Below are 49129 nucleotides of genomic sequence, written 5' to 3' on the forward strand. Positions count from 1 at the left end.
ATGAAGGCTTTCTCCCGTAAGTTCTGGATCGAGTACACACGACCATAGAACTTGGCGATCATACGGAGGCAGCTAGGACCACAGTCCATAGAATCCAATTGCTGATAATGTGGAAACGATCTTAGCATAAATTAAAACATTAGGATATAGACATGATTTAGTTCTTATTTCTTATACTTGATCAGCATTATGACGGGATTGGAATCCTCATTCAATTTCGTCGCGATTTCGTTTAGCCTGCCTTTGAGCTTCCCTTCTTTATAAGCCTCAATCAGTTCAGGCGCATCAAAGGGATACCAGTTCGCGATATCTTGATTAATAGATGAAATCCAATAGATCGGTCTTTGATATAAAAAATCAGTATTATATATTTGATATTTGAATATAGAATCTTCCTGTTTGTCGTATACCAACCTACTCACCGGTATTTTTCTCGTTTTAATATCGAGTTTTTTTTCTACGGTTCTCATAAAATAATAACGGCTTGTCACCTCCTCTACAAAAAGAAATATTTCTGTATCCATGGAATATATAGAGGGTGTCCTCACGATAAAAGGCTTAATATGACCGTTTGGCGAATAGGAATATAGGGTATCGGATGAGAGATTCATAAGTATCCAATTATCGGAAGTGGCGGTTGTAGCAAAAAAAGTAGGAATTACTTTTTGATCATTATCTCCGAATATAACCAGTGTTTTCTGTTCTTTAGAAGGAATTGTAATTTTCTGGATAATACTTCCGTCATACTTTGAGATAATCAAATGATAAGGCTGTTGGTCTGCCACCATTCCATAGCCTTTGTTATCATAAGTGATCAGATTATCCTTGTCATAATTAAAAACCTTAAGGTAGTCACTCTCGGGGTCTAGGAAATTAAAGCTTCTTTTAAAGTCCCCGTCTAAATCATATACTGATATTTTCCCTGTATGTGTAACAAATAGCTCATTGTTTTCCTCATCTAGTGTAATTCCTGCAATCCCCGGATATTCCTCGACACCTTGTCCTAAACGGTTTATTTTCCGTATAGCTTTTCCCGTTTTCCGGTCAAAAATGAATATGTTCCCGTCGTTTGTGTTGTTTTTTACTATTATAAATTTTTCGTCGACATCCATGACATTACCATGTGTGATAAATTCGTCAGTCGTTTCCAGCGCAATATATTCCACATCCATAATATCCTGAAGGATTAGCTCCTTTTCTGGGTAATCTTTGCTAACATTGATCGTGACAAGCTCGTCTGTCGATTGCTTATCTTTTCCACATCCCGCTAAGGCAAAGAGGAGGACTACTGAAATTAAATTTACTTTCATGCTAGTATTTATTTTTCTTATGTTTTATCAGCATAATCACCGGATTAGACTCTTCATCCAATGTAGTTGCGATCTCTTTCAGTTTGCCTTTCAATCGTCCTTTCCCGTAAGCCTCGGCAAGTTCGTGGGCTTGCAATGACTGTCCGATTACGAATTCCGGATCTAAAGGTCTCGACATCATATCCACTTCTCTTTTGCTGGTATAATCACCATTGTATATTTTAGGTATGAATAAAGAATTTTCCAGTCTATCGTACATCAAACCGGAAATTGGAAACCCTCTCCCTGTTTCAAAATTAAATTCCGCTTTCAACAGGCTCATGAAATAATAACGGTCGGTAAAAACGGTTGGTATAAGAAATACTTCAGGAGGATCCATGGAGTGTATGGAGGGGGTTCTTACGATAAGGGGGATTGTCGTATTAGCATCCGGCAAATAGTGGTATATGGTATCGGATGATGTCTCCATAAGTACCCAATTAGTATGATCTGGAACTATTTGGTACACAGCGGTTGGAACTGGAACAGCCCAAGCTTCCCCATCTCTTGCGACCGGGCTTTTAACTTCATCAAAAGGAATTGATATTTTCCGGGTGATACTTCCATCCTGCTTGGAAAAGATTAAATAATATGGAGGTATGGCGTTTGACGGGTTTTCCAGACTATTATCCGGTACATAAGAGATCAAATTATCCCGGTCGTAATTAAATGTATTTATATGAGATTCCGTACCTACGGCTTTGAAACTCCTTTTAAAATTTCCGTCTAGATCATATACTGAGATTTTACTTCCGGTATAGGCTATGACAAATATTTCCTTGTTTGCTTCATCCAGAACAACCTCCGTAATACCTACATATTCCTCGCCACCTTGCCCTTTCCTGTTTATCTTCTTCAAGGCTTTGCCGGTTTTTCTGTCAAAAACAAACAAATTCCCGTCGTTGGCCCAGTTGGTTATTAATATAACTTCTGCACCAATGGCCATTACTTTGCCTTGGGTAACAAACTCATCATTTGTTTCCAACGGGATGTATTCCACATCCATGAAATCCTGTAGTGTCAATTCCTTTTCAGGATAATTCTTTGTAACATCAACTGTGATGAGTTCATTTGTTGATTGTTTATCTTTTCCACATCCCGCTAACGCAAAGAGGAGGATCGCTGAAATTGTGATTATCCATTTCATTATTTTTACGATTTAAGGTTAAACACTTAGGGCGATACGTTCGCTCAATCATGCCTAATTACAAAAATAGGTTATTTTTTCTCGATATCTCTTCTTTTTGCTCAAAACTTATAGCGGTGAATGGAATTCTATCCGTTATTTACATAATTTAGGCAAAGGCTTAGCAATGGATGTTGTTTCCTCTCGCTATCTTGCTATCTTGTGGGTCACTTATCAAAAGGTCGAATAGTTCGTTTATTTCTGGGTCGTTGATTCCCGAATCATCCTTTTCGGACTCCAGATGCCAGCTGACCCATGTTTGTCCTTCCAACTTATCCAGTCTTCGCTATCTAAAAAAGCGATATACTCACCTTGGGCAATCTCCAAACCTGGGTTACGGGCAGCGGACGCTCCCTCGTTCTCTTGATGAATCACCTTGATACGATCCTCTTTCTTAGCGTATTCGTCAGCGATCTTTCTGGATAAGTCGGTCGAGCCATCATCCACCAAGACAATCTCCAAGTGCAGATCGCCTTGGTACATCAAGGAATCTATGCATGTGGTCAAATATTTTTTGCTTCTTGGAAGGCCCTTGTATAATCACCGTTACCGGCTATCAGCAAACGACTATTAGGATGAGCTTCTAAGACCATATGGAACGCTTTGATCAAAGAACTCACACCCTTTATTTCGTCAATCCGACCGGCAAAAAAAATAATTGTTTCTCAATTTTTGTATTATAAGAGACAGCCTCCATTGGATTCATAACCATTAGGGATTGGTTTGTTTTTTGTGTTTTATTAACATGATTACCGGATTGGATTCTTCATCTAAACTTGCGGCAATTTCTTTTAATCGTCCCTTCAACTTCCCTTTTTCATAATCCTCAATGAGCTGGGAAGCCTCGATACTTTGCCAAGATGCGATTTTATCGTCTACAGGAAGTGATTTCATATTCACCGCTCTTTTCTCAGAATAATCGTTGTTATATACAATATATTCAAAAATAGCCTTTTCTTGTTTGTCATATAATAAGTCTGTAGTGGGAAATCCCTCATGTGTCTCGAAGTTATATTCTTTTTTAACCGTTTCCATAAAATAATAGCGGTTAGTAAGAATCCCTAGGAAGAGGAATACTTCTGGATTCATGGATTGTACGGATGGGGTCCTTGCTATAATCGGTATCATTTTATGGTCTGATTGGTACTTATATACTGTATCGGATGATTGTTCTACAAGTACCCAACAATCAAAATAGGGAATTATAGGATTATAGTTATCAGGGATCACGTTGTAATATATATCCTTTGCTTTATCAGAATAGTTTACAGCCATTGATATTTTTTCTTTAAATGGAATCTGGATTTGTTTGGTTGTTCCATCCTGTTTAGATATAATAGTAAAAGCAGGCTTGTCTGTTACCCAATAATTATTAGTTATTAAACTTGTTTGGTTGAAATTGTATAAATGAAAGAAATAGAGTTCATCACCTCGTTTAAGGCTTCTTTTAAAATTCCCATCTAAATCATATACTGATATTTTCCTTGAAAAATGATCGAGTACAAATATTTCATTTTGTTTTTCATCAAGCACAATTCTTTGGATGAACGTATATTCTTCTCCACCTTGCCCTTCTCTATTTATTTTTTTTAATCCTTTTCCCGTTTTTCTGTCATAGATAAAGATATCTCCATCTCTGATTCGGTTTCTGGCAAGAATAATATCCTTTCCGATTGCTAGGACAAGACCTTGGCAAATAAAATCGTCCTTTGTTTCCAAAGGAATATATTCGACATCCATAAAATCTTGAAGAATTAGTTCTTTTTTAGGGTAACTTGCCGTAACATCAACAGTGATAAGCTCATTTGTCGATTGCTTATCTTTTCCACATCCCGCTAACGCAAAGAGGAGGATCGCTGGTATTGTGATTATCCATTTCATTATTCTTCCGATTTAAGGTTAAACACTTGGAGCGATACGTTCGCTCAATCATGCCTAGTTACAAAAATAGGTTATTTTTTCTCGTGATCTCTTCTTTTTGCTCAAAACTTATAGCGGTGAATGGAATTCTATCCATTATTTACATAATTTCGGCACAGTCTTAGCAATGGATGTTGTTCACCCTCGCTATCTTGTGGGTCACTTATCAAAAGGTCGAATAGTTCGCTTATTTCCGGGTCGTTGATTCCCGGATCATCCTTTTCGGACTCCAGATGCCAGCTGACCCATGTTTGTCCTTCCAGCTTATCCAGATCATTCTCTAGCTCATAATGCAATGTGGGAAGGTGGAAAACGACTATAGTCGCCTGTTGGAAATATTTCCTGTCGGTGGTTATCACCCAATCAACGGGTACATCCTCTATTTTCAACTGTAGATCTTCCCCATTTATCGTGTTGAATACGAGCATCACTTTTTTACCAGCCTTTATTTGGCAATCTACGCCTGCTACCCAATCAGACACACGCCAATCCGTATATTCTTTCAGCCCGGCTTCTGCCTTGTAGTAATAATTCCTGCATCTTTGTATAGATTCCGGAATCATTTGCCCGCAATCCCTCCAAAATCGATCCAGATAATGTTTGTGTACTATGTATGAGGAATCTTTTATGTTGGGAAGTAGTGTGAATGCCTTAGAATAAAGCCTGAGGATGTTTACATACCACCAGCTTCTCAAGTCAACGCTCGTCTTAGAGGAAACAAATTGATCAGAGAATTTAATCAATCCCTCAGTAACTTGAAATAATGATTTCAGCCTTCGGGCTAGGCTTGTCGTATGCATGACCGATTCTTCGTTCTGGCGGTAATAATAAAACTCAATGTTGGTGATAACCATCCTCTCCGCTTGGCAAAGGACGATGGGACACCATAACTCATCCTCATGCATGATGCCTTCCTCAAAACGAGCCTGTATTTTATGCAGATATTTCCTATTGTATATGTATTTGAAGGGCATGGGCAAATAGAAACAAGTTTTGACTAATTCTATGAAACTTTCTTTACCGGAAAGCAATTCTTTTATAGATCCGTTGGAAATACATTTAAAAGGTTTATCCATACTTCCGTCTTGATGACATAGCCACATATTTCCCATCACGACATCGGCATGATGTTTCACCGCCTCATCATATAAAAGAGATAATGATTCATCTTTAATCCAGTCATCACTATCTAAAAAAGCGATGTACTCTTCCGTGGCAATATCCAAACCAACGTTGCGGGCTGCGGATGCTCCCCCGTTCTCTTGATGAATCACTTTGATACGCTCCTCTTTTTTAGCGTATTCATCAGCAATTTCCCCTGACAAATCAGTCGAGCCATCATTAACCAATATAATCTCCATACGAAGGCCACCTTGGTTCTTCAACGAGTCGATACAAACCGTCAAATATTTCTCCACGTTATATATCGGGATAATGATCGATATGTCGATTTGATTGAGCGTATCCATATAGTATCAGGTTCGTTGATTATTATTTACATTCTTGGAATAAGGATTTATAAAATGCGATCATGTTTTTCCCGAATACTTCCGAGGAATATTTCTCCAAATACCGTTTGCGACCGTTCTTCCCGAGTCGTTTCGCTTCTTTCGGGTTCTGTAATAGGTAGACGATCTTCTGCGCTAACAGGGAGGTGTCGATCTCTACACTATCAGGAGATACTATTAATGGTACTTTCAATCCGCAAGATTCGTCTACGACCTCGTTCAACCCGGATGTGGCGGTTGCGACGATGGGTAATTCATGCATCATCATTTCGACAGGTACATAACCAAAAGGCTCGAATAGGGAAGGTACGACACCGACATCAGCTAAACGGTATAACTCAAAAAGCGAGGTTTGATCAACGAAACCAGTGAAAGTTATTTTGGAGAAGATAGGATTGGCTTCGGAGAAAGAATTTTGATAATCGCCATCACCAACTATCCATAAACGGCAATTGGGGCTTTCTTGTAAAATTAATTGAAAGGCTCGAATCAAGAAATGAGTTCCCTTGATCTCTTCTAACCGTCCGACAAAAATAATCATTTGTTCTTCTGGGTACAAGTGCCATTTTTTTCGTAATCTCTTCTGGTCAACTTCTTCTTTTATCTTGTCGCTCATTCCGTTTGGAATAATTATTATACGATTTATATCTACTCCATAATCGTGATACAATAATTCTTGCATATAGTTTGACAGGCTGATCACTTGATCCATTCTTTCATAACATGTCCTTTCCTCCTCGAATGATTTTTGGATTAAATCTTCCAATTCATTTGTTTCTTTTTTTCGTAAGATAATTCGAAGTTTTTCTAAGTTATCATGAATAACTGAACTCCATTCAGAAAAATGAGTGACAGTAATCACTTTGCAATCAAATGCAATTTTTAGTTCTAATGCAAGTGATTTATCTCTGTATGAATTTAAATGAAAAACTAGATTTTTTTGGTCTTGAATATAATTTCTGAGTAGATAGACAATATTCCGAGAGTAAACTTTTCGTTGTTCTTGATCTAGAAGATTCCATTCTTTTGAGATCGGCTCTGGGAAATACCAGTATGAAACATCTTTCACTTCTTTTTTTTCGATTTGAAGTTGGTCACATAATATGTGAACTACATGGATGTGGATACTATTACTTTTACTTCGCAAGGCGGTAATCAATTCACGAATATAGGTACCTACTCCGTATAAGCCACCTCGACTTTTGTTCGAGAAAATATATAGATTAATCATTTTTATGGTATGTTGATAGAATATACTTACAACTTATATTATAAAAGCTGTTGCCACGAAGTCTCAATTGCTCCAAGGGCAGTCAATCTATACATGCCCTCACCTGCATAACCACCAGATAACCCCATATTCTCCAATGTTAAACTAGGTTTAAGCTTCGGAAATATTCTGTTCGACTCTAATTCTCTAGTGTGTGCACGCAAAAAAAGATATATGTCTTGTTGTTCATTTGCTGATAGATCATTTCTATTATTTTTGATACTCTCTGTGATAAAAGATAAACATTCGTTGCTCATTTGGCTTTTGGCACGATGAAGCCAATACCATCCATATCCAATCAATCCTTCATCACGACTGTAATTAGGGAAAGGGTCGTGAATGACGGCTCGGTACATCCGCTTATCGAAATCCTCAAATAAATCTTCCTCAATCTCAATAAGATTATTGTAGGATAAATAGTTGATCCCTACCCCAATACCAGCTATGCCTTTCTCATAATCTGGACGATAATTTACATGGAGCTGTTCTTGGATTGCCATGATCAAATCCCATGCATATTCTTCGAATAATGTTTTTCCTGTATAACGAGCATAATGGAAGAAGAAAATAGCTATTCCTAACTTGCCATGTAGTAATCCTGGGCATTTTGTTAATGTCCCATTTAAAAGAAGCCAATCTGCAATTTTTGTTAGTTCCATAATAATTACTCTAGGCAGTTACTTCTTTTGTTTATATTTTGCAATCATAAGAACTGGATTGGATTCCTCATCTAAGCTGGCTGCAATCTCTTTTAATTTGCCTTTTAAATTCCCATTTTTATAGGCATCAACTAGATCAGGTGCTTCTAATGTTTTAACAAAGGCTATTTCTTTATTTATAAAGGCTATTCCTCCATAACCCAAACTTACAAATTCTTTATGCACATAATCAGCATTATAAAGAGAGTATTCATAGATAATATTTTCTTTCATATCATACATTAAATCTGTTCTTGGAAGTCCTACCCGACTTGAAAAATCATATACTTTCTTTACTGTCTGCATAAAATAGTAGCGATCAGTAAGAACTGATGGATATAGAAATATCTCGGTTTCCATTGATTGTATGGAAGGAGTTCTTGCTATAAAAGGGACAACTCTTTTATCAGTAAAAACCCGATATATCGTATCTGATGAGTGATCCATTAAAATCCATGAATCATGAAATGGAACAAATTCTTCATTTCGAGGTCTTGCAGATTTAGTCTGTTCCTTATTAATAATTAAACTGGTTTTTTTCTTGTCATATGGAATATGAATTTCTTTGATAAGTCTTCCGTCCTGTTTTGAGATAATATAAAATATGTTTTTGATTTCATCGGTAAATAAATTGTCTCCATCATTACAGATTAAATAGTCACTTCCTAAATTGAAAACCCGATCATAGGATGCCCCTTCTATATTTTTAAAACTTCGTTTAAAATTACCTTGTAGATCATATATATATACTTTTTTAGATCGATTATCAACTACAAATAATTCTTCATGTTCTTCATCTAGGGTAACTCGCAAAAGAAAGCTATATTCTTCGGAACCAGAACCTTGCCTATTTATTTTTCTAATACCTTTCCCTTTTCGGTCAAAAATGAATATATCACCATCTGAAGATAATTTCAGATTTCTGACAATAATCATATCCTTACTGATATCTTGCATATACCCCATAGTCGTAAACGTACGACTGGTGTCTAGCGGGATATAATCTATATCAAATATATCTTGGAGAGCAAATTCTTTTTGAGGGTAATCTTTTGTGACATCTATTGTGAGCAAATCTTTACTTTGTTGCATATTTACACAGCCTCCACTCAAAATAGAAAGGAGGACAGATAATGCTATAATTTTATTTTTCATTACTTTTTATATTTTAGAATTAAAGATTCTCACAATTTGGATTATGAATATTTACATGACAAAGGTTAGTTTGCCCAATCATTATTTCATAATCAGAAGGAGACGGACATAGCCATTGATAAATACATGCATTGCAAGGCTCTTGATTGCGTACTCGCAGCCAAGATTTTCCTTCTTCTATTTCTTTCTGTATTAACTCAAAAATACTATGAGTACATATGTTGCCTAATGCTGGATAATTTATATTCGAATGCACATCTCCATTTGGCATTATGTTGATTTTCCCAAAGTCATTATTATTTATCATTTGTTTGATAAAAAAGTCTTTAATGGACATTGATGTAGATAATATATCGCTCTTTTTTAGAAAAACATTTTCTTTGAAAAAATCGATATTATACCCTGTGTATATTGGATTAAATTGATATTTGTCAATTTGATATTCTTCGATAATTTCCCAAGCTTTTAGATAATCATCTAAAGATGCTATATCAAAAATAAGTTCAAATAGATTATTCTGATCTTTTAACGATTGTGTAGTTATGATTAATTGTTTCCTATCTATAGGAAAATGAATATGTATTTTGTATAAAAAAATATTTTTGCATACTGATGCTGGAATTGCAAAATTAATATAATTGCATATTATTTTTTTTGACGAATTATATTGATTCAAAAAATCAACAAGCTTGTCAAATTTAGCAATGTGTTTTAAATCCCCACTGATGCTATATGTTATATTATCTGGCATTGACTGCAAATAATCAATTAGCTTATCTTGATCTAAGATATGATCAAGATGAATGATTATTTCGTTTAAAAAATGCAATAAGTTGGCATTTTTTATAAAATTATACTTTTCGTTACGTTTATTGCAGAAATTAGTATGTGGTAATATTTGTATAGGTTTCCCTTTAGATAAAGATATATCTATAATATCTCCCATGTATTTTTCTCTTAAATTTGTAATAAAAGAATGTATATCATTTTGTCTATATTGCTCATTTTTCAATATGGTAACACCGCAATTTTCATCTTGAAGTAATTCTTCTAATAGATTAATTACTTTTTCATTATTAGAGATTATGGTTTCTTTGTCTAATGTGTTATACAATAACATATAGCCATTTGCAATGTTTATATGCATATAAGGCTCAATCATAAACCAATAGTCACTTGTTCTTTCCATTACTCTGTTATTAAATGATTAATTATTTGAAAGAATTCACTAGGACATTTTCCCAAATATGAAAAAATGCGATTTAGTTTATCTTCAAATGTTTTTTGATTCTGAAAGTCTGGACAAACAAATTCCTCTACACCTAGTTGATCCAGATTATCCAAACTTAATAAGCAAGTGGAGCAAGCTCTTCCTCCGTAGCAATATTGACAAACTTTTTTGCAGTGTACATAATAAGAATTGTACCTTTGTACAATTTCAGGAATGTTAATAAATACATGATCATTTACTTTGCCTAAAAAGTTTTTGTAGCTAACTTTTTCACAAGGTAACAAGTTATTGTGCGTGTTTAAGAACATTCTTGTTTGAAAGGGCAAACAAGTTCCCGTTGGGAAGGAATCTATCAAATCATACAATAAGTAGAGTGTGTTTGAAAGATACAAATTGAGAGAATAATGTTTCAAAAACTTTTTTGATTCATTAAATGGGATCAATCGATTACTTACTATGGGTAATACGTCAGATCCTTCCTTTTGGAATTCCTTCTCGCTTATTTTTCTGGAATGAAAAATATCATCAAAAATATTTTTTTTATTAAGATTTATATGATCTGAGCTTAATTGTGATATTCTTGGAATTTTACCATATCTATTATAAATAAACTCGTAAATTCCTTTTATGGAATTGCGATTATTTAGTACTGCATTAAAATTTACATATTTATCGAAATAACTAGGATGTTTTAGTTTTATCATATCGGTATTCATTAAAACATCATGAAATGAATTTTTGTTGTTGCTTGCATAGGTACGATAACTATGAGCTTTTTCGTTTCCATCAAAACTGATTAATAACTCTATATTATTTTCAACTATAAAGTCGATATATTTGTGTATTAAGGTGGCATTTGTTGTCATATTGAACATTAAGTCCAATTTTTTGTTTTTGTTTAAAAGTTTCGCTTCTTCTATTATTTGTTGTATAGCAGGAAAATTGACAAGTGGTTCTCCCCCAAAAAAGCTAATTGTTAATTTGGTCTTTTTATGCTTTACATTGAAAATGTATCTTAGGAAATTTAAAGCGTATTTTATATTTATATTTTTGGATTCTTTTTTTGAGAAGTTGTATAAATCACCTAGTGAACAATATTTGCATTTTAAATTACAATAATCTGTTATTTCAAATACAATAACTTTCGTTTGAGTGATATTTTCCGTACATTCATAATCCATGTCTACATATAGACCACCAAACTTATAAAGTATTAAATACCGGATTGCGTCCCAACGTTGTACATTATGTGGAAAAGCATTATAGGCCGGAATAAATTCCGGATAATAGGTTTTCAAAAATGTCTCTATATCATTTTTATTCCAAAACCGATACTCCCAATCGGGATTTAGCTCTTTCCATGATTGGGAAATCTCGACTAAAGAAGGAGGTGGTCCCGCTAAATCCTCATAGATCTGATGAATGATCTGTGGAATTTTAGGATGTATATGATTATTTCGGATTGCGGTGACAAAGTGCTCTTTTAAGTAAAAGTATTCTTTAGGCATATACAGTTCCTCGAAAGATGTATTATATTCTTTGGTTTGTGAATATAAATCGGCTTCTATGTCCGGACAGATGAAAGATGGATGAACAATATGGTCGATTTCCTCGTTTTTGATGTTGGTAAATGGATGATTTTTTATAGCATGGGGCATTTTGTCATAATATGCGATCTTTGTTATTAAATTTTTGTTTGGAATGATCGATAATCGATTATTGATAAGGTTCGTGTATGCGTATTTTACCTCCCAAAAATGTTCATTACTGTGATTCACTATATTAAAGAACCTGTTCCAGCGATATTGAAATGGAGCGTGAGAAGGTAAATTTGATAAGTAATCCAGTTGGTTAAAAAGATCGTACTTGTTTTCGTTAAGGCAGTGCTCTTGCCAAACTCGTCTCCAACCAGCCCATCCGGATACGTGGGTTAGGTTAGAATAATAGTAAGTTCCGTCTCCCCTGTTTTTACCGAATTGATAATTACTTCCGGATATATGTCCGATGCGTTCGTCGTTTCTGAATTTTTTCAGTAATGTCGTACAATAACCAAAGAATGAAAGAGAGGGTACACAGTCATCTTCTAGTATGATTCCTTCGGGCTCTTGCTCGAAGAACCAAGAAATCGAATGAAAACAGTGTTTGTCGTATCCTTGATTTTTTTCCTGATATAGTTTAAATACTTGGCATTCCCAATCAATGTGGGAAACAATGGACGTTGTTTCCTTACATATTTTACACTGTGTGTCATTAGTTGATTCATCTACTGCTATATATAGTCTTCTTGGTTTCACCACTTTGATACGATCAAATACTTGCTTTATATTTGATCGATTAAAGGCTATAAGGAGAATCGCTATTTTGGGGTCGTAGATTATCATAATATGTATTAGTTCTTGATTAATGACAAACTTAGTATTTCTGTAAGGTTACACTTAGAGTTCCTAATAACATAATTCAATGCAAGCATCCAGGAAAAACGTATCATTGGGGGCACTGTACAGTGATTATCACGATAGTGATGGATCAACTATATAATACTGTTTAATCCTGAAGCTTGCATATGATAAAGAATAATACCTAATTATTTTGTATGATGAAATCTCCCGTAAGCTGCCCTAGGCGATGTTCTAACACTAGATAAAAGCATCCTGTGCCAGCCTGATCTAAAGAGATGGATACACATTCACCTGCTTCGCCGGAGACTACTTCGTTATATAGGATAGCTCCTTGCTCATTTACAACTTGGACAGTCAAATCATCCAGAGCATCTATAAAATGTATGCTCAATAAATTTCCGTCGATTGATACCGTTGGAGGATTGGGGATTATCGAACGATATCTTTCTTTACCCCATGTTCCTTCGGTTGGAACGGTATCTCCCAATACTACTTGAGGTAAAAATATACCTAAGCAGATAATTAATAAGGTCAACAAATGCTTATTCATGATATCTTATGGTTTAAATTTTTTGCAATTTAAAAAGTTTAATGAAGGTAAGGTAAGAAATCCAGAACAAAGTTCAGAACATATTTTTGTTCTGGACCTGTTCTGATTTGTATAGAGTTAAAAACCAGCGATAAACGAATTAAAATCCTGAACGCTTCCAGTTTTCTTAAAGATTTTTTTATAGAGACGAGAACGGAGTGGCGAGCTATTGTATCGCAATATCTTTGTCATCTTTGTAGAGCTAAGTTTTATCTTTGTCAAGTAACAAACCTGTATTTCCTTATAGGAGATCTTCGGATAGCTCTTCTTTAATCGTGCCGTAAAGTTATTGAAGGTTTGATCTAATAGTTTTTCTAATGCTCTCCATTCATCATCGGTTAGTTTTACACAGTCTTCCGTATGGATTTTTTTATAAATATCAGAGTCTTCCATTTGAGCAATCCGTAAAGATTGTCTCTTTTCATCAGCATCTATACTTTCATTATGAATTTCCAGTACTCTCTTCTCTTGCAAGAGCTGTTGACCTTCCCATCCTTCTTGTCGCTCTTTTTCCATGGCTATTAGTTGTTCTTGCAATTTCTCAATCTGTTGTCTGTTTTCTTCTTTTATCCGGAGATTGTTTTGACGTTGTTTCTCGATAGTCTGCTCCAATATCTCTTTTTGGTTTTTTATTTCTTTCTCTCTTCTTCGCCAATAAGAATAAATCCCTAAGCTTATAAAAACACATGCACAGATAATCAAAGCATACAGATAGCGTTCCTTATCTTTTTTCATTACTTTTATTTGAGACTGGTATAGTGCTTCTTGAATTTTCTGATAGTTGTAAAAATAATCCATTCTCCGGATTGACTCTGTTTCCACGATTCTATCGATAGAGTCTCTGCACGCTTCATATCTTTTATTTAAAGTGATACTCTCTATCCATGCGGATTGTTTTTCTTTTACATATGACAGATATTTCAATGCTCCCGCATGAGTTTGTAAAGAAGGGCTGCTTAATGCCTTTTGCAGATAATATTCCGAGGAATCGATTTGCGCTGTCTCTAAATAGTATTTGCCTAGCACCAAATGGGTCGGAAAACGTGACTCCTCTGTTCGAAAAAGCCGTAAGGCCTGATCTATATATTTTGCGGCTACCTCATACTCTCCCTTTTCTAAATAAATATTGGCTAATTCATTGGGAATAGTTCCGTTACCCATAGCAGGGGCATAAGGTAATGCCTCACGGTAAACCTCTATTGCATCGATGAGTTGTTGAGTTACGGTATATGCTCTTCCTAGGTCTCTTAACACGTAGGCCTGTCCTATCGTATCACGAATCATTTCGAAACAATTATTGGCTTGTTTCAAATAAGGAATTGCTCTTTCATATACATGTTGATAAGTGTAGAGCATCCCTATCTGATTATTGATTCGTCCTAGCAATGCATAGTCTTTCACTTGCTTTTCATCTCGCAAAGCCTTTAAAAAACATTCTTGTGCTTTCATTGGTTGATCGAGGTCATTATTTATCAGTCCTTTGTAATACCAAGCTTTCGCTTTTCGTTCCAGATCGTCTGTTTCCTCATAATAATCCGTCGCGATCGTGATCAGCGAGTCGGTTTCATGCTTAACAAAAGTCTTGTCTTGTGTTTCTGTTAACAGCAAATAATAATGTGCCTTATCTTTTCGGGATAGGTTTTCTTTGTTCTCTATTTGTTCAAGGAGCATTAAGGCGCTATCCGGATGTTGGGGCATAAGGTTCTCTATTTTTCGGAAGTCTATGGTTTGATGGCCCATTCCGTCGCAAGAGATCCATATAATAGGTATTAGAATTAACAGGAAAACAATGTTTTTCTTCATCTGCGTATTATTTGTTGGCGATAAAGATAATACAAAAAGGCGAGGATATTCCGGCTGGAAAGTCCGACTTTTTTGAACGGTTTTTATTTCTGTTGTAAATGCATTGAATAACAGATTGTTACGCTGGTTGTAAACTGTCTGTTTATGGCTTGTCAAATGAATAACTTACGGCTTGTCAAGTGAATAACTTACGAGTAGGGGTAGCCGTCAGTTAACGGCTTGGGAAGTGATCAGTTATTCACTAGAGAAGCCTTTTTGAGGGAGAAGATATACTTAGATGCCACTTGAAGTATATCTTCTCCGGGCATAGGATATATACTTCATCGGCAAAGTAAGTATATATGGATAAAAGCAGGCTTTTTACCTTACCAGCCACTTCTCAATATTGCGGGTTTCAGAGGAGAAGTTCACGCCGATCTTGAAGACCTCCCGATTGTCTCCGGCGAAAGGTAGGGCGTAGCCTTTCTCCTCGATCTGCCGCAGGGCCTCCTCGGCGGTTCCGTTGAGCTTGAACTCCATGATATATACATAGCGATCGGTTTGCAATACGAGGTCTATACGCCCGTTCGAGGTATGGTACTCCATTTGCGTGTACAGGCCGACCAGCTTGAAGACGATGAAGAGGACGTTCCGGTAATGCAGCTCCGTGTCTCGCTCCGGCTTTTGCCCGGCGATCACCTCGTAGGGTGTGTCGGCGAAGAAGCTTTGGAGGCGGTGGAAGAAGGCGTCGTAATTGCCAGACCGTATCTCCCGAACGAACTGTCCGATCTCGAAGGGGGTCTTAGAGGCTTGTATGCTCGTATAGAAAGGAAGTAGGTATTTGACGAAACCTTCTTCCACCTCCTTGTTCGGGAAACCCAGTCGATAAATGCCAAACTCAGGATCATAGCCCTTGATGGTCAGATACCCGCTTTGGTAGATGACGGGTATGGGATTGTTCGAGGCGGAGTCGATGCTGTTCAGCACATCGGCGTCGGTCTCCGTGTTGGCCATCTCGTAGAGGTCGTAATGGGTGTGCTTGAGCAGCTCCACGAGGTAGGAGGGTGTTCCGGTCTCGAACCAGTAGTCTCCGAATTCCATCTTAGCGAAGGTATTCAATAGGCTGAATGGATTGTATATACCCTCGGACTTGGCGGTGAAATGGTATCCGTCATAGCGTTGCTTGAGTTTTAGGCAGGTTTCCTCGTAGGTCGTCATTTGGGTATCAGCCAGTTCCTTCACTTCGTCATCCAGATAGGCATGTATCTCTTTTTCTGTGATGCCGCATATCTCGACGTACCGATTATCCATCGACAGGTCCATGAGGTTGTTGAGGTCGCTGAATACGCTTACCTTGCCGAACTTGGTCACGCCGGTCAGGAACGCTAGGCGGATATATCCGTCCATGCTCTTCAGAACGCCGTAAAACGCTTTCAGTATAGAGCGGTAGGCCTCCTGTAACTCCGGATTCCCGATCGCCTGTAGCAAAGGCTTGTCATACTCGTCTACCAGTATGACCACTCTCCGTCCTGTTCTCTCATAGGCACGGCGTATCACGCCGGTGAAACGATCGGATGGTGTTATCTCTCTCTCGTCTTTCCCCCACAGGTCTTCCCAAAGGTTCAGATAACGTCGTAATATACTCTCTAATGCCCCAGGGTCAGAATATCTCTCCGCATTTAAATCCAAATGTAAGATGGGGTATCTTATCCAGTCTTTTTCCAATTTCTCCATTGCCAGTCCCTCGAACAGCTCCTTCTTTCCTTGGAAATAGGCCTCCAGCGTGGACAGCAGCAAGCTTTTCCCGAAGCGTCGGGGGCGGCTGAGGAAATAATATCGTCCGGTTGTTACTAATTGGTAGATTAGGGCGGTCTTATCAATATAGAGATAACCATCTTTGCGAAGGCTCTCGAAGTTCTGTATGCCGATGGGATAAATTGTCTGGTTCATATCGTCCTATATTTTATGCGACTTATAAGCAAAGTTACATAAAATATAGGAGAGGAACCGTATCTTTAGAAGTAAATTTTCAACAATAATATCTTACTATGAAGTAGATTTATAACTTGCTGACAGTAAGATGGATAAATATGCTTGTCGAATTTCCGTAAAAACACGTACATGTTTTCACGGATTCACGTACGTGTTTTTGGGAATTCACGTACGTGTTTTCCGAAAAACATGTACGAATAAAAAACAAGTCTGGAAAAACAGACAATAAGTAAGAAGTTTTTATTCCTTATACTTAGCCACCATAATCACGGGGTTGGATTCCTCATTCAATCCCGCTGCGATCTCATTCAAGCGGCCTTTCAGCTTACCTTTCTCGTAGTCTTCCACCAACTCATTGGCTTCTAGTTTCTTTATGAAAGCGATCCCATCGTTATTGATGATCTTTAGTATTCCGTGTTCGTACCACATATCAACGGGTGTCTGATCTACGAAATCGTTATTATATACGACACACTCAAAGATAGCGTCCTCTTGTTTATCATATACCAAGTCGGTTCTGGGGAATCCGGTTTCTTTCTCAAAATCCCATTGTTTCTTTGTTGTTTGCATGAAATAATACCGGTCGGTAAGAATACTTGGATAAAGAAATACTTCCGGGGCCATAGAGCGGATAGGTGGAGCCCTTACGATAAAGGGTTTGATAGAGTGATCTTGGGAATAACTATAAATCGTATCTGTAGATGGCTCTATTAAGACCCAACTTCCATTTTGGGAAATTAATTCGGTATTACGAGGTCCTGCGGACCAAATTCCTTTTGATAAAAACGGTGATATCTTATGCTCATAAGGGAGTTCGATTTCCTTGACAATGCTCCCGTCTTGTTTGGACAGGAGCCAAAATGCGCTTTTTCTCAGATTTTTATAATTGCCAATCTCATCGTAGCAGATTAAGTTGTCTTGATCGAAATTGTATATCTTCCCGCTATTGAAATTAAAATCTTTATCGTACTTTAAAGTTCGCTTAAAGTTTCCGGACAGGTCGTATACGATAAACTGGCTCGAATAGTAGTTGTTGATAAACAGCTCACCTTTCTCCTCATCGAGGGCAATAGACCCGATATTCGTGTATTCTTGGCTACCTTGGCCGCTGCGGTTGATTTTTCTCTGGCCTTTTCCGGTCCGGTCGAAGATAAATATATCTCCGTCTTGTCCGTTCTTGTTTCTAAGGATTATGAGATTTTTGCCGATGGCTTGCATGCTGGCTGAGGTTATGAATTCCTCATTCGTTTCTAATGGGATGTATTCCACATCCAAAAAGTCTTGAAGAATCAGTTCCTTCTTCGGATAATTTGCCGTGATATCCACGGTTAAAAAGTCGTTAGCCGGTTGCTTACCACTTTCGCATCCCGTTATCAGGAACAGGATCATCGCAGAGATTGTGAGTATAAGTTTCATGGTAGTATGTTTTTAAAGGTGTCCCTTTAGCAAACATATGCTTTTCTCACTGTTAGAAAAATATTTTATACATCTATTTTCGTGAATGTGTTGTTTAACATTATCTTTGCAAGTCAATGAACGTGAATATGGAAGATGATTTTGATATAAGGGATGCCCGGATGCCGGAAAACGAACGAGAGTACGAGAACGTGCTTCGGCCGCTTTCGCTCCGTGACTTCAGCGGGCAGGCGAAGGTGGTGGAGAACCTGAAGGTGTTCGTCATGGCTGCCCGCATGCGTAAGGAGGCGCTGGATCATGTGCTTTTGCATGGACCTCCCGGGTTGGGAAAGACGACGTTGTCGAATATTATAGCGAACGAGTTGGGGGTTGGTTTCAAGGTCACGTCGGGGCCGGTGCTGGATAAGCCGGGAGATCTGGCCGGGGTATTGACCTCGCTGGAGAAGAACGACGTGCTTTTTATCGATGAGATTCACCGGTTGAGCCCGATCGTGGAGGAATACCTGTATTCCGCTATGGAGGATTACCGGATCGATATCGTGATCGATAAAGGACCAAGCGCCCGCTCGATACAGATCGATTTGGCTCCGTTTACATTGATTGGCGCTACGACCCGTAGCGGCTTGCTGACTAGTCCGCTGCGTGCCCGTTTCGGTATCAATATGCACTTGGAGTATTATGATATGGAGACGCTGACGAAGATCGTGCTCCGTAGTGCTAATATCTTGAATGTAAAATGTGAGTTGAACGCCGCTAGAGAGATCGCTTCCCGTAGCCGGGGTACGCCTCGTATCGCCAACGCTTTATTGCGCCGTGTGCGTGATTTCGCTCAAGTGAAGGGGAACGGAGATATCGATAAGGCGATCGCTTGCTTCTCTTTGGAGGCGTTGAATATAGACCGGTATGGCTTGGATCAGATCGATAATAAGTTGCTGACGACGATCATTGATAAATTCCAGGGAGGCCCGGTCGGATTAACGACGATCGCCACGGCTTTGGGCGAGGACCCCGGAACGCTAGAAGAAGTGTACGAGCCTTTCTTGATCAAAGAGGGCTTTATCAAACGCACGCCCCGTGGCCGTGAGGTCACCGATTTAGCTTATACCCATCTGGGACGTAGCCGGGTGGGGGAACAAGGTTCTTTATTTGATTAGACAGATACGATATGGCAGGAGGAATGAAGCGGCTCGCTAAAGAGACAGCCGTTTATGGATTGAGTAGTATAGTGGGGCGTTTCCTGAATTGGATGTTGGTGCCGATGTACACACGTGTGTTGGCCGGAACAGGGGATTATGGGATCGTGACGAATTTATATGGTTGGACAGCCCTGTTGCTGGTCTTGCTTACTTATGGCATGGAGACGGGGTTCTTCCGTTTCATCAATAAGAAAGAGGAGCAAGAGCCGATGCGGGTGTACGCTTCCGTGCTGTATTGCCTGCTGGGAAGTTCGGCGCTGTTTAGCGTAGCGGTTTTCGCCTTGTTACCATCTATTAGTGCCGGCTTGGGATATGGTGACCATCCGGAGTATATCGGGATGATGGCGGGTATCGTGGCGGTAGACGCTTTTTGTTGCATTCCGTTCGCTTATCTTCGGTATAAGGGAAAAGCATGGCGTTTCGCCGGGATTAAGTTGCTGAGTATTTTCTTGAATATTATCTTGAATATATTCTTCTTGATCACTTGTCCGTGGTTGCATACGCACTATCCGGAGGCGATAAGCTGGTTCTATCGTCCGGATTATGGGGTAGGCTATGTATTCGTGGCGAACGTGTTTACGACACTGATAACCTTATTGCTTTTGATCCCGGATATCTTGCCGGGCATACGGGCGAAAGTAGACGGAACGGTATTGAAACAAATCTTGCGTTATTCCTTCCCGATCCTCATTCTAGGTATTGCCGGTATCTTTAACCAGACGGCAGATAAGATCCTGTTTCCATTCTTGTTTGATGATAAGGAGTACGCGAACGAGCAATTGGGTATATACGGCGCATGCTTCAAGATCGCCGTGGTGATGGTGATGTTCACGCAGGCTTTCCGGTATGCCTATGAGCCGTTTATTTTCGCTAAAAACAAGAGCGATGATAATAAGAAAGCCTACTCGGAAGCGATGAAATATTTCATCATATTCGCCTTGTTTATCTTCCTCGGGGTAATGTTCTATATCGATATCTTGAAGTACTTTGTCGGGCCGGCTTATTATCCCGGATTACGGGTAGTGCCGATCGTGATGCTGGGCGAGTTGTTCTTCGGTATTTATTTCAACCTCTCCTTATGGTATAAGCTGATCGACCAGACACGATGGGGCGCCTATTTCTCCACGATCGGATGTGTGGCCACGGTCTCTATTATCTTGCTGTTCGGTCCCTCGTACGGTTATATGGCTTGTGCGTGGGCATCGTTCTTTTGTAATTTATTGATGATGCTTTTATCCTATTTTGTAGGACAAAAGAAATTCCCGATCGAGTACGACTTGAAATCCGCATTTCTTTATTTCGGAGTGGCGACGGTGTTATACGTGGCAGGCATGGCACTGCCGATACAGTCTGAATGGCTCCGGTTGGGATACCGCACGATCTTATTAGGCGTATTCATCGCATTTATGGTTAAAAGGGATTTACCTTTACGAGAACTCCCGTACGTAGGACGTTTCTTCCGTTAATCGGTAGGTTCGGAGGGCTTGGACGGCGTGGCGATTGGCATCGTGATAACGAAGCGTGAGCCTTTCGTATAAGACGGATCTGTCTTTATCTTACCGTTTAGCCGGTTAACGATCAAGCGACATAGGTAAAGCCCCAGGCCAGAGCCGGGAATGAAATCATTGGTCTTCGTGAAACGCTCGAATATCCATTCCTGTTTGTCTTGAGGGATGCCGCAACCCGTATCTGTTACCGACAGGGTCACTAAATTGGCTCCGCTATCCAGATGGTATGAAAGCGTGATGCTTCCTTTCTCCGTGAATTTATTCGCGTTTGCCAGCAGATGCGAGATGATCAAACTGAAATAAGCACGGTTGGTCAAGATCATATCATTCTCCTTATCGCCTTCCACCACATAGTTGATCTCCGGCTTCTCTTGATATTTCTTTACCTGTTGCATCTCATGTAAACAAAGCTCATGGATACGTGTGGGAACAAGAGGAAGGGAATCATTGCCGCTATCGAGCTGGGCGATCTCAAGGAGATTGTTCAGCATGGAAGTCAAGTGGTAACAGTTTTCATAGATAATACGGCTGAAAGCCTGTTTCTCGTCCATGGAGATATCGTCGTTGGTGATGAGTTCCGAGAAACCGTTGATTGCGTTTAAGGGAGTCCGTATCTCATGCGACATATTCCGGATGAAGGCGGTCTTCATCTCCTCGCTCTCTTGTGCTTTCTGGTTCGCTATCAAGACCTGCTCATTGGGTTTTTGTAGTGCTTGATAAAGAGATCTCATTTTGCCTAGCCGGAAAAAGATATAGAATACGGTGCATAAAGCTAGAAGCAATAAGGACATATACAGGTAATTCTCTTTCTTGCTTTCCTGTAATTCCAGTTCCAATGATTTCTTTTCGATCACCAACTCGTTCGCCCCTTTCTCGATCTCCAGATTTTCCATTTTCTTCCTGAGTTCTTGCATACGCAAGGTATCTAGCAATACTGCGTACTCCTTGGATGTCTCATAGGCCTCCTTGTACATCCGGAGGCTGTCGTAGGCGGCAGCTTTGGCGGATACATAAGCGATTACATGTTCCTTGTAAAGCGGTATCTGTTTGGAGAAATTGATCAAAGAGTCGCTGAACTCAATGAATTTCTTATAGTCCTTAATACCTAGGTAATAATTCGATGAGGTGTAGTAGAGCTCATACTCCGGGGCGGCGCTAGCTGATTCCGGATAAGTTTTCAACAGATTCATGAACTCACGGTAATAGGAGGTCGCCAAATCTTTTCCGATAGCCTCGGCGCTAATGGCAAGGTTTGAATAAGCGCTTAATAAATGGCGTTTGTTGATCGCGTAAGGACGTTTCCTCATCTCCGGGATATTAGAGTAGCCCAAGATCGTGTTTAGGTAACGGGTAGCATATTGTCCTCGTTCTTGAGGGTCACTCGCATAAGCGCATAGCATGAAATAGGTGTTAGGCAAGAAATTGTACGCATATCGTAGGGGCAGTTTTTCCGCCTCGGCCAGAACATTATCGAAATATTCTTTCCCTTGCTTGAAGTCCTCCTGAAGCATGTTCTCTTCCATGACGCTGTTGCTGACAGCCATACCAAGTACATAATTACAGGCTATTTTCTCATAGGGAGACAATTTGTCGGGTTCCTCCAGCTTGAATAGGCAATTCATGAGGACTTTCCTTCTCGGTTCACCGGATGTGTAGAATATGACGCGCGTATCTTGGATCATTTTCATGAACGATACGAGGCTGGTTCTGGCTTCTCCTTTTAGCTCCTGCTCGGCCTTGGCGATGTAGGCGTTTGCGCTATCGGTCTGGTCCGTGTTGATATAATGCCGGAGAATCTCGGTCAATGCCGCTTCCTTATAGTAATTGTCATTCGCTTTTAAGGCTTCCTGATAGAGTTGTTTAGCGTTTACTAATATGTCATCGTTTCGTGAGATGTCCATTAAATTGGTAAGGATTTCCAATCTTGAGCGTTCGGAGGTTGCTTTTTGCAAGGCGTTTTTGAGTGAGTCTGGTGTGGTCGTTTGAGATGAAACGACAAAGGACATAAACAATAAGCATAAAAGCATTAGATATCGTTTCATACAAATAGGATCTCTTGTTGTTGTATTGTAAATGCAAATATACGTAATCTCACCATAAAAAAGCTATTAAATAGTTAGAAAAACAAACAATTGGAATATCTTTGCATAAATATGGGACAAGATTAATACCGCATGGAAAAAGGATTGCTACATAAACAGATTATGGATTTTTTTGTCCGTAATTTCGACGTCAGGCAGGAAAAGGAAGATGAGCTGGAGACGATAGAATCCATTAAAAAGGGGATAGAGTTTAAGGGGACGAACTTATGGGTACTTATTTTCGCTACGTTTGTCGCTTCTCTCGGGTTAAATACCAACTCTACGGCAGTGATCATTGGCGCGATGTTGATCTCGCCGCTGATGGGACCGATCATGGGATTCGGCTTGGGATTGGGAATCTCCGATTTCGAGTTGATCAAGCGTTCGTTCCGTAATTTCGCTACCGCTACTATTTTTAGCGTGATTACCTCCACCTTATATTTCTTGATCTCACCGATCAGCGAGGCGCAAAGCGAGTTGCTTGCCCGTACGCAACCTACGGTATACGATGTATTGATCGCTTTCTTCGGTGGTCTGGCCGGAATCGTGGCGAGCTCGACAAAGAGTAAGGGTAACGTGATTCCGGGTGTAGCTATCGCTACGGCTTTGATGCCTCCGCTTTGTACGGCTGGATTCGGGTTGGCGAGTGGCAATTTGTATTACTTTTTCGGTGCTTTTTATCTGTATTTTATCAATACGGTTTTTATCAGTTTGGCTACGTTTGTCGTCGTTCGTTTGTTGAAATATCCGAAGAAAGTTTTCTTGGATAAACAACGGGAAAAGATCGTGACTCGTTACGTGGGTATCATTGTTTTTTTCACGATCGTGCCGAGCCTTTTCTTGAGTTATAACTTGATCCGGAGTAGTTATTTCAATGATCGGGTACGTAACTTCGTATCGGAGGAGTTGACTTTCCCGAATACGCAAATCTTGAATAAGGTCGTTACGGATACGAGCGAGAAAAAGGAGGTGAAAGTAGTCTTGATCGGCAAGACGGTACCGGATGAGATGATCGCTAACGCCCGGGCTAAATTGCCTAAGTATGGATTGAAAGATGTGCATTTAGTCGTGCAACAAGGCTTCGGACAAGAGGCCACGGATATCAATGAGTTGAAAAGCCTCTTGATGCAGGATTTATATAAGAATAGCGAGGAGGTACTACGTGCGCAGACCATCCAGATAGATTCGTTAAAACGACAGGTTGACAAATATCAGAGTTATAGGCGTTTGACATCCGAGTTGCTCCCGGAGATGAAGGTTCTTTTCCCCTATGTAGTTGAGGCATCTTGCTCGAATACGTATATCGTGAATACGGAGACGGCGAAGCCGGATACGGTTATGCTGGTTTATCTGAAAAGTAAGACGATCATTAAAGATGCGGAACGTAAGAAGATCAGGGAATGGCTGTCGGCTCGTGTGGAAATGAAAAATATTAAATTACTAATCGAATAATTTAGACTAATCAGAGTAGAATGAAGTTGATGAAAAGAGTGTGGGCGGCTTTGTTGCTTTTAGCCGCTTCCGGCCAGTTATATGCCGATGAGGGCATGTGGGTGCTGAAGGAATTAAATAAGCAGAATTTGGCGAGAATGGCTGAGTTGGGTTTTACCCCATCCTATGATCAGTTGTATAGTGAGACGGATCCTTGCGTGGCGAACGCCGTGGTAATCTTCGGTGGGGGATGTACCGGTATTACGGTCTCTAACGAGGGATTGATCTTCACGAATCACCATTGTGGTTTCGGAGCCATCCAGCAGTTGAGTAGTGTGGAGCACGACTATCTGAAAGATGGTTTTGTCTCTCAAAGTAAACAGGAAGAACTTCCGGTTCCAGGCTTGACGGTACGTTACCTGAAAGAGACCGTAGACGTGAGCGATCGTATCAACAGCCAGATCTCCGGTATCGAGGATGAGTTCCAGCGTTTGTCGGCGGCTGATTCTATCGGTCGTGTGATTTGTGATTCCGTGGGAAATAATGAGTTCCTAGCGGCTGATGTTGTCCCTTTCTATAGCAATAATAAATATTTCTTGGTGGTGTACGATGTTTATCGTGACGTGCGTATGGTTTTCGCTCCGCCTAGCTCTATCGGTAAGTTCGGTGGCGATACGGATAACTGGATGTGGCCTCGGCATACCGGTGATTTTTCCGTATTCCGTGTGTACGCCAACGCAGATAATAAACCGGCGGAATACAACGCGGATAATAAGCCTTATACCCCGAGATATGTAGCGGAGGTGTCTATGCAAGGCTATCAAGATAAAGATTATGCCATGACAATCGGTTTTCCGGGAAGCACGGATCGTTATTTGTGCTCTTGGGGCGTGCAACAGCGTATCGAGAATAGTAATAAGCCTCGTATCGAGGTGCGTGGCATCAAGCAGGGCATCTGGAAAGAGGCGATGTTGGCTAGCGACGCTGTACGTATCAAATATGCTTCTAAGTATGCGGGAAGCTCCAATTATTGGAAGAACTCGATCGGTATGAATAAAGGATTGGCGAATCTAAACGTGATCGAACGTAAACGTGCGGAGGAGACGGCCTTCGCTGATTGGGTAGCGAAAGATCAGGCCCGGGGCGCTAAATATGGCGAGGTCTTGAATTTGCTGGAAAAAGGATATACCTCGACCAATAAATATAGAGAGGCTTTGACCTATTTGAATGAGGCGTTTTCTAGTGGAGCGGAGATTATTCGTTTGGCCCGTATGGTGCAATCGGTGGATATTGAAGGAGCTACCCCGGAAGAGATTACTGTCTTTTTAGAGGATCGTATCCAACCGTTCTTCAAGGATTACGAGCCGTCTTTGGATCAGAAGGTACTGGCCGCGATGATGAAGATCGCGAAAGAACGTGTATCTCCGGAGTTCTTGCCGGATATTTATACGAGCGTTGATAAGAAGTATAAAGGAAATTATGAGAAATATGCGGCGGATGTATTTAAGAAGACTTCCTTATTGTCGTACGACAAGATCGCCGAGATGTTGAGAAATCCGAAGCAATATGAGAAATTGAGAAAAGATCCGGCGGCGGAACTGAGCTTGTCCGTATTGGTGTCTATCTTCCAGTTACAGCAGTTGATGGGCGATGCGGAGTATGATATCGCTAAGGGAGAACGTTTGTATTTCGCGGGCTTGAAGGAGATGTATCCGGAGAAAGCTTTGTCTTCCGACGCTAATTTCACGATGCGTTTAAGCTATGGTTCTATCGGAGGGTATCGTCCTTATGATGCCGCATGGTACAATTATTACTCAACGGATAAAGGTATCCTAGAGAAAGAGGACCCGACGAGCGATGAGTTCTGGGTACAACCGGAGATACTGGATCTGGTTCGTAGCTGTGATTTCGGACCTTATGCGAATGAAAAAGGGGAATTGCAGCTGTGCTTCCTCTCGAACAATGATATCACTGGTGGTAATTCCGGTAGCCCGGTATTCGATAAAAACGCCCGTTTGATCGGACTTGCTTTCGACGGTAACTGGGAGGCGATGAGTGGTGATATCGCTTTTGAACCGGATTTGCAACGTTGCATCGGCGTAGATATCCGCTATGTCCTTTTCATGATCGATAAATGGGGTAAATGCCCAAGGTTGATTGAAGAGTTGAGGCTCGTTCGATGAGAGAAAAAAGAGATGGGCATCCATGATTTTCGCGGATGCCCATTCTAAGGAGCTAATAATGCCCATTGTAAGGTGCTTTGAATGCCTATTCTAACAACCTTACGATGGGCATTGTAATATCCTATACGATAGGGAAGTTCTAAATGCCTAATTTAGACTTGATTGCCTTTGGTATCGCATCCTTATGTACCATGATATAGATCGTCTTGGCACGGACAAAACTATCGGACATGTTCAAGTATCCGCCGAAAGTATTACGCTCGGTTCCCCAAGAGTTCTTCGTGATATAATATTTCGTGCCGTTTTGATCTTTGGCGATGCCGGTAAGGTGCATCAAATGGTCATCGGTCGTGACGAACGCCTCGAAGCCTTCTTGACGGACCTGCGGGGTGACGTTTACTTCCGGGAAAGGTTTCTCGAATTTGTAGACTTCCTCCAGACGTTCCTTCTCGTCCATTTTCTCAAAGCGAGCACGGTCGGTAGTCGAGTAATCTTCCACCTTCTTTACCTCCGGGTTGATCGCCACGCCATTCTTGAAAGAGAAGCCTTTCTCGCTCACGTCGCCATCCCAACATACCGTGTAACCATTATTTAAAGCATAATCCGCGACTTGCATCATCTCATCCAACGGGAGGTTATACATTTGCGCATGTTCCCAGTTATCGGGAACCTCTACCTCGAATTTCTGGTAATACGGATGATGCGTGAAGCTTGTCAGCTCGATATAATCGTCCATATTCAACCCTAGGGAGGCGGCGAATGTCTTCGGGGTATATTCCTTGCCTTGATAAGTGAATTTCTCCGGAAGCTTGCCTAGGTAGGTATCGAATAGGTTATCGATTAGTTTGTAATATTCCGGGCTACGTTTCTTCATGTCCACGGCTGTCGTTGCGATCGCCTTGATGTATTTTACCATCTCGGCATGATTGTGCCGGTCGGAATCGTAGTTGATACCCGAGTACACCTCTTCCGGAACGATACCTACTTGGTTGAAAGCGTTCATGAAGGTGTGGGAAAGACTTCCTTGACCGATATTACCTCTGCCTTGGCGGACATAATTATCCTGCAACTGGTTCATGTATTTCTGGCGGACGATAAACATCTCAGAGAGATCGTACGTCCCTTTTCCCATACGGAGTAATTCCGACTCCATGAAAGAGGTCGTGGCGAAGCACCAGCAGGTTCCCGTGGATGCTTGATTCTTGACTGGCGTGGCGGGTACCTTTACTACATCCGTAAATTGGTAGCCTTGAGCGAATGTGCTCAAGGAACCTAACGCTAAGGCGCATGATAGAATGAATGTTCTCATTGTATATGAATTTAAGTTTATATTATTATTGTAGAGACGGGGTGTGCCTCGTCTCTACTATCGGATGTGGTGATTAGAAGCCTCTTTCGAATTGGGTCCAGAATGAGTCTCCCATTTCTCTCCAGCGTAGCATCGTGGCTCCGGCGAAATCGGCGGTATATCCGGTTAGGTATTCTTTTGCGGCCTCCTCACCTTGTTGGGTAAGAATCTCTTTGTAACGGCTCTCTACGAAAGGAAGTTCTGTCTGCCCTTTCTCCGTAAAATGGGCGATAGATGCTTTCATACGATCTTTAGTCGCTCCCCAACGTACGGTAGCGAGTTTATTGGCACGACGGAAAGCCCATACGGCGGCATCTTCCCGGTAACGGTGCTGTCCGCAAACCTTGAAGCAAGCCGGGAGATCTTTCGTCCCACAGAAGATGGGGATGCGGGGGCTTTGTCCGGGATTATCATAGGCCATCCAAACCACGCCGCCTACTGCATTGGGTAACCAGTCACGTAACTGGATCACGGTAGAGTAGGAGCATTGTGGTACGGCAACCAAACGGTAGCTTTTTACGGCGTCCGGTTTTAACCCATTCAACATGTTCACCATATCCCGAGTCATCCAAGGATTGGCTACCGGACTGATAACCGTATCGGTCTCGTTACTATCTTTTTTCTTTACGGCTACTTTCAAGTTCTGGGTCATATCGTATTCCGTACCCTCGTACGTTTCGGAGAGGAGAGCCATCACATCCGTTACGGATACTTGCCGGTCCGGCTTTACGCTGATGGGAAGTTCTTCCGCGTCATACGATAAACGTAAGGAAGGCGCTAATTTATTCAATATAAAGAACTCACGGATACTGAAGGATTTCATCTCACCGGAATAATTTCCGCCTCCATATGCTTCCCAGAAGCGGAACGGTTTCTTTCCGTCCCAGAAGCCCATGCGCTTGGCTACCTCGAATACGTTGGCGGAAGCCATGCAATTGTCCGTATCTTTCGGATCGACCTTAGAGATACGCGGGATATTCGCCGATACGCCTACATGATCGTCGGGGATACGGATCGCCGCCCATACGCCACCGATCTTATCCGGACCCTCGCCGAAGACCTCGAAATGCCATACCTCTTTTGGATCCGCTATCGTAAGGCACTCGCCCCAGTCGCCATATCCGTATTTCTCGATCAACTCGCCCATCACACGGATGGCATCACGGGCGGTCGTGCAACGTTGTAAGACGATTCGCTGAAGTTCCTCGATCATGAACATACCTTTCTTGTTGACAAGGGCTTTCCGGCCGGTGATTGTTGTTTCCCCGATGCCTAGTTGCTTCTCGTTCAGGCAAGGATAGGCCGTGTTGAGGAATTGATACGTAGACCGCGCTTCGGGCAGTGTTCCTTTCGCAATCATCCCCCGGGTTCCCTCGGCATATTCGGTATGCATACGTCCGGTATAGACCGTGGTTGTCGTATCGTGATCGTACGAGGCGGAAGGTACGATATCCATCCAAGTGCGGTAATTGCTATCGCAGGTGTGGCTAGTCATCACGGAGCCATCCGCCGAGGCTTTTTTGCCGACCATGATACTCGTACAACTCTCCGGGTTCAAGATCGGCTCCGGATACTGGATTTGTTGCGCTACCGAAACGGATAGGCTGGCGCAAAGCATAAGAACATAGGTAAAAAGTTTCTTCATCTTTCTTGTGTTATTTAGATGTTTGTATCAATTAAATTTGTAGGCCGCTTTTCGTACGTCTTTTACGGATTTGAATGGCTTATTGGGTTTTAGATGCTTGGCGAGGAACTGGTAGATGCCGAGTCGTATCTCGGAAGCTTGTTTCGTGTCGGTCCGGTCGAAGCTATGGGCACCGGGAGCACGGTCGAATATTTTGTAGTCGAACTTCTTTCCTTCGGCCTTGAGAGCGCGTATCATATGCTCTACTTCCACTACGTTCACGTCATCGTCGCTAGTATTGGTATGGATGAGCAGGGGATCTTGTAGTTTTTCCGCGTGCCAGACCGGTGAGCGGCGTTTGTATTCCGCCATATCCTCCCGGGGAGTCTTCCCAATATGGCCCTCGTCGGAGAAGATTTTCCGATAATCATCGGTGGAATATCCCATGCGCATGATCACGTCGCTTACCGGTACTCCGGCGAAACCGCACTTATATTTGCCCGGATAGGTCATGAGGTTCATTAGCGTGATCATCCCGCCGTGGCTCCATCCCATGATACCGATACGATTGGCATCTACGATATCGAAATTCTCTACCATATAATTACGACTAACGTAGACATCCTCGTTTTCTAATCCTCCGTAATCGATATTATCGTAAGTAGCTTTGCCATACCCCGTGCTACCCCGGTATTCAGCGGAGACCACGATGTATTCCTGGGCGATCAGTTCCCGGACGATATGGGCGTAATACGTGTTGAAATCCGCATGTACACCACTATGCGGGAGAACGATCAAAGGATATTTCTTGTCGGGATCCACACTTTTAGGGATGAAGATATAAGTCCAGAATTTCAGTTCGTTTCCGGCGCTCATCCCGGTAGGATTCGTTTCTTTCCAGCGGGCGGGGCCGCAAAGGTAGACTTTGTCGATATGGGCGATGTCGCCCACTTTCTCGTACCATAGGAGGTCATCTACCTTCTTTACGACTTGGTCAAAATCATGTTGGTAGTTTTGCGCTATGGCATAGTCTGCTCCGAATATAAAGAAGAGGCAAAAGCAGGAAAGATGTTTAAGCAGTGTCTTCATGTGACTTATCTTTGAATTTGTGATTAACTGTGATTTTCCGGCTGTAAATATACAATAAAAGAAGCGTGATCCGTAATAAACGAACCACGCTTCTTTGATAAATTATGTATAAGTTGTATGTTACTTACGTTTCTTCCTGCTACGAGGAGCGTCATCGTAGAATTTACGCTTCGGCTTGTCATCGCTACGGCTGGAACGTCTGCCGCCACGGTCGCTTTCCCGGCGGCTGTCTCTGCCTCCTCTACCGCTATCTCGTCGGTCTCTGAAACCGTTTCCGCTACGGCTACCTCCACGGCTACCACGACTGCCTTTTCCTCCCTCGCCTTTCGCTTGCGCCGGTTCCACGGAGATACGTCGTCCGTCTACCTCGAAGCCGTTCATCGAGTCCATGACACGGTTGGCTTCTCCCTCTTCTACCTCGAAGAATGAGAAATTATCACGTAAGTCGATACGACCGATACGAACCTTGCCCGGTACGCACTTGTTGACTAACTCAATAAGTTGAGGAGGCGTAAGCTCGTCTGTCTTTCCGAAGTTGATAAAGAAACGGGTGTAACCTTCTTCCGCTTCGCCTCTGCCACCCCGTTTACCTCTCTCTCGGGGAGCGTTCTCGTCTACAACCTCGATATCATCGTTATCTTTATAATAGTCGATCATCCGGTTGAACTCCAAGGATACGACACGTTTGATGATATCTTCCTTATCCAGCCATTCCAATTTACGATAGATAGAAGGCATCAAACTAGCGATTTCCTCCTCGTTCACTTTCACTTTCTCGATCTGGTCCACCAAGTTGAACAATTGTTTCTCACAGATTTGCTCACCGGTAGGCATCTCGCCTTTATCGAATTTCTTGTTGATGATTCGTTCGATCTCGCGAATCTTGCCTTTTTCCCTTACGTGGCAGATAGAGATAGCGATACCCGTTTTTCCCGCACGGCCCGTACGTCCGCGGCGGTGGGTATAAGATTCTACCTCATCCGGCAGACCGTAATTGATTACATGGGTTAAGTCATCCACGTCCAAACCACGTGCGGCTACGTCCGTAGCGACCAATAACTGGATATTCTTGATACGGAACTTCTGCATCACGTAGTCACGTTGCGCTTGGCTCAGCTCGCCGTGCAAGGAGTCGGCGTTATAACCGTCTTGAATCAATTTATCGGCGATCTCCTGTGTCTCCTTACGGGTACGGCAGAAGATGATACCGTAGATGTTCGGGTAATAATCGGCTAGACGTTTCAAGGCGAGATATTTATCTTGCGCACGAACCATATAATAAATGTCGCGGATATTCTTGTTTCCCTCGTTCTTCCTGCCAATGACGATCTCTTTCGGATCCTTCATGTATTTCTTGGTGATAGAGGCGATCTCTTTCGGCATGGTAGCGGAGAAGAGCAGCATATTTCGGTTTTCCGGTATAGCCGCCAAGATCTCGTTGATACTGTCGGTGAAACCCATGTTCAACATCTCGTCCGCCTCATCGAGGATGACGTTCTTTACGTTGCTTAAGTCAACCGTCTTGCGGTTCATCAAGTCGATCAAACGTCCCGGGGTAGCCACTACCACGTGTACGCCTCTCTTCAGTGTCTTGATCTGGCTCTCTATACTGGAACCTCCGTATACAGGGAGAACCTTCAGGTTATCGATGTATTTAGAATAATCGTTCAAATCGTCCGCTATCTGTAGGCAAAGCTCGCGTGTCGGACAAAGGATAAGCGCTTGAGGCTGATATTGAGAGACATTGATCTTTTGCAGGATCGGCAGGCCGTAAGCGGCTGTCTTGCCGGTTCCTGTTTGTGCCAATGCGATTACGTCGTTATCTTCTCCCAGTAAGAAAGGAATCACTTCTTCCTGTACCGGCATGGGCGATTCGTAGCCCATCTCTTGAATTGCCTTTAATATCGGTGCGGCAACTCCTAATTCTTCAAATGTTTTCAAAATGCGATTGTGTATATATGATAATATTCAGTGGCCGCAAAGGTACGTAAATAATTCGGATTCATATCAATAAAGTAATATATCTTTTAGCCTTTCACGTTTCTTATCAGTAAGACGTAATCCTTTCGACAAATATTTCTCGGTGGAACCGTACTCTTTCTTGATTTTATGGAAAGCTAGGTCCATGAGCCCCTCGTTGGCCGTAAGGAAGACCGTAATGCTTTCTTGGGCGTCTGTGGAGAGATGTTTCACGATATCAGCTAAATGACTCGTATCGATATATTGATTGGAAGTCAAGTAGTCTTCCATGATGGCGTCCCGGGGAATATCCAAGGCGGCGAGTAACATGGCGGTGAGAAACCCGGTACGATCCTTTCCGTAGGAACAACTGATGAGAATGGGGTAATTATCCTCGTTCTGGAACTGTTCCAGTACCTTGGCGAACTGATCGGTATTATCTGTCACGAATTGCAGGTACTCGTCTTCCATATATACCCCGGCGTCTCCTTTCCTCATTCGTCCCTCGATAACACGTTGGGGGGCATCGGCGATCTTGCCGACCGAGATGGGGATTTGCAGGATATTTGCTTTCGTATATTTGATAGGGGCGGTGAGGGTTTCTTGGTTCGTACGGAGGTCGATGATGGTCTTGATCCCTAGATTATCCAATCGGATGGAGTCCCATTCGCTCAAGCTGCTTAACTCGCCGGAGCGAAATACCTTGCCCCATTTCACCGTCTTCCCGTTTGTAGAGGTATAACCGCCTAGATCCCGGAAATTCTGTACACTATCCATAACCGCCGAGCGTGCCCCGATGATCCGTGCGTATTTATCATTAAAAGAAAGGCGGAAATACTTACGTGATATATTATCGTTCGTGATGTAAGTAGCCACGCCATCCTTGATGTTGGCGTAAATGATCGGGGACTCGTTGGTGAAAAGATCCGGGTTGTCGGACACGGTCATCTTGACAATCCCCTCCATTACCGGATCGGTTTCCCATTTTATCACGTAATTTCCGATGTCATCACGTAGGCAAATAGCTCGTATGTCGGGTGCGTTAGAGGAACAACCCACTAACAGGATCACACTGGCGAATAGAGAGAGAATCTTTCCTAACATTGTCTTCTATTATAATAAGCTTTCCTTACAAAGATAGTAAAACAAGTTTTTCCCGCTTCTTCATTAATGATATTTAAGACTGACTAACATACTTCGCCGCGAACTCCTTGGATACATAATTATCATAGCTTTGGCAAACCTCGGAGGCGAGGTCCATTCCGCAGCGGATGATTTTTCCCCAAGTATCCTGATCCAGAGAGGGAAGGTCGGCATGGCGTACGTCATACTTTAGAAGTCCGTAGATAATACCCGCGTTAAAATTGTCGCCGGCGCCGATGGTACTAAGCGGCTGGATTTGCGGGGAATCGAAATGTCGTGTGAAATTACGGGTGTGGAGATTGACTCCGTTTGCCCCGTGAGTTGTTAAGAAACGATCACAATAAAACTGAATATGCTCTTTGTAAACCTTCTGCGCGTCGCTCTTGCCATAAAGGTTCTGGAAGTCCTCGTCCGAGCCCCGGACGATGTCGGCGAATTCCAGATTTTCCAGTACGGTAGGCATGAGGCGGATCGCCTCATGAGCGTGTGCCTTGCGGAAATTGGGATCGTAATAGATGATCGCTTTCCGTTCTTGGGCGTATTGCAGAAATTCTACCATACGAGTCCGCAAGACCGGGTTCAGGGAATAATAAGAGCCAAACACGAAAATATCGTCTTTCTCGATCTTAGGCAGGGGCACCTCCAGCCGTTGCGCCGGGTAATCCTTGTAGAAGATATAATTAGCGTTCTTATCGTCGTCCAGAAAAGCGAGTGATATAGGACTTTTCCCATCGGGGAAACGGTCTACGAACTCGGTCGTGATGTGGTTATCTTCCATGAAATCCCGAATCATGTCGCCAACCCGGTCGTTGCCCAGCTCGCTGATAAAGGATACGGGGACATTCAATCGACCTAATGATATCAATCCGTTGAAAACGGAACCACCGGGAACGGCCTTCTGTGGCTGGTCGTTCCTAAAAATGATATCGAGGATGGTTTCTCCTATACCAAAGACTTTTCTCATGACTATATACTGGTTTGTTATTCATTCTTGCTTAGCTCACGGCTCTTGGAGCCTAAGTAGCCCCCGTGATGGCGCTTGGCGTAATCCTTGTTGGTGAAATGGATACGCTTCATGGTTCCGACCACGAGGATATCGCCTATTACCGTCATGACGGTCGTGGAGGTAGTCGGCGTAAGGCCTAACGGGCAAACTTCCTTGGGAGCGCCGGTCAACAGGCATACGTTCGCCTCGGCGGCTAGAGGACTATCCGGGTTACTGGTGATAACGATAAATTTCATGTCTGGCACCAAACCCCTCGTGAGATCTACCAATTCCACCAGTTCACGTGTCTTTCCTGAGTTGGAGATCAATAACATGATATCGTTCTTGCATACGATTCCCAGATCTCCGTGTTGTGCCTCGCTGGGATGTAAGAAAAAAGCAGGTGTACCGGTCGAGCTAAAGGTGGTAGCGATATTCAAGGCGATTTGCCCGGCTTTACCCATTCCACTCATGATCAGTTTTCCACCTAGGTCGTGTACATGTTTCACTATAAGCGATACCGCTTCCTCATATCCGGGCGTAACGGGTATGTTGCGAACCGCTTCCGCTTCCTGCTCCAATAAAGAGGTGATATTTTCGTTTACCATATTGTTGATTGATTGTTTTACGGCATTCCTGCCTGAATAACGATCGCGAAAGTATTTATATTTACTGATATTGGCATCATCTATTTCAGACAATTTATCTTTTTAAGACGTTTGCGAATTCGGACTTCGGCTTCCATTTCGGGTATCCGGTATCTTGCGCCAGTTTATAACCGAGGTCGAAGAATAATTGTACTTCTTGTAACAGACCACTGTAATCATCCGTGTCGGGATGGGTCTGGTCGGTCGGTTTGTGGTAAGTTTCCGCCCAATAGCGTGCGATATGCTCTTTGGCCCACTCCTTACCCTGTTTGCGGTTGTCGTTCCAGCCTTTGGCGAACATGGCCGGGATGCCTTTTTGTACGAAAGGGAAATGGTCGGAGCGATAGAACATCCCGTTGTAAGCGTCGGGGTCGGGCATGATGTAACGGTTGTATTTCTTCGCTAGCTCGGCTAGGGTATCATCCAGCTCGGAGTTGCCGTATCCGGTGATCGTGACATCGTTGTTCTCGCCCCATAGCGGGAAGACATCCAGATTGATTACGGCGGCTATCTTATCGATCGGGAACAACGGGTGCTCCACATAGTATTTCGTACCGAGGAATCCGGTCTCCTCGCAAGTAGGGGAGAGGAAGACGATATTCCGGCGGGGTTTCTCTTTCAAGGCATTGAAACAACGTGCCATCTCGAGCATCCATGCGATGGCTACGGCGTTATCGGTAGCGCCGTTGATGATACTGTCGCCGTTGATCGGTGCTCCATAGCCTAGATGGTCCCAATGGCCTAGGTAAATAACACTCTCATCCGTGTTCCCGCTACCGGGAATATAACCGATTACATTGGGGCTTTGCTGGCGGTCGAAGGTGTTCCTCATCGAGACGGTTACCGTAGATTTCAAGGAGATGGGCTTGAAGTCCGGCGATTTAGATTGCTCGATTAGTTGGTCAAAGTCGTAGCCATTATCGGCTAGCAATTGCTTGGCGGCATTGAATTGGATCCAGCCGTTTAGCGGGCAATGATAAGCATCGCTATCGCTGTCCACATACATCTTAGATTGGGCGGAAGCTCGTACGACCGACCAAGGGTAGCCCGCTCCCCGGTCTTCATGGATGATCAAGACTCCTTTTAATCCCTGTCGGGCGCCCTCCTCGAATTTATACATCCAACGGCCGTAATAGGTCATGATATCACCGTTAAAATAATCCGTGTTGTCGCTTCCGAGTCCCGGGTCATTTACGATAACGACCGCTACTTTATCCTGCGGGTTCTCGATTCCCTCGAAATCATTTTTCCCATACTCGGGGGCTACGATCCCATAGCCGGCGAATACCAGTTCCGCGTTGTCTATATCGATCTCCGGCTCGATCCGTGCGGAGAAAGCGGTATAGCCCTCTAGCCAATCCAATGAGATCTTTCCTTCCGGGGTACTCAAGACCATCGGCTTCGGGCATTGCGTACGTGAGGATATGATATTAACCTGTTGGAGATAAGAATCTCCGTTGATGGGTTTCAGGCCGACTTCCTTCATTTGGCGGGCGATATAGTTCACCGCACGGTCGGCCCCTTCCGAGAATGGTTTACGGCCTTGGCAGGAGTCATGCGAGATGGCCTCGGTGTATCGCTTTAGATGTTCCGTGGTCGCAAGGCTTTTCGCTTTCTCTATATCGTTGCCTCCTCCTCCACAGGCGGAAAGAACCAAGGAGGTGATCGTTAGTAAACAGGTTGCTATTTTCATGTTTCTCATAGAATTATAATGTATTTTCAATCAGCCATTCACCTAAGTTGCGAGTGGCTGCGTCGAAAGCGACCCCCACTTTGACTACTTCCCGTTCGTCGGCCGTATAAGGAATCAGATAGCCTCGATCGTCGATTTGCCGGATCGCTTCTTCCGCTGTTCCTTTCAGCTTGAACTCGAATACGTAGATGTAGCGAGGTGTTTTTACGATGGCATCGGCACGTCCTTGGGCCGAACGTACCTCGGCCTCGGTGAATTGCCCTAGTAGCTTGAATACGATGTAGAAGACCACTTGGTAATGACGCTCGGTCCGGTCGTTCAACTCGTAAGGGATATCGGCGAAGAAAGCCTTTAGGCGGGTGAGGAAAGCCTCGGCGTTTCCGTTCTCCAGCTCTTGGATGAACTTCCCGATATAAAAAGGAGTCTCGGTTTCCGGTAAATGCGCATACATGGAGGCGACAAAATTCAAAAATCCATATTTAACTTCCTCATTCGGGTATCCTAACGTATATAACCGGAAACGTTCATCGTAACTTTTAATCGTCAAATATCCACTTTGATAAATCATGGGAACCGGGTTATTGATGTTCGCCCGATCGTCCGAAAGGGATACCTCGGACACCTCGATCCCGTCCAGCTCCCGTATATCGTAATTCGTTTTCCGTAACATCTCCGCCAAGAATGTCGGGGTACCGGAAGCAAACCAATAGTCGTAAAAGACCTGTTTACTCAACACGTTCAATACGCTAAACGGGTTATAAAGGGCGATACCGCTGCGGAAATCAAAATGGTAGCCGTCGTACCGGCGTGTAATTTTCTCGATGGTACCTTCGTATGAAAGCTTATTCGCCTCGGCCAAGGCATGAAGCTCCGGCTGGAAAGTCGCCTCGATCTCGGGCAATGTCATGCCACAAAGGGCCGCGTATTGCGGGGCTAGGCTGATATCGTTCAAATGATTCAGGTTGCTGAAAATGCCGACTTGCGCGAACTTGGTGACACCGGTTATGAATACGAAGCGCAGCCAAGGATCGGCATCTTTAAGGACCGTATAGAAGGCGGTTAATAATTCCCGGAACTCGTTCTGTAGCTCTTCGTTGTGCAGGTTCCTAAGTAATGGCTTATCGTACTCGTCGATCAGTACGACCACCTTCCTTCCGGTTATCTCTGCCGCCCTGCGTATGATGGTCATGAACCGTCCGGAATAGGTGATACCCTCTCCTCCGGTATCATATATTTTTTCCCATTCCCTCAACTGGCGTTCCAGCATATTCTCCAGTGCCTTGCGGCTATCGTACAACTCGGCGTTGAGGCTGAAATGAAGTACCGGATGCTCTTTCCACTCGGTCTCTAGTTTCTCTATGGCTAATCCCCGGAACAATTCTTTCTTCCCCTCGAAATAAGCCTTGAATGTCGATAGCAGCAAGCTTTTCCCGAATCGCCGGGGGCGGCTCAGGAAATAAGGGACACCTTGGTATGCCATTTGATAAATGAACTCGGTCTTGTCAACATACAAATAGTTCTCTGTACGTAGTTTGTCAAAACTCTGTATGCCTATCGGTAATTTTCGGACGATATTTCCCATAGCCTTATCTGTTTAATTTACACAAATGTAGGTATTTTTTCCAAGGAGGCAAATAGATCGAAAAAAACACGTACGTCTTTTTCCGGAAACACGTACATGTTTTTTGAAAAAGACGTACATGTTTTTCCGGAAAGTCTTTCGTACCTTTGCGGGCTGATACAAACAAGAAGGAAAATGGATTATATCGCTCATACATTGCCGAATGGACTTCGCATGGTACATCTCCCGGTTAATTCCCCGGTCTCTTACTGCGGTTTCGCCGTGAACGCCGGTACACGGGATGAGAACGAGGATGAGTTTGGCTTGGCGCATTTCGTTGAACACATGATCTTCAAAGGTACGGAGAAACGGAAAGCGTGGCATATCCTGAACCGTATGGAGAACGTAGGAGGGGAGTTGAATGCCTATACTACGAAGGAAGAGACCTTTGTTTATTCCATTTTTATGGAGGAGAATTTCGGCCGGGCGTTTGAGCTATTGACCGATCTGGTTTTCCATTCCCAATTCCCCAAACAGGAGATCGAGAAGGAGGTAGATGTCATCTTGGATGAGATCAATTCGTATGAGGATAGTCCTTCGGAACTTATATTCGACGAGTTTGAGAACTTGCTTTATAAGGGTCATGCCCTCGGGCATAATATCTTAGGGGATGAGGAATCTCTTCTTCGCTTTGACTCCGAGTCCGGTCGTTCTTTCATGCGTCGTTTCTACGCCCCGGAGAATATGGTGTTCTTCTCGATGGGACGAAAAGACTTCAAGAAGATCTTGAAATCAGCGGAATCCGCTTTAAGCGATATCTCTTTCCCTATGGCTGAACGGATCCGGAAAGCTCCGGACCCCATCGAGGCTTGCGTACGCCAGATCCATAAAGATACCCATCAAGCCCATGTACTGATCGGTGGCCGGGCTTTCAGTATGCACGATAAAAAGCGCATTCCTTTATTTTTGTTGAATAATATCTTGGGTGGTCCGGGCATGAATAACCGCTTGAATGTCTCCTTGCGGGAAAAGCATGGCTTGGTCTATAACGTAGAATCCAATATAACCTCTTATACCGATACCGGACTAGCCAGTATCTATTTCGGGACAGACCCGAAGAATCGTGAGAAAGCGATGCGTTTGGTGCATAAGGAATTAGCCCGTTTACGTGACGTAAAACTGTCCGCCACTCAATTAGCCGCCGCCAAGAAGCAGGTAATCGGTCAACTGGGTGTGTCGGGCGATAACCGGGAGGGACTTTTCCTTGGCTTAGGAAAAAGCTACCTCCATTACAACCGTTACGATACTCTCCCCGAGGTATTCGCCCAGATTGAGAAAATAACCGCCGGGCAAATTCTTGAGGTGGCTAATGAGGTACTTGCGCCGGAACGGTTGTTTTGCTTGATTTATGAGTGAGGCTAATTATGGAACCTATACCCAACCCCCAACATCAAGTTATTCGGATTATGGAACTTGTGCAGTTGGTATCCGACATGCAGGAATAAATTTCGTGTGACTGATACCTTTAGCGCTAGGATTTGGTATAATCCTTTCAGGTCGCCTTTGTTGTAAAATAAATTATGTCCGACTCCTATATTGATCGAGAAGAATGGCATCGTGAACTCGCCACGGGCGGAGAGGCCGATACCGATTTGCTCATGGAGGGGCGGGCGGTAGAATCGGGGTTCTTCGCCGACTTGGATGATCTCGTCGGAATAAATATTTGCGCTTTCGTCATATTGGCCGTCTAGGGAGATACCTGCTTTTAGGAACCGGTTGAATTTGTACATCGGGTTGAGGTTAAATCCGAGGATGCCGAACTGACCTGGAAAAATATGGGCCTCATCACCTAGCATAACTCCCTTAGCACGGGTCGCGCCATATAGGATGACATCGTAACTGACACGTTGCCAAAAGCTGGAGAGGTATAATTGATTTGCCGGTAAGGAACGTGCGGTACCTATCTCATGATGGCTTTCCTCGATAGGATTGAGCGTGTAGACGAGTCCGATCCGGCCGCCAATCGTATTCAATCCCGCATTCGGAAGATGAGTATTTCCGTTTGAGTAGTGCGTTAAATCCGCCCCGACGAGCAGGTTGCAATAACGGGATAGTTTCGCGTTGAGGAAAAATCCCAGATTGATATAGGCATTGATCTTAGAACCGATGATCTTATTACGGTAATTATTGTTTTCATCATACGGATGCCACCCGAATGAGGCTCCGAAATTCCATTCATAATCGAAGGATAACCGGGAAGAGATCTTGGCGATGCGGGAGCTTTGGAAAACATATGCCGCCCAAGGATTACCTACTTCCTGCCGATTGCCAAAGGTATTATAAGAGATGCCTATTCCTTGGTAAGTGTGCGGATAGAGCTGGCCCTCCTTAGAGTTAGGATTCTGTTGGAACCCGTATTTCAAATGGAATGAAGCCGCCTTACGTAAAGTAAGCCCGTTTCCATAGCCATCATCTTTCAGGAATTTGCTAGTCGGGGCGACATACGAGGGACGTACGTCGAATCCAATTTTGTGGATTAGGGATTTATTATCATCTTGAGCTTTTACCGTACAGGTCCATATCATCATGACCGCTATGTAAAAGCTTATCATCTTGCTTTTTATCATACTTCAATACGTTTGTCTGATCACCAACACTGCGCTTTGTCTTTCAACTCGGGTATCTTGTTCTTATCGAATACAGGGCTTTTAATACCCGCTTTCTTTTGGGCTACGTAATCCTGTAATAATAGGAACGCTTGACGGCTCAACAATGAGATCGCGATCAAATTGCAGATCGTCATCAGTCCCATGGTCACGTCCGCTAGGCTCCAAGCCAAGTCTAAACTAGCCAACGCACCGAACATGACCATTCCACCGACTAATATACGATAAATAAATAAGACACTTCTCTTGGACGTGATAAAACGAATATTCGCTTCTCCGTAATAGTAATTACCGATAATACTACTGAACGCGAATAAAAGGATCGCTAAAGCGACAAACGTACTACCGATGCTACCCACCTCGTTGCTCAAGGCTTGTTGCGTGAGCTGGACTCCATTGATGGAGCCGTCTAATGGCGCTCCGCTAAACAAGATGATGAACGCCGTGCAGGTACAGATAATCAGCGTGTCGGTAAATACGCCTAATGCTTGGATCAATCCTTGTTTGACTGGATGGGAGACATGCGCCGTAGCCGCTACGTTCGGTGCCGATCCCATACCCGCCTCATTACTGAATAGACCTCGTTTAATCCCTTGCATCAACGCCGCTCCGACACTGCCGCCTATCGCCTGTTCCCAACCAAAAGCGTTTGACAGAATGGTTTCTATAACAGCGGGTAGGCGGGTAATATTAAACAGTACGATTCCCAACGCCAATGCTATATATCCTAATGCCATGACCGGTACGACAATACTGCTTACTCTCGCGATACGCTGAATACCTCCGAATATGACGATTAACGTAAGTACCGTAAGAATCGCCCCGATCCAAGCATGATCGATGCCAAAAGCGCCTTCCCAAGCTGCGCAGATGGTATTGCTTTGTACGGAATTAAAGGCAAAACCGAAGGTTATCGAAATCAATACGGCAAATAATACCCCCATCCATCGTAACCCCAAACCATGTAGCATATAGTAAGCGGGACCGCCAATGAACGAGTCTTTCCCTTTTTCTTTATATAATTGAGCTAACGTAGACTCCACGAATGCGCTGGAAGAACCCAATAAAGCGATCAGCCACATCCAGAATACGGATCCGGGTCCGCCGATCGCTACGGCTGTCGCTACACCGGCTAGGTTTCCGGTCCCTACACGGCTGGCTAAAGATACGGCGAAGGCTTGGAAAGAGGAGATATGCTTTTCCCCTTTTTCTCCTTTCCCGGCAGAATCGCCTAATAATCGGATCATCTCACCAATCATGCGGAATTGCACGAACCTACTTTTTATCGTAAACCATACGGCGCATCCCAATAACATGATAATAAGGATGTATGACCATAATATATCGTTGACTCCGTTGATCCAATTATTCAATAGCTCCATGATTTATAATCTGTTGTTTGGTTACAAAGATACGTATCTACGAAGCAAATTCATCGAAATATTATTTTTTTATCATTTTCTTGTAACGTTTTCCAAACGGCTGTCGTCTTATAATTAGAAACAAATGATAAGCGGGAAAGGCCACCCTGCTATATTCGGAAAAAATACGATAAAAATGAAACGGATGATGATTTGGATCATACTGCTAGGCGGTATGGTACAGGGAGCTTTTGCTCAGAACTTGGAGATAAAGGGAATGGTGCGGGACGCTCGCAACAAAGAAATCTTGGAATTTGCAAATGTGGTATTGCAAACAATGGACTCTTCTTTTGTAGCGGGTACGACTACGGATATGAAGGGGCATTTTTTATTAAATAAGATTAAAAAAGGGAGTTATATTCTATCTGTCTCTAGTCTAGGCTTTAAGACGGAGTATATTTCCTTGGAAAGCTTGTCCAAGAATATTTCTTTGGGAGAAATATCCTTAAATGATGATGCGGTATCCTTAGACGGGGTGACGGTTAGCGCCTCTGCCCAGACGAGCCATGCCGATAAAAAAGTGGTCTTCCCATCGGATCGCCAGATGAAGGCTTCGGGAAACGGTATGGATTTGTTGCAGCAGATGATGCTACCGAGAGTGCAGGTGGATTTGTTGAACAACGAGATCAAGGCCACGGGAAATGGGGTAGTCCAAGTGCGTATCAATGGTGTGAAGGTGGAGCAGGATGAGATCAAGGCCTTGAATCCCTCGGATATCATCCGTATAGAATATCATGATAACCCGGGCTTACGTTATGGCAATGCCGATATCGTGCTGGATTATATTGTTCGCCGGCCGGATACGGGAGGTAGTTTTGGTCTGGACATGGCGCAAGGTATCAATTCCATGTGGGGTGAACATAATGCTTGGGGAAAGATCAATCATAAGAACTCGGAATGGGGCGCTTCTTATCGGATCGGTCCTCGTGATTTCTATGGAATGAAACGGAATAACGAGGAAGAGTTCCATTTAGCGAATGGAACGACCTTGAACCGTGTGGAAATAGGCGAACCTTCGCGCGCTCGTTTGTTCATGCATAACCTGAATGTGAACTATAGCTATCAAAAGCCGGATAAGTATATGTTTAACGCCACGTTCCGCTACCGGAATAATCATCAACCGCATTGGGATTATCAAGGAGTCTTGATGAATAAGGCGAATCCGGAGGATAAAGTGGATATGATCGATCTATCGGGATCAGCCTATCAAGCTCCTGCGCTGGATTTGTATTACCAACGGGATTTGAAGCATAACCAGACCTTGGTGTTTAACGTGGTAGGGACTTATAACCAAACGAAATCGACCCGTATCTATCAAGAGAGTAAACATGAACAATTGTTGACTGATGTAAATAATGTGGTGGATGGTGATAAATACTCGATTATCGGCGAGGCTATCTATGAGAAGAAATTAACGAATGGTAATCGGTTGAGCGGCGGTTTACGCCATAACCAATCTTTCTCGGATAACAGTTATATCAATGGGCATAACTATAAGACGCATATGGAACAGATGGAGAGTTCCGTATATGCGGAATTCAAGGGAAAGGTGAAAAAACTGGATTACTCATTGGGTTTGACCGTGAATCGATCGTCTTATAGCCAACGGGGTGAGGATGCGGATTATGAACGTTATACGGTGAGTCCCCGGTTGACCTTGTTTTATGCTTTGCCCGGGGAATCTTCCATCCGTTTGAAATCAACGATGGGGAATGTGACTCCTTCTTTGGGTGAGCTGAGCGCTATCGACCAAGTGATCGATTCCTTGCAAATACAGCGGGGTAATCCTAACTTGAAGTCTTATATGAGTTATTATACGGAATTGAATTACGAGTTTCGCAAAGGTCTGTTTTACGTGAATGCCTTGGGCGCTTATGAGTATCAGCCGGACGCTATCATGGACGAGAAATATCTGGAAGGGAATAAGATCATCCAGACTTGGGATAATCAGAAAAACTGGCAACGGGTTGTCGCTTCCGTCAATTTGCGGGTCGGTCCGATCAAGGACATCTTGCAATTTTCAGTCAATGGTGGTATGAACCATTATATGAGTAACGGTAATACCTACACGCATCGATATACGAACTGGTGGTGCGACGCGAATGTTTCCGTTACTTGGAAGAATTGGTCACTCATGTATATGTTGATGACGAATTGGAACTGGTTTAAGGGCGAGACGATGAGTGGGGGTGAGAATATCCAAGGAATCCAGCTCGGTTATAGGCATAAAGACTTGATGATTGGCTTGCGTGTCTTTAATCCGTTTACGGATAACTATAAGCAGGAGACCGAGAACTGGAACCAATACGCCTCTTTCCACCGTTCGAATTACATCAAGGAAAGTTCCCGTTTGTTTGTGGCGACGATTTCCTATAACTTCTCTTTCGGTCGTAAATTTAGCGCCGGTCAGAAGAAAGTGAATAATGCCGATAATGACTCGGGGGTAATGAGTACCGGTAAATAAGGGAATATTTTATATCTTTGAGGGAAAATAAAATGAGATATGAAAGCGATTAATCCGAATGAGATCAAAGACAACTTTATCGAGTTGATTGGTAAGGAGTGGATGCTGGTAAGCGCCGGTGATAAGGAGAAGTTTAATATGATGACTGCCAGTTGGGGCGGCGTGGGAGTGTTATGGAACCGTCCGGTGGTGTTTGCTTTTATTCGTCCGGAGCGTTATACCCGTGAGTTTATCGACGCTAAAAATGAGTTCACGATTACTTTCCTAGGACCGGAGCACCGGAAAGCCCATAGCATTTGTGGCTCTAAATCCGGCCGGGAGATTGATAAAGTAGAGGCTACAGGCTTGACCCCATATTTTACGGAGGCTGGTAATCCGGTTTTTGAGGAAGCCCGGCTAACATTGGAGTGCAAGGTGGTCTATAAGTTTGAGATCGAGGAGGCTAAATTCTTGGACCCGACCGTTTTCCCTCGTTGGTACGATGAGAAGAACGGTAACGCGCATCTCGTATATATCGCCGAGATCGTGAACGCTTGGGAGAAATGACATCTCCTAAGCCATTTATCCGATTATAATTTCACGCGGAAAGGACCCATTTACTTTCTTTGTCGTAGTGTCATCTATCATTTAAATTAATAGGTTTCCTCCTTGAATGTGCTCTTGTCTTTCTTTTACATATATATAATATGGCATGACGAAATGAAGTTCATGATTCTCTAACGTGAATGTAAGAATGATTAAGTTTTTTGCCTAGGGCGAGTTCGTTGAAGTTATCTAAGCAATTCCTTCATCATTTGCTCCGTATGCGTAAGGAAATATTTGGTGATCTCTGTAACCGATTCATTCATAGCCTTGTCTTATAGATGTAAGATATTCAATAAAACAGTACGGCTATGAATAAGACACGAATCGCGTTCATACTGCTTTGTTGCTGTATGATAGAAGGGGCATTCGCTCAGGTTATAGAGATAAATGGAGGTGTTAAGGAGGCGAGAACCAACGGCACCTTGGAGTTTGCCAACGTGGTACTGCAAACGATAGATTCTACTTTCGTGATGGGTACTACGACGGACAATAAAGGATATTTCGTTTTAAAGGGAGAGTTGAAGGGAGACTATCTGTTGGTCGTATCCAGCTTGGGATACAAGACAAGATATGTCTCCCTCAATGGTTTAGAAAGGGATGTCGATCTGGGGAATATAGATTTGGACGAGGCAGTCGTACCTTTGGATAATATAACGGTCGATGCGTCCAATGCGCGAAGCTATTCCGATAGGAAGATCGTATATCCTTCGGATCGCCAACTGGAAGCCTCTACAAATGGCATAAATCTATTGCAACAACTGATGCTTCCGGGCTTGCGGGTGAATCCGTTGTTTAATGAGGTACGGATCTCCGGGGATGGGGAGATACAGTATCGTATCAATGGCGTAAAAGCGGAGGTGCAGGAGATCGTAGCCTTGATGCCGACGGAGATTATCCGCATAGAATATCATGATAATCCGGGCTTGCGTTATGGTAATGCCGAGGTCGTGCTGGATTACATCGTTCGCCGTCCGGATACCGGAGGCTCTATTGGACTTGAATTATCGAACAGTCCGCATGTGGCGTGGAGGAACAATCAGTTATCGGGAAAGATTAATCATAAGAAGTCGGAGTTCGGGGTGAATTATTTCGTCAGTCATCAGGATTATTACGGGATGTGGCGGGATAATGAAGAGCGGTTCCTGTTTATGGATGGTTCCGTATCGCGGAGAAAAGAGAAAGGCGAACCCGGGCGAATGGAATTATTCTGGCAGAATCTCCAAACGAACTTTAGTTATCAAGAACCGGAAAAGTACCTTTTCAACGCTACTTTCCGGCTCTATACCAGCAACCAGCCTCATCTGGATTACCAAGGAACGCTATTCAATATGGAGGTCCCGGAAGATAGGGTAACGGTAATCGATAAAACGGCGGAGAAACTATATCGCCCGGCTTTGGATGTATACTACCAACGAAATCTTCCGAATGACCAAACATTGGTTTTCAACTTGGTCGGGACTTATAACAAGACTCACTCGGATCGGATCTATCAAGAGAGAAGGTATGAGTTGTTGCTTACCGACGTGAATAACGGGGTAAAGGGCAATAAGTATTCAATTATAGGCGAGGGAATCTATGAGAGGAAGATAGGGAAGAACCGGATAGGTGGAGGGCTGAGGCATACCCAGTCTTTTTCCGATAATACGTATAGGGGTGGGCGGGAAGAGAAGACCCGTATGGGCCAAGCGGAAACGTATCTTTATGCTGAGTTTAGGGGGCGGTTCAAGAAGCTGGATTATACGTTGGGTCTTGGTGTTACCCGTTCTTTCTTCCGTCAGGAGGTGAATGATGGGGGCTATCGGTATTATGCCTTCAATCCCCGGCTGAATTTACATTATAAGTTGACCGATCGCTCTTTCATTCGCTTAAGGGGAAGCCTTGAGAATACCTCTCCATCTTTATCAAACTTGAATGCGGTCGACTTGGCGGTGGATTCTTTGCAAATCCAACGGGGAAATCCGGATCTGACACCTTACTTGAGGTATAAGGCCGATCTTACCTACGAATACGGCAAAGGCTTATTCTATGGTAATCTGCGTGGAGCCTATGAGTATGCGCCGAATGCTATTATGGACGAGAAGTTCTGGGAAGGTAATCGAATTATCCAGACTTGGAACAATCAGCGGAGTTGGCAACGCCTCTCAAGTTATGCCTCTTTACGGATCGGGCCGGTCAAGGATCTCTTGCAGGTACGTTTGGAAGGCGGTGTAAACCATTTTATCAGCCGTGGGCGATCCTATTCGCATGTATACACGAATTGGTATAGCAATCTTTCCGTCTCCGTCGTATGGAAACGGTGGTTGGCTGGATATGAGATGTATGCCAATTGGGATCGCTTTTTCGGGGAGACCATGACGGGCGGTGAACAGGGGCAAATCCTATATGCGGGATACAGGTATAAGGATTTGATGGTAGGAGCCGGAGTCTTTAATCCGTTTATAAATACGTTTAGGCAAGATTCCGAGAACAGATCGCAATATGCCTCATTCCGAAGGAGCATGTACTTGAAAGAAAGCTCCCGCTTGTTCGTCATTCGTCTAGCATATAATTTCTCCTTCGGCCGTAAGTTCAGCGCCGGCCAGAAGAAGGTGAATAACGCCGATAATGATTCCGGCGTAATGAGTACCGGAAAGTAAATTCGTCCGGCAAAATTGCGGTGAGTCTGATTGGTAAACATTATCTTTGCGTAAAACAAAGATATGAACAGGCCTGCGCTTCGGGAACATATCGACCGGGTAGCAGTTTTATCTTATAAAAAGGAAAATTATGAGAGCAATTAATCCTGATCAGATCAAGGATAACGTTATCGAGCTTATCGGTAAGGAGTGGATGCTGGTAAGCGCCGGTGATAAGGAGAAGTTTAATATGATGACTGCCAGTTGGGGCGGCGTGGGAGTGTTATGGAACCGTCCGGTGGTGTTTGCTTTTATTCGTCCGGAGCGTTATACCCGTGAGTTTATCGACGCTAAAAATGAGTTCACGATTACTTTCCTAGGACCGGAGCACCGGAAAGCCCATAGCATTTGTGGCTCTAAATCCGGCCGGGAGAT

37 protein-coding genes are annotated in these 49129 nt (G+C 43.1%); 9 read left to right on the plus strand and 28 right to left on the minus strand.

Annotation, left to right across the window (positions count from 1 at the left end):
- The 16 genes from DW205_RS17865 to DW205_RS17940 form a co-directional block, all read right to left on the minus strand.
- Window positions 1-128 (minus strand): cysteine peptidase family C39 domain-containing protein (locus DW205_RS17865; RefSeq protein WP_147326769.1); only part of this gene is annotated, 128 nt, incomplete at its 3' end.
- 36 nt (window positions 129-164) lie between these two features.
- Window positions 165-1310: a 6-bladed beta-propeller gene (locus tag DW205_RS17870; protein ID WP_005863850.1), complete on the minus strand. Its 1146-nt coding sequence runs from the start codon at window positions 1308-1310 to the stop codon at window positions 165-167.
- Window position 1311: 1 nt separating this feature from the next.
- On the minus strand, window positions 1312-2496 hold the full coding sequence (locus DW205_RS17875; protein ID WP_005863852.1) for a 6-bladed beta-propeller: 1185 nt from the start codon (window positions 2494-2496) through the stop codon (window positions 1312-1314).
- Between the two features lie 234 nt (window positions 2497-2730).
- Complete coding sequence (locus tag DW205_RS17880; protein ID WP_008778668.1) at window positions 2731-3042, minus strand: glycosyltransferase; 312 nt, start codon at window positions 3040-3042, stop codon at window positions 2731-2733.
- Window positions 3039-3194, minus strand: coding sequence for a glycosyltransferase (locus tag DW205_RS17885; RefSeq protein WP_082210337.1), 156 nt, complete (start codon window positions 3192-3194; stop codon window positions 3039-3041). The genes DW205_RS17880 and DW205_RS17885 overlap by 4 nt, the downstream gene beginning before the upstream one ends.
- 52 nt (window positions 3195-3246) lie before the next feature.
- The gene (locus tag DW205_RS17890; protein WP_005863856.1) at window positions 3247-4416 is read right to left on the minus strand and encodes a 6-bladed beta-propeller; all 1170 of its coding nucleotides are present in this window, start codon (window positions 4414-4416) and stop codon (window positions 3247-3249) included.
- A gap of 128 nt (window positions 4417-4544) precedes the next feature.
- Entirely contained in the window at window positions 4545-5924 is a 1380-nt protein-coding gene (locus DW205_RS17895) for a glycosyltransferase (protein ID WP_005863858.1), read from the minus strand.
- 22 nt (window positions 5925-5946) lie between these two features.
- The gene (locus tag DW205_RS17900; RefSeq protein ID WP_005860521.1) at window positions 5947-7194 is read right to left on the minus strand and encodes a TIGR04157 family glycosyltransferase; all 1248 of its coding nucleotides are present in this window, start codon (window positions 7192-7194) and stop codon (window positions 5947-5949) included.
- 38 nt (window positions 7195-7232) lie between these two features.
- Window positions 7233-7892 (minus strand): lanthionine synthetase LanC family protein, encoded by a 660-nt coding sequence (locus DW205_RS17905; RefSeq protein ID WP_005860523.1) that lies wholly within the window; start codon window positions 7890-7892, stop codon window positions 7233-7235.
- A gap of 18 nt (window positions 7893-7910) precedes the next feature.
- Window positions 7911-9086 (minus strand): 6-bladed beta-propeller, encoded by a 1176-nt coding sequence (locus DW205_RS17910; protein ID WP_005863861.1) that lies wholly within the window; start codon window positions 9084-9086, stop codon window positions 7911-7913.
- A gap of 19 nt (window positions 9087-9105) precedes the next feature.
- Window positions 9106-10275: a TIGR04150 pseudo-rSAM protein gene (locus DW205_RS17915; RefSeq protein WP_005863863.1), complete on the minus strand. Its 1170-nt coding sequence runs from the start codon at window positions 10273-10275 to the stop codon at window positions 9106-9108.
- A complete protein-coding gene (locus DW205_RS22615; RefSeq protein ID WP_005863865.1) occupies window positions 10275-12698 on the minus strand; it encodes a radical SAM peptide maturase in 2424 nt (807 codons plus the stop codon). Before DW205_RS22615 ends, DW205_RS17915 begins: the two co-directional genes overlap by 1 nt.
- A gap of 199 nt (window positions 12699-12897) precedes the next feature.
- Window positions 12898-13266, minus strand: coding sequence for a DUF3244 domain-containing protein (locus DW205_RS17925; RefSeq protein WP_005863867.1), 369 nt, complete (start codon window positions 13264-13266; stop codon window positions 12898-12900).
- A 117-nt stretch (window positions 13267-13383) separates the two neighbouring features.
- Window positions 13384-15108 carry a tetratricopeptide repeat protein gene (locus tag DW205_RS17930; protein ID WP_005863869.1) on the minus strand — a complete coding sequence of 575 codons (1725 nt, stop codon included), beginning with the start codon at window positions 15106-15108 and terminating at the stop codon, window positions 13384-13386.
- Between the two features lie 360 nt (window positions 15109-15468).
- Complete coding sequence (locus DW205_RS17935; RefSeq protein ID WP_005863871.1) at window positions 15469-17037, minus strand: ATP-binding protein; 1569 nt, start codon at window positions 17035-17037, stop codon at window positions 15469-15471.
- Window positions 17038-17319: 282 nt separating this feature from the next.
- Entirely contained in the window at window positions 17320-18495 is a 1176-nt protein-coding gene (locus DW205_RS17940) for a 6-bladed beta-propeller (protein WP_005863873.1), read from the minus strand.
- Window positions 18496-18623: 128 nt separating this feature from the next.
- Here DW205_RS17940 and ruvB point away from each other — a divergent pair, with 128 nt between their 5' ends.
- Window positions 18624-19649 carry a Holliday junction branch migration DNA helicase RuvB gene (gene ruvB, locus DW205_RS17945; RefSeq protein WP_008778665.1) on the plus strand — a complete coding sequence of 342 codons (1026 nt, stop codon included), beginning with the start codon at window positions 18624-18626 and terminating at the stop codon, window positions 19647-19649.
- A gap of 11 nt (window positions 19650-19660) precedes the next feature.
- Window positions 19661-21157 (plus strand): lipopolysaccharide biosynthesis protein, encoded by a 1497-nt coding sequence (locus tag DW205_RS17950; protein WP_008778664.1) that lies wholly within the window; start codon window positions 19661-19663, stop codon window positions 21155-21157.
- Here the strand turns inward: DW205_RS17950 and DW205_RS17955 are convergent.
- Window positions 21154-23241 carry a sensor histidine kinase KdpD gene (locus DW205_RS17955; RefSeq protein WP_005863879.1) on the minus strand — a complete coding sequence of 696 codons (2088 nt, stop codon included), beginning with the start codon at window positions 23239-23241 and terminating at the stop codon, window positions 21154-21156. The genes DW205_RS17950 and DW205_RS17955 overlap by 4 nt on opposite strands.
- A 132-nt stretch (window positions 23242-23373) precedes the next feature.
- Here DW205_RS17955 and DW205_RS17960 point away from each other — a divergent pair, with 132 nt between their 5' ends.
- Together DW205_RS17960 and DW205_RS17965 are read left to right on the plus strand one after the other, a co-directional pair.
- Window positions 23374-24732 carry a TIGR00341 family protein gene (locus tag DW205_RS17960; protein WP_121963136.1) on the plus strand — a complete coding sequence of 453 codons (1359 nt, stop codon included), beginning with the start codon at window positions 23374-23376 and terminating at the stop codon, window positions 24730-24732.
- A 29-nt stretch (window positions 24733-24761) separates the two neighbouring features.
- Window positions 24762-26894, plus strand: coding sequence for a S46 family peptidase (locus DW205_RS17965; RefSeq protein ID WP_005863884.1), 2133 nt, complete (start codon window positions 24762-24764; stop codon window positions 26892-26894).
- 139 nt (window positions 26895-27033) lie between these two features.
- Here the strand turns inward: DW205_RS17965 and DW205_RS17970 are convergent, their stop codons facing one another.
- The 9 genes from DW205_RS17970 to DW205_RS18010 form a co-directional block, all read right to left on the minus strand.
- On the minus strand, window positions 27034-28203 hold the full coding sequence (locus DW205_RS17970) for an aminopeptidase C (protein ID WP_005863886.1): 1170 nt from the start codon (window positions 28201-28203) through the stop codon (window positions 27034-27036).
- 73 nt (window positions 28204-28276) lie between these two features.
- On the minus strand, window positions 28277-29887 hold the full coding sequence (locus DW205_RS17975; RefSeq protein ID WP_005863888.1) for a dipeptidase: 1611 nt from the start codon (window positions 29885-29887) through the stop codon (window positions 28277-28279).
- A 27-nt stretch (window positions 29888-29914) separates the two neighbouring features.
- Window positions 29915-30955 carry a S9 family peptidase gene (locus DW205_RS17980; RefSeq protein ID WP_005863889.1) on the minus strand — a complete coding sequence of 347 codons (1041 nt, stop codon included), beginning with the start codon at window positions 30953-30955 and terminating at the stop codon, window positions 29915-29917.
- A 120-nt stretch (window positions 30956-31075) separates the two neighbouring features.
- Window positions 31076-32839 (minus strand): DEAD/DEAH box helicase, encoded by a 1764-nt coding sequence (locus DW205_RS17985; protein ID WP_005863890.1) that lies wholly within the window; start codon window positions 32837-32839, stop codon window positions 31076-31078.
- 123 nt (window positions 32840-32962) lie between these two features.
- On the minus strand, window positions 32963-34018 hold the full coding sequence (locus tag DW205_RS17990; RefSeq protein WP_005863891.1) for a tyrosine-protein phosphatase: 1056 nt from the start codon (window positions 34016-34018) through the stop codon (window positions 32963-32965).
- A gap of 73 nt (window positions 34019-34091) precedes the next feature.
- On the minus strand, window positions 34092-35021 hold the full coding sequence (locus tag DW205_RS17995; RefSeq protein ID WP_005863892.1) for a carbohydrate kinase: 930 nt from the start codon (window positions 35019-35021) through the stop codon (window positions 34092-34094).
- 17 nt (window positions 35022-35038) lie between these two features.
- Window positions 35039-35650 (minus strand): SIS domain-containing protein, encoded by a 612-nt coding sequence (locus tag DW205_RS18000; RefSeq protein ID WP_005860581.1) that lies wholly within the window; start codon window positions 35648-35650, stop codon window positions 35039-35041.
- A 94-nt stretch (window positions 35651-35744) separates the two neighbouring features.
- Window positions 35745-37391: a M20/M25/M40 family metallo-hydrolase gene (locus DW205_RS18005; protein WP_008778661.1), complete on the minus strand. Its 1647-nt coding sequence runs from the start codon at window positions 37389-37391 to the stop codon at window positions 35745-35747.
- Between the two features lie 4 nt (window positions 37392-37395).
- Window positions 37396-38964, minus strand: coding sequence for an ATP-binding protein (locus tag DW205_RS18010; protein WP_005863895.1), 1569 nt, complete (start codon window positions 38962-38964; stop codon window positions 37396-37398).
- 174 nt (window positions 38965-39138) lie between these two features.
- Between DW205_RS18010 and DW205_RS18015 the strand changes: the two genes are divergently transcribed.
- Window positions 39139-40359 carry a pitrilysin family protein gene (locus DW205_RS18015; protein ID WP_005863897.1) on the plus strand — a complete coding sequence of 407 codons (1221 nt, stop codon included), beginning with the start codon at window positions 39139-39141 and terminating at the stop codon, window positions 40357-40359.
- Window positions 40360-40361: 2 nt separating this feature from the next.
- On the opposite strand, the gene DW205_RS18020 is transcribed toward DW205_RS18015, so the two are convergent.
- Entirely contained in the window at window positions 40362-41570 is a 1209-nt protein-coding gene (locus DW205_RS18020) for an acyloxyacyl hydrolase (RefSeq protein WP_008778660.1), read from the minus strand.
- 20 nt (window positions 41571-41590) lie between these two features.
- Window positions 41591-42991, minus strand: a complete 1401-nt coding sequence (locus tag DW205_RS18025) for a sodium:alanine symporter family protein (protein ID WP_005863901.1) — start codon at window positions 42989-42991, stop codon at window positions 41591-41593.
- A 175-nt stretch (window positions 42992-43166) separates the two neighbouring features.
- On the opposite strand from DW205_RS18025, the gene DW205_RS18030 reads away from it, so the two are divergent.
- The 4 genes from DW205_RS18030 to DW205_RS22620 all read left to right on the plus strand — a co-directional run.
- Entirely contained in the window at window positions 43167-45494 is a 2328-nt protein-coding gene (locus DW205_RS18030) for a TonB-dependent receptor (protein WP_008778659.1), read from the plus strand.
- Between the two features lie 39 nt (window positions 45495-45533).
- Window positions 45534-46040, plus strand: coding sequence for a flavin reductase family protein (locus DW205_RS18035; protein ID WP_008778658.1), 507 nt, complete (start codon window positions 45534-45536; stop codon window positions 46038-46040).
- A gap of 347 nt (window positions 46041-46387) precedes the next feature.
- Entirely contained in the window at window positions 46388-48715 is a 2328-nt protein-coding gene (locus tag DW205_RS18040; protein ID WP_005863908.1) for a carboxypeptidase-like regulatory domain-containing protein, read from the plus strand.
- A gap of 130 nt (window positions 48716-48845) precedes the next feature.
- The coding region (locus DW205_RS22620; RefSeq protein ID WP_233523158.1) for a flavin reductase at window positions 48846-49129 on the plus strand (284 nt) is incomplete at its 3' end.

This window comes from Parabacteroides sp. AM17-47 (assembly GCF_003434625.1).
In the GTDB taxonomy this organism is placed as follows: Bacteria; Bacteroidota; Bacteroidia; order Bacteroidales; family Tannerellaceae; genus Parabacteroides; species Parabacteroides distasonis.

Coding starts and splice junctions, on each gene's coding strand:
- DW205_RS18000 (WP_005860581.1), bottom strand. CDS start 35,650: ATGGTAAACGAAAATATCACCTCTTTATTGGAGCAGGAAGCGGAAGCG.
- DW205_RS18010 (WP_005863895.1), bottom strand. CDS start 38,964: ATGGGAAATATCGTCCGAAAATTACCGATAGGCATACAGAGTTTTGAC.
- DW205_RS17895 (WP_005863858.1), bottom strand. CDS start 5,924: ATGGATACGCTCAATCAAATCGACATATCGATCATTATCCCGATATAT.
- DW205_RS17925 (WP_005863867.1), bottom strand. CDS start 13,266: ATGAATAAGCATTTGTTGACCTTATTAATTATCTGCTTAGGTATATTT.
- ruvB (WP_008778665.1), top strand. CDS start 18,624: ATGGAAGATGATTTTGATATAAGGGATGCCCGGATGCCGGAAAACGAA.
- DW205_RS17985 (WP_005863890.1), bottom strand. CDS start 32,839: ATGGGCTACGAATCGCCCATGCCGGTACAGGAAGAAGTGATTCCTTTC.
- DW205_RS17935 (WP_005863871.1), bottom strand. CDS start 17,037: ATGAACCAGACAATTTATCCCATCGGCATACAGAACTTCGAGAGCCTT.
- DW205_RS17910 (WP_005863861.1), bottom strand. CDS start 9,086: ATGAAAAATAAAATTATAGCATTATCTGTCCTCCTTTCTATTTTGAGT.
- DW205_RS17975 (WP_005863888.1), bottom strand. CDS start 29,887: ATGAAGAAACTTTTTACCTATGTTCTTATGCTTTGCGCCAGCCTATCC.
- DW205_RS17950 (WP_008778664.1), top strand. CDS start 19,661: ATGGCAGGAGGAATGAAGCGGCTCGCTAAAGAGACAGCCGTTTATGGA.
- DW205_RS17905 (WP_005860523.1), bottom strand. CDS start 7,892: ATGGAACTAACAAAAATTGCAGATTGGCTTCTTTTAAATGGGACATTA.
- DW205_RS17960 (WP_121963136.1), top strand. CDS start 23,374: ATGGAAAAAGGATTGCTACATAAACAGATTATGGATTTTTTTGTCCGT.
- DW205_RS18035 (WP_008778658.1), top strand. CDS start 45,534: ATGAAAGCGATTAATCCGAATGAGATCAAAGACAACTTTATCGAGTTG.
- DW205_RS17955 (WP_005863879.1), bottom strand. CDS start 23,241: ATGAAACGATATCTAATGCTTTTATGCTTATTGTTTATGTCCTTTGTC.
- DW205_RS22615 (WP_005863865.1), bottom strand. CDS start 12,698: ATGATAATCTACGACCCCAAAATAGCGATTCTCCTTATAGCCTTTAAT.
- DW205_RS17995 (WP_005863892.1), bottom strand. CDS start 35,021: ATGAGAAAAGTCTTTGGTATAGGAGAAACCATCCTCGATATCATTTTT.
- DW205_RS18005 (WP_008778661.1), bottom strand. CDS start 37,391: ATGAGAAACATGAAAATAGCAACCTGTTTACTAACGATCACCTCCTTG.
- DW205_RS18015 (WP_005863897.1), top strand. CDS start 39,139: ATGGATTATATCGCTCATACATTGCCGAATGGACTTCGCATGGTACAT.
- DW205_RS18040 (WP_005863908.1), top strand. CDS start 46,388: ATGAATAAGACACGAATCGCGTTCATACTGCTTTGTTGCTGTATGATA.
- DW205_RS17900 (WP_005860521.1), bottom strand. CDS start 7,194: ATGATTAATCTATATATTTTCTCGAACAAAAGTCGAGGTGGCTTATAC.
- DW205_RS17940 (WP_005863873.1), bottom strand. CDS start 18,495: ATGAAACTTATACTCACAATCTCTGCGATGATCCTGTTCCTGATAACG.
- DW205_RS17930 (WP_005863869.1), bottom strand. CDS start 15,108: ATGAAGAAAAACATTGTTTTCCTGTTAATTCTAATACCTATTATATGG.
- DW205_RS18025 (WP_005863901.1), bottom strand. CDS start 42,991: ATGGAGCTATTGAATAATTGGATCAACGGAGTCAACGATATATTATGG.
- DW205_RS17980 (WP_005863889.1), bottom strand. CDS start 30,955: ATGAAGACACTGCTTAAACATCTTTCCTGCTTTTGCCTCTTCTTTATA.
- DW205_RS18020 (WP_008778660.1), bottom strand. CDS start 41,570: ATGATAAAAAGCAAGATGATAAGCTTTTACATAGCGGTCATGATGATA.
- DW205_RS17970 (WP_005863886.1), bottom strand. CDS start 28,203: ATGAGAACATTCATTCTATCATGCGCCTTAGCGTTAGGTTCCTTGAGC.
- DW205_RS17915 (WP_005863863.1), bottom strand. CDS start 10,275: ATGGAAAGAACAAGTGACTATTGGTTTATGATTGAGCCTTATATGCAT.
- DW205_RS17870 (WP_005863850.1), bottom strand. CDS start 1,310: ATGAAAGTAAATTTAATTTCAGTAGTCCTCCTCTTTGCCTTAGCGGGA.
- DW205_RS17990 (WP_005863891.1), bottom strand. CDS start 34,018: ATGTTAGGAAAGATTCTCTCTCTATTCGCCAGTGTGATCCTGTTAGTG.
- DW205_RS18030 (WP_008778659.1), top strand. CDS start 43,167: ATGAAACGGATGATGATTTGGATCATACTGCTAGGCGGTATGGTACAG.
- DW205_RS17965 (WP_005863884.1), top strand. CDS start 24,762: ATGAAAAGAGTGTGGGCGGCTTTGTTGCTTTTAGCCGCTTCCGGCCAG.
- DW205_RS17875 (WP_005863852.1), bottom strand. CDS start 2,496: ATGAAATGGATAATCACAATTTCAGCGATCCTCCTCTTTGCGTTAGCG.
- DW205_RS17890 (WP_005863856.1), bottom strand. CDS start 4,416: ATGAAATGGATAATCACAATACCAGCGATCCTCCTCTTTGCGTTAGCG.